49 protein-coding genes and 2 pseudogenes (1 of these 51 running past the window's edge) are annotated in these 57,671 nt (G+C 61.3%); 22 read left to right on the top strand and 29 right to left on the bottom strand.

Translation table 11 applies throughout. The annotated features are described in order from the left end of the window. The 4 genes in view from IAE24_RS19125 to IAE24_RS19110 are tightly spaced (at most 41 nt apart) and all read right to left on the bottom strand, a layout consistent with a single transcriptional unit that may run on beyond the window. Positions 1–780: the 5' portion of a hydroxyacid dehydrogenase gene (locus IAE24_RS19125; protein WP_199960268.1), read on the bottom strand. It extends 150 nt beyond the left edge of the window; only the first 780 of its 930 coding nucleotides appear in the window; the start codon lies at positions 778–780; its stop codon lies off the left edge, out of view. Between the two features lie 22 nt (positions 781–802). Beyond that, positions 803–1,147 carry a carboxymuconolactone decarboxylase family protein gene (locus tag IAE24_RS19120; RefSeq protein ID WP_199960267.1) on the bottom strand — a complete coding sequence of 115 codons (345 nt, stop codon included), beginning with the start codon at positions 1,145–1,147 and terminating at the stop codon, positions 803–805. A 41-nt stretch (positions 1,148–1,188) separates the two neighbouring features. Further along, a complete protein-coding gene (locus IAE24_RS19115; RefSeq protein ID WP_199960266.1) occupies positions 1,189–2,391 on the bottom strand; it encodes a mandelate racemase/muconate lactonizing enzyme family protein in 1,203 nt (400 codons plus the stop codon). Between the two features lie 26 nt (positions 2,392–2,417). Then, positions 2,418–2,999: a cysteine dioxygenase gene (locus IAE24_RS19110; protein WP_199960265.1), complete on the bottom strand. Its 582-nt coding sequence runs from the start codon at positions 2,997–2,999 to the stop codon at positions 2,418–2,420. Between the two features lie 505 nt (positions 3,000–3,504). On the opposite strand from IAE24_RS19110, the gene IAE24_RS19105 reads away from it, so the two are divergent. Next, on the top strand, positions 3,505–4,548 hold the full coding sequence (locus IAE24_RS19105; protein ID WP_199960264.1) for a YeiH family protein: 1,044 nt from the start codon (positions 3,505–3,507) through the stop codon (positions 4,546–4,548). 25 nt (positions 4,549–4,573) lie between these two features. On the opposite strand, the gene IAE24_RS19100 is transcribed toward IAE24_RS19105, so the two are convergent. Beyond that, the gene (locus IAE24_RS19100; RefSeq protein ID WP_199960263.1) at positions 4,574–5,548 is read right to left on the bottom strand and encodes a LysR substrate-binding domain-containing protein; all 975 of its coding nucleotides are present in this window, start codon (positions 5,546–5,548) and stop codon (positions 4,574–4,576) included. Between the two features lie 606 nt (positions 5,549–6,154). Between IAE24_RS19100 and IAE24_RS19095 the strand changes: the two genes are divergently transcribed. From IAE24_RS19095 to IAE24_RS19080, 4 genes are all read left to right on the top strand, one after another. Next, positions 6,155–7,354, top strand: coding sequence for an MFS transporter (locus IAE24_RS19095; RefSeq protein WP_199960262.1), 1,200 nt, complete (start codon positions 6,155–6,157; stop codon positions 7,352–7,354). A gap of 227 nt (positions 7,355–7,581) precedes the next feature. After that, a complete protein-coding gene (gene dsbD, locus IAE24_RS19090; RefSeq protein WP_199960261.1) occupies positions 7,582–9,423 on the top strand; it encodes a protein-disulfide reductase DsbD in 1,842 nt (613 codons plus the stop codon). Between the two features lie 241 nt (positions 9,424–9,664). Beyond that, positions 9,665–10,660, top strand: a complete 996-nt coding sequence (locus IAE24_RS19085) for a toll/interleukin-1 receptor domain-containing protein (RefSeq protein WP_199960260.1) — start codon at positions 9,665–9,667, stop codon at positions 10,658–10,660. Positions 10,661–10,680: 20 nt separating this feature from the next. Beyond that, positions 10,681–11,229: a hypothetical protein gene (locus IAE24_RS19080; RefSeq protein WP_199960259.1), complete on the top strand. Its 549-nt coding sequence runs from the start codon at positions 10,681–10,683 to the stop codon at positions 11,227–11,229. 180 nt (positions 11,230–11,409) lie between these two features. Here the strand turns inward: IAE24_RS19080 and IAE24_RS19075 are convergent, their stop codons facing one another. Together IAE24_RS19075 and IAE24_RS19070 are read right to left on the bottom strand one after the other, a co-directional pair. Next, a complete protein-coding gene (locus IAE24_RS19075; RefSeq protein WP_325100552.1) occupies positions 11,410–12,039 on the bottom strand; it encodes a LysE family translocator in 630 nt (209 codons plus the stop codon). Positions 12,040–12,048: 9 nt separating this feature from the next. After that, positions 12,049–12,402: a RidA family protein gene (locus IAE24_RS19070; protein WP_199960258.1), complete on the bottom strand. Its 354-nt coding sequence runs from the start codon at positions 12,400–12,402 to the stop codon at positions 12,049–12,051. A gap of 242 nt (positions 12,403–12,644) precedes the next feature. On the opposite strand from IAE24_RS19070, the pseudogene IAE24_RS30735 reads away from it, so the two are divergent. After that, positions 12,645–12,803: pseudogene (locus IAE24_RS30735) on the top strand (cytochrome c biogenesis protein CcdA); the annotation flags it as partial. A 408-nt stretch (positions 12,804–13,211) separates the two neighbouring features. On the opposite strand, the gene IAE24_RS19065 reads toward IAE24_RS30735, so the two are convergent. Further along, positions 13,212–14,360 carry an acyl-CoA dehydrogenase family protein gene (locus IAE24_RS19065; protein WP_199960257.1) on the bottom strand — a complete coding sequence of 383 codons (1,149 nt, stop codon included), beginning with the start codon at positions 14,358–14,360 and terminating at the stop codon, positions 13,212–13,214. Between the two features lie 181 nt (positions 14,361–14,541). On the opposite strand from IAE24_RS19065, the gene IAE24_RS19060 reads away from it, so the two are divergent. From IAE24_RS19060 to IAE24_RS19050, 3 genes are all read left to right on the top strand, one after another. Beyond that, entirely contained in the window at positions 14,542–16,197 is a 1,656-nt protein-coding gene (locus IAE24_RS19060) for a tannase/feruloyl esterase family alpha/beta hydrolase (RefSeq protein WP_199960256.1), read from the top strand. A gap of 98 nt (positions 16,198–16,295) precedes the next feature. Continuing rightward, positions 16,296–17,504 (top strand): ABC transporter substrate-binding protein, encoded by a 1,209-nt coding sequence (locus tag IAE24_RS19055; protein WP_199960255.1) that lies wholly within the window; start codon positions 16,296–16,298, stop codon positions 17,502–17,504. Further along, a complete protein-coding gene (locus tag IAE24_RS19050) occupies positions 17,504–18,202 on the top strand; it encodes a nitroreductase (RefSeq protein ID WP_233626147.1) in 699 nt (232 codons plus the stop codon). The genes IAE24_RS19055 and IAE24_RS19050 overlap by 1 nt, the downstream gene beginning before the upstream one ends. 800 nt (positions 18,203–19,002) lie before the next feature. Here IAE24_RS19050 and IAE24_RS19045 read toward each other — a convergent pair. The 3 genes from IAE24_RS19045 to IAE24_RS19035 all read right to left on the bottom strand — a co-directional run bounded on the left by IAE24_RS19045 (position 19,003) and on the right by IAE24_RS19035 (position 24,548). After that, positions 19,003–20,064 (bottom strand): porin, encoded by a 1,062-nt coding sequence (locus IAE24_RS19045; RefSeq protein WP_199960254.1) that lies wholly within the window; start codon positions 20,062–20,064, stop codon positions 19,003–19,005. 200 nt (positions 20,065–20,264) lie between these two features. Then, the gene (locus IAE24_RS19040; protein ID WP_199960253.1) at positions 20,265–21,797 is read right to left on the bottom strand and encodes an acyl-CoA synthetase; all 1,533 of its coding nucleotides are present in this window, start codon (positions 21,795–21,797) and stop codon (positions 20,265–20,267) included. A gap of 90 nt (positions 21,798–21,887) precedes the next feature. Beyond that, on the bottom strand, positions 21,888–24,548 hold the full coding sequence (locus IAE24_RS19035) for a LuxR C-terminal-related transcriptional regulator (RefSeq protein WP_199960252.1): 2,661 nt from the start codon (positions 24,546–24,548) through the stop codon (positions 21,888–21,890). A 138-nt stretch (positions 24,549–24,686) separates the two neighbouring features. On the opposite strand from IAE24_RS19035, the gene IAE24_RS19030 reads away from it, so the two are divergent. From IAE24_RS19030 to IAE24_RS18995, 8 genes are read left to right on the top strand one after another with little or no spacing between them, the layout of a single operon-like run. Next, positions 24,687–25,469: an SDR family NAD(P)-dependent oxidoreductase gene (locus IAE24_RS19030; RefSeq protein WP_199960251.1), complete on the top strand. Its 783-nt coding sequence runs from the start codon at positions 24,687–24,689 to the stop codon at positions 25,467–25,469. 21 nt (positions 25,470–25,490) lie between these two features. After that, entirely contained in the window at positions 25,491–26,669 is a 1,179-nt protein-coding gene (locus IAE24_RS19025) for an acetyl-CoA C-acetyltransferase (RefSeq protein WP_199960250.1), read from the top strand. Between the two features lie 17 nt (positions 26,670–26,686). Continuing rightward, positions 26,687–27,484 carry an ABC transporter ATP-binding protein gene (locus IAE24_RS19020; RefSeq protein WP_199960249.1) on the top strand — a complete coding sequence of 266 codons (798 nt, stop codon included), beginning with the start codon at positions 26,687–26,689 and terminating at the stop codon, positions 27,482–27,484. Further along, the gene (locus tag IAE24_RS19015; RefSeq protein ID WP_199960248.1) at positions 27,481–28,197 is read left to right on the top strand and encodes an ABC transporter ATP-binding protein; all 717 of its coding nucleotides are present in this window, start codon (positions 27,481–27,483) and stop codon (positions 28,195–28,197) included. Before IAE24_RS19020 ends, IAE24_RS19015 begins: the two co-directional genes overlap by 4 nt. 4 nt (positions 28,198–28,201) lie before the next feature. Further along, complete coding sequence (locus IAE24_RS19010; RefSeq protein WP_199960247.1) at positions 28,202–29,074, top strand: branched-chain amino acid ABC transporter permease; 873 nt, start codon at positions 28,202–28,204, stop codon at positions 29,072–29,074. Between the two features lie 52 nt (positions 29,075–29,126). Further along, positions 29,127–30,092 carry a branched-chain amino acid ABC transporter permease gene (locus tag IAE24_RS19005; RefSeq protein WP_233626157.1) on the top strand — a complete coding sequence of 322 codons (966 nt, stop codon included), beginning with the start codon at positions 29,127–29,129 and terminating at the stop codon, positions 30,090–30,092. After that, positions 30,089–31,099: a phosphotransferase family protein gene (locus IAE24_RS19000; RefSeq protein WP_325100551.1), complete on the top strand. Its 1,011-nt coding sequence runs from the start codon at positions 30,089–30,091 to the stop codon at positions 31,097–31,099. The genes IAE24_RS19005 and IAE24_RS19000 overlap by 4 nt, the downstream gene beginning before the upstream one ends. A gap of 12 nt (positions 31,100–31,111) precedes the next feature. After that, positions 31,112–32,203, top strand: a complete 1,092-nt coding sequence (locus IAE24_RS18995; protein ID WP_199960245.1) for a CaiB/BaiF CoA transferase family protein — start codon at positions 31,112–31,114, stop codon at positions 32,201–32,203. 44 nt (positions 32,204–32,247) lie between these two features. On the opposite strand, the gene IAE24_RS18990 is transcribed toward IAE24_RS18995, so the two are convergent. From IAE24_RS18990 to IAE24_RS18955, 8 genes are all read right to left on the bottom strand, one after another. After that, positions 32,248–33,216: an NAD(P)H-dependent flavin oxidoreductase gene (locus IAE24_RS18990; RefSeq protein WP_199960244.1), complete on the bottom strand. Its 969-nt coding sequence runs from the start codon at positions 33,214–33,216 to the stop codon at positions 32,248–32,250. Further along, entirely contained in the window at positions 33,213–34,778 is a 1,566-nt protein-coding gene (locus tag IAE24_RS18985) for an AMP-binding protein (protein WP_199960243.1), read from the bottom strand. Before IAE24_RS18985 ends, IAE24_RS18990 begins: the two co-directional genes overlap by 4 nt. Continuing rightward, entirely contained in the window at positions 34,775–35,767 is a 993-nt protein-coding gene (locus IAE24_RS18980; protein WP_199960242.1) for an NADPH:quinone oxidoreductase family protein, read from the bottom strand. Before IAE24_RS18980 ends, IAE24_RS18985 begins: the two co-directional genes overlap by 4 nt. Beyond that, positions 35,764–36,741 (bottom strand): NAD(P)H-dependent flavin oxidoreductase, encoded by a 978-nt coding sequence (locus tag IAE24_RS18975; RefSeq protein WP_199960241.1) that lies wholly within the window; start codon positions 36,739–36,741, stop codon positions 35,764–35,766. The genes IAE24_RS18980 and IAE24_RS18975 overlap by 4 nt, the downstream gene beginning before the upstream one ends. Continuing rightward, entirely contained in the window at positions 36,742–37,542 is an 801-nt protein-coding gene (locus tag IAE24_RS18970) for an enoyl-CoA hydratase/isomerase family protein (protein WP_199960240.1), read from the bottom strand. Between the two features lie 9 nt (positions 37,543–37,551). Continuing rightward, positions 37,552–38,799, bottom strand: coding sequence for an acyl-CoA dehydrogenase family protein (locus tag IAE24_RS18965; RefSeq protein ID WP_199960239.1), 1,248 nt, complete (start codon positions 38,797–38,799; stop codon positions 37,552–37,554). Positions 38,800–38,813: 14 nt separating this feature from the next. Further along, the gene (gene fadB / locus IAE24_RS18960; RefSeq protein ID WP_199960238.1) at positions 38,814–40,964 is read right to left on the bottom strand and encodes a fatty acid oxidation complex subunit alpha FadB; all 2,151 of its coding nucleotides are present in this window, start codon (positions 40,962–40,964) and stop codon (positions 38,814–38,816) included. A 98-nt stretch (positions 40,965–41,062) separates the two neighbouring features. Continuing rightward, positions 41,063–42,193: an acyl-CoA dehydrogenase family protein gene (locus tag IAE24_RS18955; RefSeq protein WP_199960237.1), complete on the bottom strand. Its 1,131-nt coding sequence runs from the start codon at positions 42,191–42,193 to the stop codon at positions 41,063–41,065. Between the two features lie 114 nt (positions 42,194–42,307). Between IAE24_RS18955 and IAE24_RS18950 the strand changes: the two genes are divergently transcribed. Next, the gene (locus tag IAE24_RS18950) at positions 42,308–42,793 is read left to right on the top strand and encodes an ASCH domain-containing protein (protein WP_199960236.1); all 486 of its coding nucleotides are present in this window, start codon (positions 42,308–42,310) and stop codon (positions 42,791–42,793) included. Between the two features lie 29 nt (positions 42,794–42,822). Here the strand turns inward: IAE24_RS18950 and IAE24_RS18945 are convergent, their stop codons facing one another. The 8 genes and pseudogenes from IAE24_RS18945 to IAE24_RS18905 form a co-directional block, all read right to left on the bottom strand. Continuing rightward, complete coding sequence (locus IAE24_RS18945; RefSeq protein WP_199960235.1) at positions 42,823–43,167, bottom strand: H-NS histone family protein; 345 nt, start codon at positions 43,165–43,167, stop codon at positions 42,823–42,825. 135 nt (positions 43,168–43,302) lie between these two features. Further along, a pseudogene (locus tag IAE24_RS18940) lies at positions 43,303–43,957 on the bottom strand (integrase core domain-containing protein); the annotation flags it as partial. Beyond that, entirely contained in the window at positions 43,950–44,084 is a 135-nt protein-coding gene (locus IAE24_RS18930) for a transposase (RefSeq protein ID WP_442778728.1), read from the bottom strand. The gene IAE24_RS18930 and the pseudogene IAE24_RS18940, both read right to left, overlap by 8 nt. Before the next feature lie 112 nt (positions 44,085–44,196). After that, positions 44,197–46,494, bottom strand: a complete 2,298-nt coding sequence (locus tag IAE24_RS18925) for a hypothetical protein (RefSeq protein ID WP_199960234.1) — start codon at positions 46,492–46,494, stop codon at positions 44,197–44,199. A gap of 416 nt (positions 46,495–46,910) precedes the next feature. Then, the gene (locus IAE24_RS18920) at positions 46,911–47,387 is read right to left on the bottom strand and encodes a Mov34/MPN/PAD-1 family protein (protein ID WP_199960233.1); all 477 of its coding nucleotides are present in this window, start codon (positions 47,385–47,387) and stop codon (positions 46,911–46,913) included. Then, entirely contained in the window at positions 47,375–48,997 is a 1,623-nt protein-coding gene (locus tag IAE24_RS18915; RefSeq protein ID WP_199960232.1) for a ThiF family adenylyltransferase, read from the bottom strand. The genes IAE24_RS18920 and IAE24_RS18915 overlap by 13 nt, the downstream gene beginning before the upstream one ends. Continuing rightward, on the bottom strand, positions 48,997–50,139 hold the full coding sequence (locus IAE24_RS18910; RefSeq protein ID WP_199960231.1) for a CBASS cGAMP synthase: 1,143 nt from the start codon (positions 50,137–50,139) through the stop codon (positions 48,997–48,999). The genes IAE24_RS18915 and IAE24_RS18910 overlap by 1 nt, the downstream gene beginning before the upstream one ends. Further along, the gene (locus tag IAE24_RS18905; protein ID WP_325100550.1) at positions 50,132–51,154 is read right to left on the bottom strand and encodes a CBASS cGAMP-activated phospholipase; all 1,023 of its coding nucleotides are present in this window, start codon (positions 51,152–51,154) and stop codon (positions 50,132–50,134) included. Before IAE24_RS18905 ends, IAE24_RS18910 begins: the two co-directional genes overlap by 8 nt. 239 nt (positions 51,155–51,393) lie before the next feature. Here IAE24_RS18905 and IAE24_RS18900 point away from each other — a divergent pair, with 239 nt between their 5' ends. After that, on the top strand, positions 51,394–51,729 hold the full coding sequence (locus tag IAE24_RS18900) for a helix-turn-helix domain-containing protein (RefSeq protein WP_199960230.1): 336 nt from the start codon (positions 51,394–51,396) through the stop codon (positions 51,727–51,729). After that, the gene (locus IAE24_RS18895; protein WP_233630780.1) at positions 51,716–52,507 is read left to right on the top strand and encodes an ImmA/IrrE family metallo-endopeptidase; all 792 of its coding nucleotides are present in this window, start codon (positions 51,716–51,718) and stop codon (positions 52,505–52,507) included. Before IAE24_RS18900 ends, IAE24_RS18895 begins: the two co-directional genes overlap by 14 nt. A 372-nt stretch (positions 52,508–52,879) precedes the next feature. Here the strand turns inward: IAE24_RS18895 and glmS are convergent, their stop codons facing one another. Continuing rightward, complete coding sequence (gene glmS, locus IAE24_RS18890) at positions 52,880–54,799, bottom strand: glutamine--fructose-6-phosphate transaminase (isomerizing) (protein WP_199960228.1); 1,920 nt, start codon at positions 54,797–54,799, stop codon at positions 52,880–52,882. 137 nt (positions 54,800–54,936) lie between these two features. Here glmS and IAE24_RS18885 point away from each other — a divergent pair, with 137 nt between their 5' ends. Both IAE24_RS18885 and IAE24_RS18880 read left to right on the top strand, forming a co-directional pair. Beyond that, positions 54,937–55,452, top strand: a complete 516-nt coding sequence (locus tag IAE24_RS18885; RefSeq protein WP_012207697.1) for an Lrp/AsnC family transcriptional regulator — start codon at positions 54,937–54,939, stop codon at positions 55,450–55,452. A 217-nt stretch (positions 55,453–55,669) separates the two neighbouring features. After that, entirely contained in the window at positions 55,670–56,830 is a 1,161-nt protein-coding gene (locus tag IAE24_RS18880) for a sensor domain-containing diguanylate cyclase (protein WP_099752746.1), read from the top strand. 25 nt (positions 56,831–56,855) lie between these two features. On the opposite strand, the gene IAE24_RS18875 is transcribed toward IAE24_RS18880, so the two are convergent. Further along, on the bottom strand, positions 56,856–57,671 hold an 816-nt coding region (locus IAE24_RS18875), incomplete at its 5' end, for a sensor histidine kinase (RefSeq protein ID WP_233630779.1).

The following is a 57,671-nucleotide window of genomic DNA, read 5'->3' as shown; positions in this document are numbered from 1 at the left end:
ATCGTCGAAAACATCGAGAGCCGCAGCGCTGATGCGCTTGTTTTGGAGTGCTGCAGCCAGTGCAGATTCATCGACGATGCCGCCGCGGGCTGCATTGATGAGGACGGCGCCGGGCCACATCTTCGACAAGCGCTCTTCGTCCAACAGGCCACGTGTTTCAGCGGTCAGAGGAACGTGGATGCTGACCACATCAGCTGAACTGAGCAACTCGTCGAGTGACACGAACTCGCATGGATAGTCATGGACTTCTTGAGCGGCAGAGGGGTCATACGCAATGACTCGCATGTCCATCCGGCTTGCCAAAAGTCCTGTGAGTCGCCCGATTGAGCCGAAGCCCACCAGCCCCATCGTCTTGCCTGCAATCTCGAAGCCCTCAGGAGCCTTGGGACGAGTCCAGAGACCGCGTCCAATGTTCTCGCTCACGCTGTAGTGTGAGTACCTGAGAAGCATCATGGCGCAGGTGATGACGTACTCGGCCACAGACCGTGCGTTGGCACCAAAGGCCGGAATCACTTCGATGCCACGACTCCTGCAACCTTCAACATCAATGTTGTCGAGGCCGACACCCAATCGGCCCACAGCTTTGCATCTGTGTAGCGCCGAGAGGAGGTCTCCTCTGACTTGCGTGCGGTTCCGTACTATCAGCACATCGGCGTCCTGGGCCGCATGAAGCAGTTCATCGGTTCGCGTGAAAAGAGTGGGGGCGAAGTGCACGTCATGCTCCACTCGGAGGCGTTTCAGCGACACAGGGTGCATCAGTTCAGGCACCAGGACTTTCATAGCTCGTTCCTCTTGCGCTGCGTTACTTGGCTTCGAACTGGCCAAATGCTTCCATGGCGCGGACCGAGTACGAGTAGGCAGCACCTGCGTTCAGCGCGATGGCTGTGCCCAGCGCGTCACTCAGTTCCGCCTCGGTAACGCCCGCGGCACGTGCGGCGCTGGCATGTGCGGCGATGCAGGAATCGCAACGCGTCGTCACGGCCACGGCCAGGGCGATGAGCTCGCGTGTCTTGGCATCAAGCGCGCCAGCACCGTTTTGTGCTGCGCTCAGGCCCTGAAAGCCAGTGATGAGCTTCGGATTCGCTTTGGCCAGTGCGCCGGCTGCGATGCGGCTGTTCTTCAGTTGGTCAACCCAGTTCTTCAACATTTCGATTCCTAGTAGTTGCTTGTTTGCCGCCGATTGCCGAATCAGGCGGTTTTCTTGTATTGGAGAAGCCCTCCAGTACCCTTTGGGGGCCGCGCGCGCAGAGCAGACTCGATGGGGTCGCAACCCCAACCAGGCCTGTCTGGGACGACCAGCTTTCCATCACGAAACTCCGGCTGATGCGTGTACAGCTCACCTTCCCAAGCGAGCCTGTCGACGTCGACTTCCATGATTCGGAGGTTTGGAACTGCAGCTGCGAAGTGAAGATTCATCATCGTGCAGAGGTCGCCATAGAAGTTGTGTGGGGCAACGTTCACGTCGTGCGCCTCGCATACTGCGGCAATCTTCATGGACTGCCAAACGCCGTTCCACACCGTGTCGACTATCCCCACGTCGATGGCACGCTCCTCCAAAAAGGGCATGAAGCCGCGGACGCCGATGAGCGTTTCACAAGAGGCGATGGGTTGGCGGCTCTGGCTTCGAACATAGGCCAACGCCTTCGCATTGAAGCTGTCCGTCTCCACCCAGAACAGGTCAAAATCATCGATAGCGCGAAGCAGTTTCAACATGCCTTCTGGCTTGGCGTTGAAGTTGAAGTCGATGAGGATTTCCACGTCCGGACCTGCACCATCTCGAAGGGCCTCGAGCTGCGCCTGGAGGTTTCGAATAAGCTTTCGGTCTACGTTCAACTCAGGCGCGAAGGGGGCCGCAAAGCCAGGACGCCATGCGTACGCATCACCCTCATCGAAGATGAAGAGGTTGCTCTTGAGGGCACTGAAGCCCTTCGCTCGCACCTCTTGAGCGGCGCTCTTGACGCCATCCAGGTCAGTGATTCGGGGCTGATAAAAAGTGGGGTGATTGATGCGCCAAGTCGCGCAATGCGACCAGTAGACCGGTATCTCGTCGCGTAGCTTTCCGCCGAGGAGCTCGTAGCAGGGAACCCCAAGATGTTTGGCCTTCGCGTCAAGCAGAGCGTTCTCCAGGGCACCGATGGCTTGCGCGATGACACTGCCTGGTGCAGGTCGCGTGAGGCACAGAGCTTCCTGAAAAAAGCGTTCGTGAGCCCTGATGTCCTTGCCGACCAGGCGGCGGCCTATCTGCTCGATGATTGCCCCCACTCCTGGGGAGCCAAAGCCTTCGTCGTACTCGCTCCACCCAACGATGCCATTCTCAGTTGTGAGCTTGACGAAATAATAGTTACGCCAACCTGCGTCGCACAGGATGGTTTCAACCGTTGAGACCTTCATGTATTACACCAATGAATAGTTATTGATTAGGCTGGGGCGGACTCGTTGGAATATCCTGAGATAAAGCCTTTCATAGCTCCTGTGTCAGAGTCAAAAACATGTCGTGAGATACGTCCGATATTCCCGCCATACACATGGATGCTGATGGAGACTTGGTCATCAAACATGTTGGACACGCGATGAATATCCCCCAGCCGAGGTGAGACCATGTCAACATCTCCGGGCTTCAGGATATCTGTACCTAGCATCTGCATAGGTTTGCCGTTCTCGGGGAGGCCGAACCGCTCCCCCTTTTCTGAACCGCGCATCATGCCAATCAGCGCCCACACCGTATGATTGTGCACAGGCGTTTTCTGTCCTGGCCCCCAGACAAAACTCACCACGGAAAAACGGTCGTCAGGGTCGGCGTGAAGAAGATACTGCTGGTAGTACTGGGGATGAGGCTGTGCAAATTCGGCCGACAGCCAGTCATCGTTTTTAATGAGCCCCTCCAGGAGAGGGCGACCAGCTGCCAATATCGACTCTTCGTCATCGCCAAATGACGTGACAATTTTCGTGAATGCTTCAGCGAATTTTGTGAATCGTGGCGCATTGCAATGCGTTGTCATAATTTGTCTCCTTTTATTTTCTATAAGTAATGGAGCGGTTTTCTCTTAGGGATATTTTTAACTACCCCGCCTCACCGCTACCTCATGGTGGCCGCTCTCCGCGCAAGCTGCTCCAGTTGCTAAGCACGTACCGAAGCGACTCGGAAAATGCGTCAGGGCCAGCACGCAACCCGTCGTACGCCCGATGCCATCAAGGCACCTAAGCTACTGTCCTTGTTAGGTATTTTTTCATGCGCTGTCTCCGGCGTGGTTTGAAATCGCACTGTCTGGCTACATCGTAGGAACCACTTCACAGATTCATAAACGCAAAATTCCGACCTCATTGATTGGAAAAATCGTTCAATCCCAGCAGGGCTCGGCCTTCTGAGGGGGATGATAGGCGGACATCCGTTAGCTGCAATCCAGCAGCTGCCGGAGCACGCTATTGAACGGATTTTTCGCTCACCCTGATTAAAATTCTAGTGTTCCTGGGAGACTGATGTGGATTCTATGATTGTTGTCAATCATGCAAAATTCACCAACTTCCGAACGCGTTGGCTACGCAAGTTCAATATTTAATAGTGCGCAGCGCTTGGCCCCAGGACTCGGTTTATCTGTTTTGGTGGCGGTGGCTGCAACATTTATCACCAAGCTGCAAACTGGACCAGTTTTGTTGTATGCCCTGTTCCTGGGTATCGCATTCAACTATCTTAGCGCTGAGGTTCGTAGTAAGCCTGGAATCGAGTTTTGCTCAAAGATCGTATTGCGACTAGGTGTTGGGCTATTGGGTGCCCGTATTACTGCAGGACAAATCGCAGCTCTGGGTTGGAGTACGGCGGCTATAGTTATCTGCGCTGTAGTTTCCACAATTCTCTTTGGGTGGCTTATAGGGCGTAGGCTGGGGTTCAAGGCCTCGCAAGGAGTTCTTTGTGGCGGGTCAGTCGCCATTTGTGGAGCATCGGCAGCGTTGGCAATCTCCGCCGTTCTTCCTCAAACCAAGGACAGCGAGCGCTTCACCCTTATGGCAGTGGTGACCGTTACGGTGCTGTCTACGATAGCGATGGTGTTGTACCCGCTCATCGCTCAGGCCTTGCATTTTTCCCCGGAGCTGGCGGGATTGTTCCTCGGAGGAACGATTCATGACGTCGCCCAGGTCGTGGGCGCAGGCTACTCCATGAGCCCGGAGGTCGGTGATGTGGCCACTGTGGTGAAGCTCTTTCGCGTGGCAATGTTGGCCGTAGTGGTTGTGGTGATAGGCGCCTTGTTCAAGCGCTCCGCTGCTGCGTCTCGGGAACCGGGAAGCCCACAAAGCAAGCAGCCGATTGCCCCGTGGTTTCTTTGGATGTTCGTTGGCTTGGTCGTCGTGAACTCCTTCGACGTCCTGCCAATCCAACTGCGACAGAACATGGTGGATTTGTCGCAAGGCTGCCTGGTCGTTGCCATCGCAGCTCTCGGCATGAAGACTTCAATTCGAGAACTGGCGAAATCGGGATGGCGGCCGATGGCTCTCCTGGTCGGGGAGACCCTGTGGATTGCAGCCTTCGTACTACTATGCATCTGCTTCGTCTGAACGAATGTGGCCCCCACTACCTGCATCAGATTTCAATCATGCGCGCCCTGCGCTTTTTCCTGGCTGCTGCCTTTGCTTCTGACGTTGGGCAGTCAAGGGCGGCCTCCTTACGCAGCCAAGAGAGAAAAGAGATGAGGGTTGCTTTGGACATGCTTTCCTCCCTGTAAACGGCGTAGTAGGCCAGCGGAGACAGAACCGTCAAATCCGGGAGAAGGCGTATCAGCCGACCAGACTTCACGTCATCGCATGCCATCACACTTCGCGCTAACGCAATGCCTTGCCCGTCCACTGCCGCCTGAAGCACTGCGGCAGCGTTGTTGATGCGCAGGCCGCGCTCGGCCGGTACCTTGTCGACGCCGACATTTCCAAACCATGTTTCCCAGGTGACATAGCCTTCATCGCTGTCTCCGGTCATGTCATAGATAAGCGTATGGCCGAGCAGGTCGGCAGGGACTTGAGCCTTGATTTTTTTGAAGATGGCGGGTGAGCACACAGGAAAAACGGCTTCCTCCATCAACCTCTCCGAAACCAATCCTGGCCAGCTTCCCACGCCGTAGCGGACTCCGAGGTCAAGGCGTTGGTCGTCAAAGTTGGCCAGGCGCTGATTGATGTCCAGCAGCAGGTCGATGCCAGGTTCCTGTGTAGCGAAGCTGTCGATTCTCGGCAAGAGCCACTTAGACGCAAAGGTTGGGCTCACAGTGAGCTTCAAGGTGTTTTGCAGGGTCGACTCACGCAGTTTGGTCATGCCTTGTCCTAAGCGTTCAAACCCCGCCTGAATGTCGGGCAGTGCAGCCAAGGCTGCTTCTGTGGAAACCAGGCGCTGTCGTCCGCTGGAGCTGCGGGTGAACAGTGGGACCCCCAGCGAATCTTCCAGGGAGCGGACTAGCTGCCCCACGGCGGCAGAGCTCACACTGAGTTCCTGGGCCGCGGCGGAGAAGCTTTGATGCCGGGCAGAGGCCTCGAACGCCTTCAGCGCGTTGAGAAAAGATGGTGCATTCATGGGAAAGATTTTCTTTATCTATCGCAAAGAATATCCCATTTGCGAACCTGGAAGCAACTGCCAACAATGCCTGCTAAAAGGTTCAGCGGCGTCCAGTTGTAGGAGCGTAGAGCGATGCTGAAGCTTGAGAAATTATTTCTTGTGCGAAGCGCTGACAGCGCAATGACCGCCTGAATCATGCCCATCAACGCCGACCTTTCCGCACCAGCAATCGTTATCTCACAGGACCACAGGTGGATTGCCTCTCCGCAGACGGGCGTAGAGCGGGCAATGTTGGACCGGGTACCTCAAAGCAACCGGCCCGCAGTCAGGTCCGAGGGAGCGTCCCCTGTCCATGTGAAAACCGGCCGTTTTCTACCGACCTGCCACCCAGGGACCCGCGATGAGTAAAGACGCCGTGTCCATCGTGAGAGGGGGCTTGGCTGATCAACATCAAGTGCCTGCTATGGGCTCCCTCAATGCCTCCGACAGGACGCTTAACTTCCGCGTGTTGGCGGAGGTGTGGCCGTGGGTTGGGGCCCTGCTGCTGGACCGGGTACGCGGAGCTTTCGACCGCATGGCCTCTGGCCAAGTGAATTGCCGCATGGTCCTCACGATGAGAGCGCGATGCCAGCTATGAAGATGAACAGTTCAGTTGCGCGCTTGTCCGTCGCTCAGGCTTTGTCGGGTGCGAATTCCACCGTCGTTTACGCTACCGGAGCCATCATCGGTCACATGTTGGCTCCAAGGCCGGAGCTCGCCACCTTACCCATCACGATGTTTGTCGTCGGCATGGCTCTGTCTACATTGCCTGCCGGCCAGATAGCTCGGCGATATGGCCGTGCCAGGGCCTTTCAGTGGGGCAACCTGTGCGGGGTGCTCATGGGACTCATCGGATCGTGGGCCATCGTCCAGGAGTCCTTCACGCTCTATTGCCTGGCTACGCTTTTTGGTGGAGCGTATGCGGCGGTCGTGTTGAGCTTTCGGTTCGCTGCTGCAGAGTGTGTGACACCAGAAGAGAAGCCAAGGGCTCTGTCGACGGTGCTTGCAGGGGGTGTTCTTGCCGGTGTCGTTGGACCACAAATCGTCAACGTGACGATGAATTCTTGGCCTCCACATGCCTATAGCTTCACCTACATCTGTTCAGCCGCAGTTGCTGTGCTGTCGGCCTTGGTACTGAGCGGTGTGAAGTTCAATGTGGTCAAACCGAGCAGTGCTTCTGGGGCCACTCGAGCACTGGGTCCCATCATGCGACAGCCCCTGTTTATCGTGGCACTGCTATGCGGGACCGTCAGCTACCTGCTGATGAACTTCATGATGACGAGCGCTCCCTTGGCCATGGAGCTCTGCGGCATCTCAAGGTCGTACTCTAACGTCGGTATCGAGATGCATGTCATCGCGATGTACGCGCCAAGCTTCTTCACCGGGAGCCTCATTAAGAGGTTTGGTGAGAGTCGAATCATCTTGGTCGGCCTGGTGCTTACCGCGTGTGCAGCCGTCACCGGGCTTGCAGGCATCACCGTGAACCACTTCTGGGTAGGCCTTGTCCTGTTGGGCCTGGGTTGGAATTTCGGCTTCCTGGGTGCTTCTGCTTTGGTTCTCAAATGTCATGCACCAGAAGACGGGCCACGCGTGCAGTCCATGAACGACTTCATCATGTTCGGAGCCATGGCTATTGGCTCTTTTGCCTCAGGCAGTCTGCTGAGCACCTACGGATGGGATTGGGTTGCTGGTCTCATGCTTCCTCCAGTTTTCGTTGCTGCTTTGTCTCTCTTGTGGCTTGCCAAGGTACAAGCTGCACGACCGCAAGAAGCGGTACTCCGATAGTGCTGGAACTAAACACATTCCCGGTGCTTCTGATGTCCTTGCCATGACGCCAAGGCACGCTCTGAAGCGTGCCTGCTAGCGCATTGCATCTCTGACCGTCGTTCGCACTGACGACGGCACATTCGAACCAGTACAACAGCAAGGCCTCATCAAGTAATGACGACCAAGAGAACGAACAGCACGGCCGTTCAAGAGCAAAATTTTCGTGAGTCAACGGGGGCGCGTGCATGAAGAATCTGTTCGCTTCAGCAGTCCTCTGCTGGCTGGCTATATCGAACGTGCAGGCGGCGGCAGAAGGCAGCGCTGAGTGGCTGCCTAAGAGCAGCAGCACCAAACTTTTTTCCTCGATTGCGGGTGCTCAGACTTCAAGCGAAGTGCTCACCATCAAAGAGGTGACTGCTGATGTAGACGCAGCTCACATCAGCGCTCATGTCGAGGATGGAAACTATGTCTATCGCAAATCCATCTCGGTAGAAGATGCCGATGGCAAAAAGCTACCCATCAAGCTGTCTACAGGCACCTCTCACGACGACCCCTATTTCGGCGTGACCGAAATTTACGAAGGCACGCAACTTCGGGTCAGTGTGCCGGCGTCAGCCAAGGGTCCACTGGCCTTGCATTGGCAGGGCTGCGCGAGAGGAGGAGTGTGCTTTGCTCCTGACGTGCTGAAGGTTGATTTAGGAGCATCGTCGGCAGTCGCCGGGAGCGGCTCAGAACCCATGTTTGAGTCCCCGCAGTCTTTCACACCGGTGCTTGATGCGCCGGCCGAGCCGAGCGGCGATGCAATCGCTGGTGATGAAGCAGCTGCAAAACAGTTGGCTGCCCTCGGCCCTGTTGTTGGCCCACTTCTGTTCTTCGGCTTTGGCATTCTGCTGGCGTTCACGCCCTGCAGCTTGCCGATGGTGCCTATCGTTGCATCGATGGTGACAGGCGGCGCCTCGCCTCGCAGAGCCGCAGTTCTGGCAGGAACATATGTTGTGGCCATGGCGCTGACTTATGCGGGCATCGGTGTCCTTGCTGGCATCGCAGGAGCCAACTTGCAGGCTGCCCTCCAGACTCCATGGCTGCTTGGTTCCCTTGCGGCATTGTTCGTTGTGTTGTCAGCCTCGCTGTTCGGCGCCTTCGAAATCAGCCTGCCCGCAGGGCTGATGAACAAGCTGCAGGGCTCAGGTTCTGGCGGTAAAGGAGGTGCTATCGGCGCCTTCGTGTTGGGCCTTATTTCCGCTCTTATGGTCGGACCTTGCATGACTGCGCCGCTTGCTGGAGCGCTGCTCTACATCGGGCAAAGTGGTAGTGCGGTGCGCGGAGGCTCAGCCCTTTTCATGCTTGGGCTCGGCATGGGCGTGCCGCTTATTCTTATCGCTATCTTTGGAGCAAGAATACTCCCGCGTCCCGGGGCCTGGATGGAGCGTGTACGGGTCGTGTTCGGCTATGTGATGTTGGGTCTGGCCGTGGAAATGCTGGGCAGGTTTCTGCCGGGCAATCTAACGCTGGGGTTGTGGGGAGCGTGGATGCTTGGCGTTGCAGTTGGGCTGTTCACCTGGAGCAGGAGAGCAGGGTTGCTACGTGCACAGCCCTTCTTGGGCTTCGGTGGAGCACTCTTCGGTATCTGGGCCGTCTTCCTTCTGGTGGGGGCTGCTTCGGGTAACTCATCACTCGTCAATCCCCTAAAGACCGCAGGTAGCGTCTCACAGCCGTTAGTCACGCGCATGGTGCCGGTGAAGTCGACCGACGACGTTGACGCTCTTTTGGCTTCCGCAGGCGCACGAGGCCAGTGGACGTTGGTCGACTTCTACGCCGACTGGTGCACCAGTTGCCATCACAACGAGCGCTTGGTGTTCGGCGATAGCAATGTTCAGGCGGCATTGGCCTCCGTCCAGGTACTGAAGCCGGACGTCACTGCCAACGATGCGCAAGACAAGGAGCTGATGCGCCGGTGGGCAGTTCAAGGGCCCCCAACGATGCTGCTTATTGGCCCGGACGGTAAAGAGCGTCGCGCCCAACGTAGTGTCGGTGAGATGTCTGCGACTCAATTCCTGAAGCGTCTGGAGCAAGCCAAGTCGTCATAGTCCTCAGGTCTCCATCGGCCTCCTATGATTGACTACTTCTCGGTATTCAAGGCGACAAGCCAAATGGCCCATGCTGGATTAGGTGCGAGCGAAGTCCGGTCTCTCCCTCGTAGGTCGAACGACTGGAGATGCACTTAAACTGGTGCAGAGGTCTTCATGAATTCTTGGTGCAAGAAACTGGCCTCGCAGGTCCCAGGGCCTGCTTTCTCGTGTCATTCGAAAGCGCTCTATCAAGGGAATCATGACCAGCCTGTTTTTTTCTTATACGCACAAGGATGAAGTTCTCCGTGACGAGCTGGAAACCCATCTGACATTGTTGAGGCGCCAAGGCCACATAGATGTCTGGCACGACCGTCGTATCAATGCTGGAGATGACGTTGACGAGACGATTTCGAACCACCTGAACAGTGCCGACATCATTCTGCTGCTCGTCAGCGCCGATTTCATCAGTTCGAACTATTGCTACTCGAAGGAGATGGCGCGCGCGTTGGAGCGCCATGAGGCCGGTGAAGCCCGGGTAATACCTGTCATCCTGCGCCCCTGTGATTGGCACACCGCTCCGTTTGGGAAGCTTCTTGCAGCCCCCAGGGACGGGCGAGCGGTGACTGCGTGGCCAGACAAGGATGAAGCGTTCACCGACGTAGCGAAGCAGGTGCGCCAGGCGCTCGGTGCGAAAGCTCAGGTGGCATCGCCGGTGCCGCGAAATCTGGGTGTTCCTACTGCTGCGCCCGCAGCTGCGATGCCTGGGTTTCTCCACCAATTTGCGCAAAGTGGTGAGCTGCCAAGGTCCAGCAATCTGCGGCTGAAGAAGGACTTCACAGAGCGTGACCGTGACGAATTTCTCCGTGCGGCGTTCGATTACGTCTGCAAGTTCTTTGAGGGGTCGCTCACGGAGCTGGCGCATCGAAATGATGGGGTCGAGAAGTCCTTTGACCGTATCGACTCCCGTTCCATGGCTGCATTCGCATACAGGAACGGGAAACGAATCGCTCAGTGTTCTATCCGTCTTGATGCTCCAGGTAGGGGCGGCAGCATCCAATTCTCCTACGATGCTTCTCCTCATAGCGGCTACAACGAAGCCCTGCATGTCGAAGCAAACGACCAAGCTCTCTTCCTTGTGTCTATGGGCATGGGCGGGTTCATGAGGGCCAACGATGGACGAGAGAAGGAACTGACGCATGAAGGTGCGGCCGAGCTTCTTTGGCACATGTTCATACAGTCTGCGCAGGGCCGATAAAGCATCTCAAGGAGCCGCCGATGAACACGGACGAAGAGAAAATACTGGCTCACTTTGAGCGCAAGAGGACCAACTTCCTTGAGGACTACAAACTGCAGGACCGGCCTGTTCTGACAATCCAGTGCCAAGCCTCCTCCATCGGAACTATCAACGTGGAGCAGCAGGAGGTTCTTCGCGCTCTCGAGGCTGGTGCGATAAACATGGCGCAGGATGGCTGGTGGCGCGGGTTTGTCAGCCAAGACGGAGTCGTCCGCGTGTTTGACGGCGTGTCCTCTACAAGACCCTCGGAATACGCCAAATACAGCACCGAGGTGCATGAGGATGGTCACTTCATCGCGGCAGTTTGGGGATTTCCTGAGAAGTCTGACACCATGCTTCTGGGGGAGTTTTACGGCCACGCCTTTCGAGATGCGCTGTTCACGGCTCAGCAAGTGCTAGTGGCCGCAGGTGTCCAAGGGAAAATTCGTCGGACTGCGGTGCTCGACAACTCCAACAAGATTGGGTTTCTCCGCGGAGGCTATGAGCTTCTACCGGCACCGGGGGCGCAAACTGCTGCAATGGCCTCTTGAGGTGCTCAGCATCGAGGAACTGGCCAAGACGTGGGCTCGTCCAGCAGCTCGGCTCATGCGTGCCTATCATCAGACTCTGCCCTCTTCAATGAACACGGAGTTTTAAGCGCAGTTGCGCTTCCTTACGCATCAGTGTCTCTAGGATGTCCCTCCAGTGGAGGTCCTCCCAGTGAGGTCACTTTACTTTGAGGAGGCCGCTAGCTTCAGTCCGAAGGCTACAAAAACGCATCCGGTCAGCCAGTCCATGACCTTCATTGCGGAGGGACGGCTCAGAAGTGCACCAAGCGGAGCGGCTGCTCCAATGAGCAAGGCGAACCACAGAAGAGTCAATGCAACGTGACAGCAAGCCAGGAAGAATGAATACGCGGCCACGTTCGCCGCTTCAGCAGGGATAAACTGCGGTAGGAAGGTCACGTAGAACACCCCGACTTTGGGATTCAAAAGGTTTGTCAGCAACCCTTTTGCAAATGCTCCGGTGCTTGGCTTGGCGCCGTGGCTGGGCATGTCGCCAGACTTGACACTTCTTGACGTCATGAGCAGCTGGACACCCATCCATATCAGGTAGGCCGCCCCAGCCCATTTGACCGCGTTGTAGGCGGCCTCTGAGGCATGCAAGATTGCGCCAAGACCAAGGGCAGCTGCTGAGCCCCAGGCGAGGCAGCCCGCAGCGATGCCGAGGGCCGCCATAGCAGCAGGGTGGCGACCCTCGGTAGCCACCGCGCGCAGCACCATAGCGGTATCTACGCCCGGAGTCATGGTGAGGATGGACGCTGCCAGCAAGAACGCAAGCAAAAGGGGAACATCAACCACGGTACATCCTTACGCGCAGGCTGCAACAACAACGATTTCAACTCGCCATGAGGGGTTCGCCAAGCAGGCCTCAACGGTTGCTCGAGGAGGGGCATCGCCCTCAGGCACCCAAGCGTCCCAGGCCTCGTTCATTCCTGCGTAGTCGGCCATGTCAGCCAAGTAAATGGTGGCCATCAAAACTCTCCGTTTGTCGCTTCCGCCCTCGTTCAGCAAGCGGTCGATGGTGGACAGCACGTCTGCTGTTTGCGCCCCGATGCCCTCGACCCCTTCGGAAGGCACTTGGCCGGCTAGATAGATGGTGTTCCCATGGATGGCCATGTCCGAAAAGCGCGGCTCGACGTGGAATCGTTTGATGCTGTTCATGCAGGTGTTGGGCGCTCATCGAGCGCGTGCCTTTTCTGTGTTGGGCTGGGCCATGTGACGCCGGGCGGCATGCGGCCAAGACGGTCGAGTATGGTGCCAGCTTCGGCTTGACGGCCCGCGCCGCAGAAGTCTTCACCCCCACCTGAAGATGGGCAGCCGACTTCGTTGGCACACAATAATTTTTACTACACAGACAGTTTGTCAGTTCTGAGATAGCCCCCTGATTCCCCGGCCCCGTCCTATCGCTTAGCGGCGCCTTCGTGCTGGGCCTTGTTTCCGCTCTCATGGTCGGACCTTGCATGACTGCGCCGCTTGCTGGAGCGCTGCTCTACATCGGGCTAAGTGGTAGTGCGGTGCGCGGAGGCTCAGCCCTTTTCATGCTTGGGCTCGGCATGGGGGTTCGGCGATAGCAATGTTCAGGCGGCATTGGCCTCCGCGCAGGTTCTGAAGCCGGACGTCACGGCCAACGATGCGCAAGACAAGCAGCTGATGCGTCGGTGGGCAGTTCAAGGGCCCCCAACCATGCTGCTAATTGGCCCGGATGGTAAAGAGCGCCGCGCCCAACGTAGTGTCGGTGAGATGTCTGCGACTGAATTCCTGAAGCGTCTGGAGCAAGCCAAGTCGTCATAGCCCTCAGGTCTTCAGCGGCCCTTACGACTAGCTACTTCCCGGCGGTCGAGGCGAGCAGCGTTGTACTCGGTCCAGTGTGTCGTGCGGTACTTCGCTCGAGGTGGCTTATTCATGGATGAAGCCTACCAAGTTGGAGGGCTTCGCCTGCATGTCTAGGCCGACTTTTACAGCAACGCCGATCAGAGGGCGCGCGCAATCACTTCCTTCATGATTTCGCTGGTGCCGCCGTATATGCGTTGAATTCGTGCATCGGTGTACATACGCGCGACCAGATATTCGGTCATATAGCCGTAGCCGCCAAACAGTTGCACACAGACGTCGACGACCCGGCCCTGCGCTTCCGATGTCCAGAGCTTCGCCATCGATGCCGTCGCGGTGTCAAGCCGCGCTGCGAGCAGATCCTCTACGCAGCGATCAACAAACACGCGGCCGACCTGGATCTCTGTCGCGATTTCAGCAAGCGTGAACCTGGTGTGCTGCAACTGCGCGAGTGCTTGCCCGAATACCTGACGATCCCGCACATGGGCCAGTGTGGCGGCGTAGGCACCTTCCATAGCGGCAACGGCCATCACCGCAATCACCAGCCGCTCATAGGGTAGGTCCGACATCAGTTGAGCGAAGGCCTGGTCGGGCGTTCCGCCCAGTAGATGCTCGTCCTCAACACGCACATCGTCGAAGAATAACTCCGCCGTATCCTGGGCCTTGAGGCCAATCTTGTCGAGCAACCGACCCACACGGAAGCCCGTGCAGTTGGCGGTCTCGACCAGAAAAATCGACATGCCGCGTGCGCCTTCGGTAGGGGAAGTCTTGGCCACTACCAGCACCAAGCCTGCCAGCAGGCCGTTGGAGATGAAGGTTTTGGCCCCATTGATCACCCACTGGCTACCGACATGCTCGGCACGGGTGCGCACAGCCTTCAGGTCTGAGCCTGCACCTGGCTCGGTCATCGCAATCGCGCCAATGCACTCGCCGCTGACCAGGCGCGGCAGGTAGCGGCGCTTTTGCGCCTCGGTTCCATGATTGAGGATGTAGTGCGCGACGATGTTGTGCACCGAGTGGTTCATGCCGCTGAGGCTGCGTCGCGCCATTTCCTCGTAGAACACCGCTTCGTGGCGGAAGTCGCCTCCGGCGCCGCCCCATTTCTCAGGAATGTCCGAGCACAGCAGCCCCAGCGCTCCCGCCTGGGACCACAGCGCACGTTCGACGTGACCCTTCTGGCGTGCGAGTTCATCGCCCGGAATCACGTGTTCTTCAATGAAGCGGACGACGGTGCTGCGGTATTGCTCGATGTCCGCGTCGGACCACGAACGTTCAAATGAGATAGGCATGGCGGCAGTGTCGCGGCGCCGTCGATTGCCGGCCATCGGCGGAAATGACGACTTTGCAGCACAAGCGGTACGGCAAATCCGCAGCAGAATCGTCCGAACTGCCGATGTCCGAGGCAGGCTCGCTCTTTGACGATGGGCTTCTCGCCGCTGCGAGATTCACAACAACAAGGAGAGACAACTCATGGACATTGGTATTACGCTTAACCGGCGCGATGTTACGTTAGGTGCAAGTATCGGCGTAGGTATCTGCCTGGCGCTCAGTGCGTGCGGCGGCTCAGGCACTCCGGACACCATCGAGGTGACGCAGGCGACCAAGTGCACACAGCTGGAAAACACCACACTGCCCGCCAGTGCCATCGGACTGCCCACGCGGGGCGCCGTGGTGCAATCGGCCACGCTGCAAGCGGCGTCGGCGCAAAACGGCACGCCCGAGTTCTGCAAGGTAGTGGGTTCGGTGCTTTCGGCCAGCGACGCTGATCCTGCCATCCAGTTCCAGGTAAACCTGCCCACACGCTGGAACTTGAAGGCATTGCAATTCGGCGGAGGTGGCCTCAACGGCAGCGTGATCACCGCTATCGGTCAGTTCACCCACGGTCCTGCCGTCGGTCCGACGCCGCTGGCGCAGGGCTATGCAACTTTTGGCAGCGATTCGGGCCACCAAGCCGGTCCGCTTGATGGCAGCTTTGGCCTGAACGCCCAAGCACTTGCCAACTACGCCGGAGAGAGCGTCAAGCGCACCCATGACGCGGCAGCACTGCTGATGCAGCGCTACTACGAGCGTCCGGCACGGCGTATGTATCACATTGGCGGCTCCAAGGGCGGGCACGAAGGTCTGGTTGCAGCCCAACGCTATGCCTCCGATTACGACGGTGTTGTCGCCTACTACCCCGCAGCTCAAAACCCGCTGCTGGTGTTGGCCTGGAACCGGATGTGGCGCTCGGTCTATGGCAGCTCAACCAGCGGCGCAGAGCTCAATGACGAAAAAAAGCAGTTGCTCAAGGCGCGTACGCTCGCTGCGTGCGACCGCCTCGATGGCGCTGAGGACGGCATCATCGCAAATACTGCTATGTGCCAAGCCAAGTTCGATGTCGGCACACTGCGCTGCGCCAGTGGCGCAGATGAAGGCAACTTCTGCCTATCCGACGTACAGCTCGCACCCCTCAGGCTCGCCAGCTCTGTCATCGAAATGGAAGTTCCGATGGCCAATGGCTACCGCAGCGTTGGCCCGTTCCCGGTGCTGCAGGGCGCGGATCCAACGGGCAGCCTTTACGACAGTCCCGCGCTGCGGCCGGTGCTGGGCTTGGGCAAGGCAACAAGCTACTTCTACCTGCCAGATCCTGTGATACGCATGTGGTACATGCAGGCCCCCCAGAGTTCGCTGGCCCAGTTCGACGCACGCCAGCACCGGGCGCGCATCCAGCAGTTATCTCAGGCTTATGACGGCAGCAATCCCGACCTTGACGCCTTCAAGTCGCGCTCGGGCAAGCTGATCCTGGTGCAGGGTAGCACCGACATGCAGGTGCCCGAGCCAGCGACCAGTGCCTACTACGACACCGTTGCCCAGCGTTATGGCGCAGCGCGCCGCGATTTCGTGCGTTATTACGTACAGCCGGGATTCGCACATGGCGGCGGCGATTTTGCCTTGACCTGGGACGCGCTGACGGCACTCGATCGGTGGGTCGACGCGGGGGCCGCCCCGGCTGACCAGATCGCCACCGATAGCAATGCCAACACTGCCGGCCGAACACGGCCGCTGTGCGAGTACCCGCTGTTTCCCAAATACCGCGGCAGCGGCGACCTGAGCAGTGCCAGCAGCTTCAGCTGCGCCGCGCAATGAACGCAAATCGTCAATATCGACGATGTGATCTGCGACCTGCTGAACCTACCATGCAGACGGCGCGTTAGCAGCCGCCTGCAACCCAACGGAGACAAAAAATGAACTTGCATTCCAATCGCAGACGTGCCGTCTGCATTCTCTCTGCGGCGCTCCTGGCCGCCTCGGTACCGGCAATGGCGCAAAAGCGCTATGACACTGGTGCGTCCGACACGGAAATCAAGATTGGTAACATCGGTCAGTACTCAGGCCCGGTATCCGCTTACAGCACGATCGTGAAATCGGCCGGTGCCTACTTCGCCAAGGTCAATGCCGAAGGCGGCGTCAACGGCCGAAAAATCAACTACATCTCGCTGGATGATGGCTTCGTGCCCGCCAAGTCGGTGGAGCAGACGCGCAAGCTCGTCGAGCAGGAGAAGGTGTTTGCGATCTTCCTACCGATCGGCACCTCGCCCAGCCTCGCCATCCAAAAGTACCTCAACGCCAAGAAAGTGCCGCAGCTGTTCGTGGGCACGGGCGCAACGCGCTTTGGCGATATCAAGCAGTTCCCTTGGACCATTGGCTGGCAGCCAACTTATTACGCCGAAGCCAAGGCCTATGCCGAACACATCCTGGCCAAGAAGTCGAGCGCCAAGATCGCAGTGCTGCAGGCCAATGACGACTTCGGCAAGGACTTCATGACCGGGCTGGTCGATGGCCTGGGCGCACGTGCCAAGGACCTCGTGGTGCAGACCTATGAGACTTCCGACCCGACCATCGACAGCCAGGTGCTGTCGCTCAAGGGCAGCGGCGCCGACACTTTCGTCATCCTTGGGACACCGCGCTTTGCCACCATGGCACTGAAGAAAGCGCATGAGATTGGCTGGAGCCCGGCACGCTATGTCTCGAGCGTCTCACAGTCGGTGGGCTCTGTGATGCGGCCCGCCGGTGAAGGCGCCAAGGGCGCGATCAGCGTCTCCTACATGCGCGACCCCACCGATCCAGGCACGCAGTCCACAGCGGAATACGCCGACTACGCGGCCTTCATGAAGCAGTACTACCCAGCAGGCGACCCTACCGATTCGCTGAACGTGCTGGGCTACAGCGCGGCGCAGACTCTGGTGCAGACCCTCAAGCAGGCGGGCGACAACCTGACGCGAGAGAACGTCATGCACCAAGCCTTGAACCTGGACATGAAGCTGCCGATGCTGTATTCGGGCATCGAAGTGAAGACCGGGCCGGGCGACGCCTATCCGATCGAAAAGCTGCAACTGATCCAGTTCAACGGCAGCCGGTACGAGCCATTGGGCACGCTGTTCGGGGGGCGCTGATGGAGCACGAGGAGCTGAATCCGATGCTGCCACCATCAGCAGCAGCATTTGCGGCGCTGCTCGACCAGCGCTTCAGCTGCCGTGGCTACTTGCCGCACAGGGTGCCGATGCCGACCATTGAGGCCCTGCTGCGCATGGCCCAACGCACGCCCTCCTGGTGCAACTCCCAGCCTTGGCAGGTGCACGTGACCCAGCCAGTGGCCACCGAGAGGCTGCGCCAGCGGCTGGCTGGCTCTGCTCCGGACGACACGCACTGGGACATCGCTGCGCCGGCGGAGTACCGCGGCGTGTATCGCGAGCGCCGCCGTGCGTGCGGCTGGCAGCTCTACGAAAGCGTCGGCGTCCGGGAAGGGGACCGCGAAGCTTCAGCGCGCCAGGGCGCCGAGAACTTCCGCTTCTTTGGGGCACCCCATGTGGCCGTGATCACTACCGAGGCCAGCCTGGGCACCTACGGCGTGCTCGACTGCGGAGCCTACGTCAACAATTTCATGCTGGCTGCGGTCAGCATGGGGCTGGGCGCCATTGCACAGGCAGCACTGGCCTCAAAGTCACATATCTTGCGCGAGGAACTTGCGCTAGCACCTCAGCGCCAAGTGGTCGTGGGCATCTCTTTCGGCTATCCAGATCTTGGACACCCTGCCAATGGCTTTCGCACCGCACGCGCCAGTAGCGAAGATACAGCTATATTTGTCGACTGAACCTACGATGGCCATTCTTTTCTTCTAAAAGTTGAGCGGATAACCACCTGAGTCCTGTAACAAGGCCTCGGTTTTCCAAGTCTTAAGTTCGAGAAGCCAGAAATGTCTAGATTGCGCGCGTATATTCGGACTTTTGTGGCAGCACGCTACTCCGGTCCCTGACGAAATCGCAGGCCGAGGTCTTTTCGGCTAAGCGCATGGGAAGCGAATCACTCTTATGGGACTGTCTTGGCCCTAGTGTAGCCTTCCTTGCCATCACTGCATGACTGCCTGAAAACGGCATGGCCTTTACAGGGAAAAATCTTCATCAAGTTCAATGGTGTCAAAAATGGCATACCAAGTCGCCCCCCTCTGGACGAACGGCATAGTCGAACGCGTGAGCCGGGCCATCATGAAATCCACGAACAAGGCTTATGTGTACGACGGCTTGGAACAGCTGCGGGAGAATTTCCAGGCATTTATCAAAATGCAACAAATTCGGTAAACACTTGTAGGCGTCCCGGTGGAAGACACCACTCCTCGCAACTTGGGAAACATGGGACAAATATCCAACTCGCTTAAGACTTCATCCGCGCTATGTGATTTAACATCTAAACCAGGTTGCCATTTATGAAAATTCAATATCAATTAAAATCAAGGATATCGTATTAAACTGGAATAATTATATTAATAAAAATTCTCTTCACCAGATTTATATATAACCTGACTGATTAAATTCGATTAATAGATACGCCTCGCCTCACGATATACCCGCTCGAAGTGGCGAAATTATCAGCATGAGGCGAAGCGCACTACTTCACTCAGAAGGCGTGGCGTATCCCCACCATGATGCCCGTCTGGTCAACGCCAGGTGCTGGAGAGGAACCTGCGACCACTCCGCCGTCGATGGTGAAAGTTGATGCTCCTTTGTTGTACATCTTGCCGGCGGTGACATAAGTGGCTGTACGCTTGGAAAGGTTGTAGAGCGCGCGAATTGCGACCATCTGTGCGTCGTTGGAGCTTTCCTTCACGTTGAGGCGACCATATTGCACGTCGAGTACCACAGGCCCCGTGGTGTAGGTGGCGCCGATGTTCATGAAATCGCTTCGAGGCGAAGCTGCACCTTCGTTGTTACGGTGCAGATAGCCGCCACCTAACTTGAAGTCGCCGAATTTGTAGAAGCCACTGATGTAATGACGCGTATCCCTCAAACCGCTGTTAGGCAGCGCCGTGCCCGGTCCACCCCATTGGCGTTCTGTGGCAAAGGCTAAACCCCAACTGGGCTGAATGTATTGCACCATTGCAGACGCGGTTCGGCAGGCCTTGCTGTCGCCGGCCAATTCACCTGGACAGCCCCCAACGCTATCGCGGCCCAATGACAAAATGGATGTGAACGAGAACGCGCCAGCTGTGACCTTATAGGAAATCGAGTTGTCGAGGCGTGCATTGGGCAGATAAGAATCAAGCAGGCCTGCAGAATAGATATTTCCGCCCAGGTTGTCACCAATGCCGACAAGATACATTGGCGAATATTGCCTACCCAGTGTTAAAGTGCCCCAGCTTCCCTGCAATCCCATGTAAGCCTGGCGGCCAAACATGCGTCCACCTTGATTCAGCGTTCCTTGGTCAAGAGAAAAACCACTCTCCAAAACAAACAGCGCCTTGAGGTTGCCGCCCAGATCTTCGGTACCGCGGAACCCCAGCCGAGAGGGCAGCGATCCTGCAATGCCCGGCATACGTGTAACGCTTGTACGGCCCACGCCGACATTGCTGACACGTTCGATACCCATATCGACAAGGCCATATATCTGCACGCTTTGCGCGTGCGCTGCACTCGCCCCTAAAAACGCTGCTGAAAAATACAGCACTTTTGATTTGATCATTTTGTCTCCAGAATTACTTATGAACAACCTTCAAACCGCCGAAGCGGATTACAGTGTCTTAGCCCACTGTGGTTCTTGCATCGTCCGTTTTGACGAATTTTTAAGAATCTGGAGTACTCCGGCACTTCACGCGATACAAAAGAAACGGCCGCATATAGCGGCCGGTCTGCATCGATTTTTCTGAAAAAAACTGGAGCGTGTTATTTTGGCCAGTACTGGTCACGCAACCGACCTTTGACCAACTTGCCGGTGGCGGTGCGCGGCAGCGTGGAAACGAAATCCACGCTTCGCGGCGCTTTGAACGAGGCCACGCGGGATTTGACGAACGCAATGATCTCCAGCTCAAGCTCGGGGCCGCTGACTACCCCGGGCGATGCAATCACCACCGCCTTGACCTGCTCGCCCATCTCGGCATCGGGCACGCCAATTACCGCTACATCGGACACGGCAGGGTGCATTGCCAGCACGTTTTCGACTTCCTGGGGATAGATATTCACCCCGCCGGAAATGATCATAAAAGCCTTGCGATCGGTGAGGAATAGGAACCCCTCCTCGTCGACATGGCCGATATCGCCCACAGCCGTCCAAGTGGGATGGCGCGGGTGCTGCGTCGCCCTGGTCTTCTCGGGGTCGAGATGGTATTGGAAAGGCAAGGCTTCGCGCTCGAAGTAGACCAGGCCGTCCTGGCCCGCTGGCAACTCCCCGCCCTCCTCGTCGCAGACATGAATCGTTCCCAGGATGGGCCGCCCGACCGAGCCGCGCTTGCGCAGCCATTCTTGCGGGCCGATGACGGTAATGCCGTTGACCTCGGTGCTTGCATAGTATTCATGCACGATAGGTCCCCACCAGTCGATCATCTGTTGCTTGACATCGAGCGGGCATGGCGCGGCGGCATGGATGGCGATTTCCATGGAGCGCAGGTCGTAGCGTTCATGGACCTCGCGCGGCAGCTTGAGCAGGCGCACAAACATGGTCGGCACCCACTGACTGGCTGTGATGCGGTACTTCTCGATCAGCGCCAGAGCGCCTTCGGGATCGAATTTGTTCATGACGACTACGGTGCCGCCCAGCGCCTGCACGGCGGCGCAGGTGCGCAGCGGCGCCGCGTGGTACAGCGGCGCAGGCGACAAATAGACGGTTTGAGCCGAGAAACCGAAGCTGCCGCCAAACATGGCGACCATGGCGTCTCCGGGCGCGCCGATGTCGCGTCCGGGCAGCGGGGGCCGCACGCCCTTGGGCCTGCCGGTGGTGCCCGAGGAATACAGCATGTCGCCGCCACGCGGCTCATACTCAGGCTTGGCGCTGGAAGCGCCCTCGATGATGCCCTCCAGGTCCTGATAGCCATCGATCTGTGCGGCAAAAGAGATGCGGAGGGGAACGCTGGCCATGCCAGCAATCGACTGCACGATCTCAGACGCGCAGCCGCCGACGAAGATGGCCTTGGTCTCGGAGTTCTCGAGGATGTACTGGATCTCTTCGGACCGCAAACGATAGTTGATCGCCGTCAGGTAAAGTCCCGCGCGCTGGGCGGCCCAGTAAACATCGAACACGCGCGCGTCATTGTCGGAGATGACGGCAATCGTGTCGCCCGGCACCAGGCCCTGCGCGCGCAGCCAGTTCGCCAAGCGTAGCGAACGCTGCTCAAGGGCGGCATAGGTGACTGTCTGACCTGTCGCCGCCATGATGACGGCGGGCTTTTCGGGCGTGCTGGCGGCGTGCGTTCCGGGATACATAGGCGCAAACGGGACTGGTGGAAAGCATCCATGTTTGCAGGCTTGGCGCAAACGCGCATCGTCCTAAAAGACGGTTTCGCAGTGCCGGGCTCAGCGGATCATGCCCAGGCGCCGCGCGATCGCCACCGCCTGCGTGCGGCTGTGGCACTTAAGCTTAGTGTTGATGTTTCGCAGATGGGTGCGCACCGTGCTGTTCGAGACAAACAGCTTCTCGGCCATGGCGGTGTTCGAGTAGCCCTCGGCCAGCAGGTGCAGCACGTGGATTTCCTTGCGTGTCAGCGGCTCTTCCAGCGTCTCGGCCGGGCCGCCTGCGCTCGCCTCGTCTTCGGCCGAGCCCGGCCCTAGGCCGTCGAGCACGCGTTGCAGATGCTCCAGGAAGATCGGGTCCTGCGTGCCTTCCGAAGCCTGGCGCACGCGCCTGAGCAACGGCGCCAGCGCCGGCCCTTCGTCGAGCAGCAGGCGCACAAAGCCTTCGCGGCTGGCCTCCTGCAGCAGCGGAATTGCCTGGGCCATGGCCCCGCCCAGATCGCCGGAGCGCGACAAGGCCAGCGCCAACAGCAGCCTGAGCTTGAGCGCACGCTGGCGCCATTCACGGCGCAGCGCGCTAGCAAGCTCTGCCTCCAGCATCACCACTTGGCTGGCGGGTTTGCCAAACATAATTTCGAGGCGCGCGCGCGCGATGAACAGGTCCTCGTACTCTTGCGCCGGACGATGGAAATGATCGCTGCCACCGAATGCACTCTCGGCAATGCGCGCCAGCTCCTCGCGCGCTGCCGAGCCGTGGCCTTGCAGCATCAGCACATGGGCGCGCTCGAGCTTGGCGCTGGCGCTCAAGCGCGGCAGCTGCCTCTCGTGGCCGATGTACTCCAGCTCGGTCAGTGACTGCAACGTGGTGTCGACGTCGCCGCGCTGAAAGGCTATGCGCGAGCGCATGCGGTAACAGGAGATCACGTGGTCAGGCAATCCTACATCGCGTGCCAATGGGAGATAGACATTGAGCAGGCGCTCGGCACCGGCCAGGTCATTGGATTCATAGACCACGCCTGCATAGAACACCCCGGCCCAGGCATTGCCGTGGGCATAGTTGTAGGTCGCAGCGGCCGAGGATGAGGTCAGGGCCATGCGAAAGCTTGCCGTGGCCTGGCGCAGCCGGCCCTCGCGCAGGTCTAGCATGCCGCCCACGGTCTCGGTGTACATGCGGTTGAAAGCACTGCTGCCCTGAGACTTGCGCGCATCCTCGAGAAAGCGCTGGGCCTCCTGCCGTTCCCCCGCCACGGAGACGATGTGCGCCATGGCATTGAGCGTCACGCTGTCGATGAAGGCATTGCCCGAAGGCAACCGGGCCACGCCGATGCGGCCAAACTCCTGGGCCTCCTCGTAGCGGTCCATCATCGCCAGTAGCACTGGCAGCAGGGCGCGCACATGAGCCTGAACTTCGGCGTCGCTGCTGTCCTGACAGCCCGAATCCTGCAGCCACTGCATGGCCTGCCAGGGCCCTTGGCGCAAGCAACGCGCCCAGACCGCAATCACCTGCATCAGGGGACGCTTTTTCAACAGCAGCGGATCGATTTGCGAAAACCAGCGGTCCAGCAGCCGCATCCGGCCCTGGGCCAGCAGGCCTGAGGCCTGCTGCTCGAGAAGGTACAGCGCATGCGGATAGTCGCCGCCTTCGATGGCATGGTCGATGGCCGGCACCGGCCGCCCCTCGGACTCATACCAGCCGGATGCAGCCAGATGCAGGCGAGCTGTCGCATCGGGGCGCTCCTGAGCCAGCAGTCGGCGCAGGAAGTTCGCAAACAGGCTGTGATAGCGGTACAGGTCGGACGTGCCTTTGACAGGAATCAGAAATACGTTGTTGTCTTCGAGCCGGCGCAGCATGGCAGCGCAGTCCATGCTCGGCAAAAGCGCTTGGCATGCGGGTGCGCTCAGATGGTGCAGCACGCTGGTGCGTAGCAGGAAGTCGCGCACCTCGGGCTCCTGCTGTGCCAGCACCTCGTCGGTCAGGTAGTCGGCCACATTGCGGTCCGACGCAGCCAGACGGGCGACGACGTCGCCGGGCGCGTCATGCCGGTGCACGGCCAGCGACAACAGCCACAGCGCCGCCACCCAGCCTTCGGTCTTACCATGCACACTATCGAGTGCCTCGAGCGAAAGTTCGGAGCCACGCAAGCGAAAGAATTCTGCGGCCTCGGCCAAAGAAAAGCGCAGCAGCTCGGCATCGAGCTCGACCAGTTGGCCGCGCGTACGCAGCCGACCCAACCCCAGATCGGGCAAGCTGCGCGAGCCGATCACCAGTTGGCTGTTGCGCGGCAGATGATCGATCAGTTCGCGCACCAAGCCGATCACGCTGGGCTCGTGGATCAACTCGAAGTCATCGAGAAAAAGCGCCAGCTGGCCTTGCTCCGCCGCGAGCTGGTCGAGAACATCCAGGCTTTCGTCTTCCCGCTCCAAGCCCAGTTGCGCGATGGCTGCCGATAGCCCGGCCAGGAAGCGCGGCACGTCGTTGTCGGCGCTGTCCAGTGTGAGCCACCCCGTGGCCACGCCGCGCTCCTGCATGGCTTGGCGCAGTTGCACCATGGCTGTGGTCTTGCCGAAGCCGGCTGGTGCGCGCACCAGCACCAGCCGCACCGCGCCTGCATCGGCCAAGCGCTGGCGCACGCGCGTGCGAAGAACCTCCGCTGTACGCTGGGTCAGCGGTGCAAGCTTGGCGGCAGAGATCGGCAGCGAAAGTCGCTCGCGGGCTTGGGCCATGGAAACATATCAAAGGCAAAGTGGGCGAGGCGGAATGATCGCATAGGAGCTGGCCTTCCATGCTCGTCGGTTTGGACGATGGTAAGCACGTCTTGCGCTTCATAGACTGGCACCATCATCCCTAACTGCTTGCAATCAATGCTGCTCGACTCTTCCCTCTGCGCCGTCGTCACCGGCGGCGCCTCCGGCCTTGGCGCCGCCACGGCCCGGCGCCTCGCTTCCCACGGTGTGAAGGTTGCCGTTTTCGACCTCAATGAAGAACTGGGCCAACAGGTTGCTGCGGAAATCGGCGGCATCTTCTGCCGCGTCGACGTCACCTCGGAAGAGCAGGTGGGTCAAGGCTTCGATAAAGCGCGCAAAGCGCATGGTCAGGAGCGCATCCTGGTCAACTGCGCGGGCACCGGCAACCCTGTCAAAACCGCCAGCCGCAACCGCGAAACGGGAGAGATCCGCCACTTCCCGCTGGACCAGTTCGAGCGTGTCATTCAGATCAACCTGATCGGCACCTTCCGCTGCATTGCCAAGTCGGCCGCCGGAATGCTGACCCTCGCACCTGACGCCAGCGGCGAGCGCGGCGCCATCGTCAACACCGCATCGGTCGCGGCGCAGGATGGCCAGGTCGGCCAGTCGGCCTACACCGCCTCCAAGGCCGGCATCGTCGGCATGACGCTGCCAATCGCGCGCGACCTGATGGACGAAGGCATACGCATCAATACCATCCTGCCCGGCCTGTTCGACACGCCCTTGATGCAGGCAGCGCCCGAAAAGGTCAAGTCGGCGCTGGCAGCCTCGGTGCCGTTTCCCAAGCGCTTCGGGCAGCCCGAGGAGTTCGCCCAGCTGGCCGAGCTCATGTTGAGCAATTCCTACCTCAACGGCGAGGCCGTGCGCCTTGACGGCGCCATCCGCATGGCACCGCGCTGATTCCCATTTAGGAGAAAACCCATGGAACAAGCCTATATCGTTGCCGCCCGCCGTACCGGGGGTGGCCGTCGCAACGGACGTCTGTCAGGTTGGCACCCTGTCGACCTCGCGGCCCGCATTCTCGACAGCCTGGTGCAGGACACCGGCATCGACCCGGGGGGCGTCGAGGATGTGATTCTCGGTTGCGTGAGCCAGGTCGGCGAGCAGTCGATGAACGTGGCACGCAATGCAGTCTTGGCTTCGCGCCTGCCGCAGACCGTGCCAGCCACCACGCTCGACCGGCAGTGCGGTTCCTCGCAGCAAGCACTGCATTTTGCGGCTCAGGCTGTGATGTCTGGCAGCATGGATTGCGTGATTGCCGGTGGCGTTGAAAGCATGTCGCGGGTGCCGATGTTCTCGCCCAGCAGCTTGGCCAGCAAGGCTGGTTTAGGCGAATACATGAGCCCTGGCATGCAGCAGGCCTATCCGGACGTGGTGTTCAGCCAATTCAAGGGCGCGGAAATGATCGCGCGCAAATACGGTTTATCCAAACGCCAGCTTGACGAGTACGCGCTGGAAAGCCACCGACGCGCAGCAAGGGCTACCGACGAAGGGCGCTTCAAGGCCGAGATCCTTGCGCTGGAGGCCCGCCGCGCCGATGGAACCGGTGCCGGAGAGCTACACCACAGCGACGAGGGCATACGCTTCGACGCGACCCTCGAGAGCATTGCCGCCGTAAAGCTGCTGGAAGAAGGCGGCAGTATCACTGCCGCCAACGCCAGCCAGATCTGCGATGGCGCCACCGGCGTCATGGTCTGCAACGAACGCGCCCTCAAGACCCATGGTCTGGTGCCGTTGGCACGCATCCACCACATGTCGGTGCTGGGTCATGACCCAGTGATCATGCTGGAGGCCCCGATCCCGGCCACCGAAGTGGCGCTGCGCAAGGCCGGGCTGAAGATGTCCGACATCGATGCGTACGAAGTCAACGAAGCCTTTGCGCCGGTGCCTCTGGCCTGGCTGCAGGCGCTGAACGCGGACCCAGAGCGCATCAACGTCAATGGCGGCGCGATCTCCCTAGGCCATCCGCTGGGGGCCTCAGGAACCAAGCTGGCGACCACGCTGATCCACGTGCTGCGCCAGCGCGGCGGCCGCTACGGCCTGCAAACCATGTGCGAGGGCGGAGGCATGGCCAACGTCACCATCATCGAGCGGCTGTAAGCAGCGGACCAGCGCACATGCAACACAATAACGGAGACAAAGCGCTGCTGACCCTTGCCAACGTGTCGGTTCGTTTCGGCGGCATCGTCGCGCTGGACAACGTCAGTTTTGACGTGCGCCGCGGCGAGATCCGCGGCCTGATCGGCCCCAACGGGGCGGGCAAGAGTACCTTGTTCAACTGCCTTTCCCGGCTGTACCAGTGCGACGCCGGAGCGATACATTTCGACGGCCAGGTGCTGTCCGAGCAACCGCGCCACCGCATCGCAGCCCTCGGCGTGGGGCGTACCTTCCAGAACCTGGCGCTGTTTCGCACGATGACCGTGCGCGAGAATGTGCTGATCGGCGCGCAGGCGCACCACCACGCCGGCTTTTTTGCCGACGCTTTGCGCCTGCCATCGTCGCAGCGCATCGAGCGCGCGGCGCGCTCGCGTGCCGACAAGGCGCTCGAGCTCATGCACCTCGCGCCGCTGGCTGGGCGCGTTGTTGCCGACCTGCCCTTTGGCTACCAAAAGCGCGTCGAACTGGCGCGTGCGCTGGCCTGCGAGCCTTCGCTACTGCTGCTGGACGAACCCGCGTGCGGCCTCAACCACGAGGAGCTTGCCGGACTGGGCGAGCTGATCCTGGAAATCCGCCAGCGTCTGAACCTCACAGTGCTGCTGGTCGAACACCACATGGGTTTGGTGATGGGCGTGTGCGACCGTATCGTCGCGCTCAATTTCGGCCGCAAGATTGCCGATGGCAGCCCCGCCGATGTGCGCCGCCACCCGGAAGTGATACGCGCGTATCTGGGCGAGGAAGAAGGAGAAGCCGCATGACACGCCTGTTGGAAATACGCAATCTGCACGCCTCCTATGGCGCCACCGCCGTGCTGCACGGCATCTCTCTAGAAATAGAGCAGGGCTCGGTCACGGCGCTGCTTGGCGCCAATGGGGCTGGCAAGACCACGACGCTGCGCGCGATCTGCGCCCACATGGTCAAGCCCCACGGGGAAATCTGGTTGCGTGGTGAGCGCATCGACGCTCGGTCGACCGAGCAGATTGCCGCGCTCGGCGTCGGCCATGTGCCCGATGGGCGCGGTACCTTCCTGGGCATGAGCGCCGAGGAGAATTTGCGCCTGGGCTACCACGCGCGCCGGGATCGCGCGCAAGTGGCTGCCGACCTGGAGCGCATGTACGACTACTTTCCGCGCATCAAGGAGCGCCGCGCCCAGCAGGCAGGAACGCTGTCGGGGGGTGAGCAGCAGATGCTGGCCATTGCGCGCGCGCTGATGGCGCGCCCGGCGCTGCTGCTGCTGGACGAGCCCTCGTTCGGACTCGCGCCGCTCGTGGTCAAGGACATTTTTGCCATCATGCGCCGCATCCGCGATGAGCAGCAGGTGTCTATCCTTTTGGTCGAACAGAATGCGCGCATTGCGCTCGAGTTGGCCGACCAGGCTTATCTGTTGGAGACCGGACGCATCGTCAAGAGCGGCAGCTCCAGCGCCATGCGCAACGACGACGCCGTGCGGCGTGCCTACCTCGGAGAGTGAGAACATGGAAATATTTCTGCAACAGCTCACTGCCGGCCTGGCCACCGGCGGGATCTATGCCTGCGTGGCGCTGGCGCTGGTGATGATCTACCAGGCTACGCATCAGGTGAACTTCGCCCAGGGTGAGATGGCGATGTTCTCCACGTTCATCGCCTGGACGCTGATCCAGGCAGGCTTTCCCTACTGGGCTGCATTCATTGCCACTGTCGTGCTGTCGTTCTTCCTGGGTGTAGCCGTCGAATTTGCCATCATCCGGCCGCTAAAGAACGCACCCGAGCTCAGCGTGGTGGTAGTTTTCATCGGCCTGCTGGTGATCTTCCACAGCATTGCAGGCTGGATCTTCGGCACGCAGATCAAGGAATTTCCCACGCCGTTTGCGAAGGACGCTTGGTATGGCAGCACGCTAATGTCACCGCACAAGGTCGGCACGATCTTCATCACGCTGTGCATGGTGGCCGCGCTGTTCAGCTTCTTCCGCTTCACCACACTGGGCCTGACGATGCGCGCGGCCGCGCAGAACCCAGGCTCGTCCCGCCTGCTCGGAATCCACGTCGGCCGCATGCTGATGCTCGGCTGGGGGCTGGCCGCGGCCATTGGCTCGGTCGCAGGGATGATGGTTGCCCCGGTGGTGTATCTCGACCCCAACATGATGATCGGCGTGCTGATCTACGCCTTTGCGGGTGCGCTGATCGGTGGGATAGACAATCCCGTGGGCGCCGTGATCGGCGGCTTTCTGGTGGGCGTGCTGGAGAACTTGATCGGTGTCTATGTGGTCGGCACCGAGCTCAAGCTGTCGGTCGCGCTGATCCTTATCGTAGGCGTGCTGATCGTGCGGCCCGCGGGCCTGATGGGCCGGCGCATTGTGCAACGCGTTTGAAGGAAAACTGATGTCAACCAATGCTTCGATGGCAGCGCCCCTGCCCGCCCGTATGCCCAAGGCCAGCGCTGTGATTGCCGTGATGCTGCTGGTACTGGCCGCTGCCGGCATTGCCTTTGTCGCCCAGGGCTACATGCTGTTCCAGGCCACACTGGTGCTGTCATATGCCATTGCCCTTGTGGGCCTGAACCTGCTGACCGGCTACAACGGCCAGATCTCGCTTGGCCATGGCGCCTTCTTTGCCATCGGCGCCTATACCGTCGCCATCCTGATGGACCGGATGGAGGTGGCGTACTGGCTTACCTTGCCGGTCGCGGGCTTAGTCTGTCTGGTCGTGGGGTACGCGTTTGGCCGACCGGCTCTCAAGCTGCATGGTCTCTACCTGGCGCTGGCGAGCTTTGCGCTGGGCGTCGTGACGCCGCAGCTGCTCAAGTACAAGCATCTCGAGGACTGGACCGGCGGCGTTGGCGGTATCGTGCTGCTCAAGCCCGAGGCGCCCTGGGGCTTGGCACTCGACCCCGACCAGTGGTTTTACCTGTTCTCGCTGGCGGTGACGGTGGTGATGTTCCTGATTGCGCGCAACCTGATCGACAGCGGCACTGGCCGCGCGATCCGCGCAATACGCGACCATGGACTGGCCGCCGAGGCCATGGGCGTGGACATCCGCCATTACAAATCCATGACTTTTGGCGTATCCGCTGCTTTCACCGGCATCGCGGGTGGATTGTCGGCCATTGCGGTGCAGTTTGTCTCGCCCGACTCCTTCACCATGTTCCTGTCGATCTCGTTGCTGGTCGGGGTGGTCGTGGGCGGTGTCGGAACACTCTGGGGCGCGCTCTTTGGCGCGGCCTTCATCATGTTCGTGCCGAGTCTGGCCGAGCAGATTTCCAAGGATGCGGCCTGGGGTGTCTATGGCGCGGTGCTGATTCTGTGCATGTTCGTGATGCCCGGCGGCGTCATGGGCCTTATTGCCCGCTTGCGCAAGCGACTGGATTCCCCTGAAGAAAGCCGACTGTGAGCCAGATTTCCGAATTCGATGCTGCCACCCTGGCGGCCTACTTGCGCCGCCAGTTGCCGCAGCTCTCGGGGGCGATGCAGCTCGAGCGCATTGGCGGCGGTCAGTCCAACCCGACCTTCTTCGTGACTTTCGAGCAAGGCCCGCAACTGGTGCTGCGCAAGCAGCCGCCGGGTGAACTGCTCAAGTCGGCGCATGCCGTTGACCGCGAGTTCCGCATCCTGCGCGCACTCAAGGATACGGCGGTGCCGGTACCCGAAGCACTGCTGTTCTGCGAGGATCGCGATGTGGTGGGCACACCGTTCTATGTCATGAAGAGGCTGCAGGGCCGGGTCATGAGCGACTATGCGCTGCCCGGCATTGCGCCAGAAGAACGCCGCGACTATCTGTTCGCCATGGCCGATACGCTGGCCGCACTGCATGCCGTCGACTGGGCTGCCGTGGGCCTTGCCGACTATGGACGGCCCGGCAACTTCTTCGAGCGCCAGATAGCACGCTGGAGCCGGCAATGGCAGGCATCGAAAACTGCCGAAAATCCCGATATCGAGCGCCTCATCTCCTGGCTGCCCGCGCATGTTCCCGCCGGCGACGAGACCACCATCGCGCATGGCGATTTCCGGCTCGGCAACCTCATGTTCCATCCGACCGAGCCGCGGGTAATCGCGGTGCTGGACTGGGAGCTGTCGACGCTTGGCCATCCGCTGGCCGATGCCGCATACAGCAGCCTGCCCTGGCTCACCCATCCCGATGTTTTCGAGGGCATCCGCGGAGTCGACCTCTCGGCGCTGCAGTTACCAACGCAAGGTGAATACCTGGCGCGCTATGTCACAGCCAGCGGCCGCACGGAGCCGGTGCAAGCCTTCCACCATATCTTCTCGCTGTTCCGCTTTGCCGTGATCCTCGAGGGGATCACAGCGCGAGCGCGTGCCGGCAATGCGGCTGCCCACAACGCGGTGGCCGTCGGCGGCCTTTCCTCTCGCTTTGCACGCTATGCGGCAGAGCTCATCTAAGCAGGATTTCCCATGGCAGGACCACTTTCAGGCATCAGGCTGCTGGAGTTCGCCGGCATCGGCCCCGGACCGTTTTGTGCCATGGTACTCGGCGACCTGGGAGCCGATGTCGTGCGCATTGTCCGCCCCGACAGCGTGCTCGACTCGCGGGACGTGACCACTCGTAGCAGGCGCACGGTGCATCTTGACCTGCGCTCGGCCGAAGGCCGGCAACAGGCGCTGGCGCTGATCGCGTCCAGCGACGCGCTGATCGAGGGCTACCGCCCTGGCGTCATGGAGCGGCTGGGCCTGGGGCCCGAGGTCTGCCTGGCAGCAAACGCCAGGCTGGTCTACGGCCGCATGACCGGCTGGGGTCAGCACGGCCCGCTGGCCCAGGCTGCGGGACATGACATCAACTACATTGCCATCAGCGGCGCGCTGCATGCGATGGGCCGTTCGGAAGGTCCACCACCCCCACCGTTGAACCTGGTGGGAGACTTTGGTGGTGGCGGCATGCTGCTGGCGGTGGGCCTGCTCGCGGCGCTGACCGAGGCAGCGCGCTCGGGCCTCGGCCAAGTGGTTGACGCCGCCATGACCGACGGCACGGCCCTGCTCTCGGCCTTTACCTGGGGGCTCAAGGCCATGGACCGCTGGAGCAATCTGCGCGAGGACAACCTGCTGGACGGCGGCGCCCATTTCTACGACAGCTACGCGTGCGCGGACGGCAAGTTCATTGCCATTGGCGCCATCGAACCGCAGTTCTACGCCGAGCTGCGCCAGCGCTGCGGCATCCAGGACCCGCTGTTCGATGGCCAGATGGACGCCGCGCGCTGGCCCCTGCTCAAGCTGCGCCTGGCCGATGTGTTCCGCATGCGCACGCAGGCGGAGTGGTGCGCGATCCTCGAGGGCACCGACGCCTGCTTTGCGCCAGTGCTGGATTGGGATGAAGCCGCGCAGCATCCACACAATGTGGCGCGCGAGACCTACATCCGGGTCGATGGCGTGCTGCAGCCGGCCCCCGCCCCGCGCTTCTCGCGCACGCAGAACACGACGCCTCAGCCCGCGCAGGCGGCATCGGTGCAGGAAGTGCTGGCGGGTTGGACAGAGCTGGCCAGCGCCAACTGAGTGTGATTCCGGCCACCGGCTCAGCCGGCGATCCAGTCGCCGAGTCAGTCGCTGGAGCGGCTGAACTCGCGCGCCGCCTGGTATTCGCGCGCCGTCTGATCGATGAGTTCGGCCACCGAGCCGATGGCGGTCACGCCCGAGACGCTGTGGCCGGCGCTCCAGATCTGGGACCAGCGCCGCGCCGCGCTACCGCCAGCGCCAAACAGGCGCCTGGCGCCCTCCGCGCCCAGATCCGTTGGCAAGGCATCGGGGTCGAGCCCGGCAGCGGCAACCGAGGGGCGCAGCATGTTGCTCGGCAGCCCGGTGAAGGCGCTGCTCAGCAGCACATCATCGAACTCGCTGTCGACCAGCATCTGCTGGTACTCCGGCGGCGCCAGGCTTTCCGCGGTGGCAATGAAACGTGTGCCCATGTATCCCAGGTCGCAGCCGAGCGCGCGCGCCGCCCACAGCGCCTGGCCGTCCGACAGGCCGCCGGCAAGCACGATGGGCCCGGCATAGAAGCGCCGCACGGCGCGCACAAAGGCAAAGCCATTGGCCCAGCCCGTCTGCCCGCCCGCACCTGCGCTCAGCAGCACCAGGCCATCGGCGCCGGCCTCGAGCGCGCGCCGCGCATGGCGCAGCGAGGCGACGTCCGCAAAAACCTTGCAGCCAATCGCATGCAATGGTTCGATTACAGGCGCAGGTGAGCCGACGCTGGTAATCACGAGTTCCACGCGGTGGCGCAGCAGCACCTCGAGCTGGGCCGGCATGGCGGCATGGCGGATGATCAGATTCGGGCAGTACGGCGCTGCCTGCGGCTCCAGTGCGGCCTCAATGGCGGTGAGCCAGTCGTTCAGCTCCTCGGCTGTGCGGCAGTTGGCAGTGGGAAAGGCGCCAATCACGCCCGCCCGGCAGGCGGCAATGACCAGCTGCGGGCCCGACACCTGGAACATCGGCGCGGCAATCAGCGGCAGGCGCAGGCGCTGGGCCCAGGGCCCAGGCAGCCCGGTTCGAGGGCTCGGCAGCGCGCTCATGCGACCTGGCGGCCGCCAGTGGGCCAATGCGGTGCGCGTAGCGCCTTCTTGTCGACCTTGCCCAGCGCGGTCAGCGGCAGAGCATCGACTACCTGGACGCGCTTGGGCGCATGCTGGGCCCCCTTGCGCTGCTTGACCAGTTGCGCCAGCGCATCTGCATCAATCACTGCGCCCGGGCGGGCCACGACCACGGCCAGAACCGTCTCGCCCCATTTGGCATCGGGCACGCCGATCACCGCAGCGCTGGCGACGCTCGGGTCGCTGGTCAGCACATCCTCCACTTCGCGCGGATAGACATTGAAGCCGCCGCTGACGATCATGTCCTTCTTGCGATCGACAATGAACAGGAAGCCGCGCTCGTCCATGCGTGCAATGTCGCTGGTATGCAGCCAGCCGCCGGCGGAGGCTTCACGCGTTAGTTCATCTCGCTGCCAATAGCCGTTCATCACATGCGGCGCGCGCACGCAGATCTCTCCAGCCTCGCCTTGCGGCACGCTCTGTCCCGAGTCATCGAGCAGGCGCACTTCTACGCTGGCAATCGGCGCGCCACAGGAGGCGAAACGCTCTGGTTGCGCGGCATCGTGGTCGCCCTTGCGCAGCAGGCTGATCGGGTAGCACTCGGTCTGGCCATAGAGCTGCGAGAACACCGGTCCGATGCGCTCCATGGCCTCGACCAGCCGCGTTGGCGACATCGGCGAGGCGCCATACAGCAGCAGCTCGAGCGAGCTCAGGTCGCGGGCGGCGAGCCTCGGCTCATCGAGCAGCGTGTAGACCATGGTCGGCACCAGCAGGCTCATGTTGATGCTCTGGGCCTGGACCGTAGCCAGGAATTCGTCCGGCTCGAAGCGCTGCAGCAGATGCACCGTGCCGCCACGCAGCAGCACCGGCGCGATCTTTGTTCCCGCCACATGGCTGATGGGCGCCGCCGCGAGGTAGTTGGGGCGCGCCGGCAGCTCGAAATCCTCAAGTATCGCGCGCCACATGGCTGCATGCGCATGCTGCTGGCGCAGCACCGCCTTGGAGCGGCCTGTAGTGCCGCCGGTGTAGTTCATGGTGGCCACGCTGCTGGGGAGGGACAGGTCGCGCGCTGCGACCGGGCCGATGGACTGCGCCGCGGCCAGCAGATCCACGCCGGCTTCGGTTTTGCCCAATGTCCAAACATGCTGTAGCTGCGGCGCGAGCGCCGCCAGTTCTGCGCCGCGCTGGCCAAAAGCCCTGCCATCGACAACCAGCGCCGCAGCGCCGCTGTCGTGGAGCTGCTCGAGCTGATCAGGCAAAGCCCCCATGGGATGCAGCCAGGTCACGGCCAGGCCCAGCGCCTGCACGGCGACTTCGGCGCACCAGGCTTCGGCACGGTTCGCGCTTAGCAGGGCCACCACGCGTGGCTCATGCCCGGCGGCCTTGAGCACGCCCTGCAAGCGGCCGATCAAGTCGAGCGCCGCGCCATAGCGCAGGCTGCCGCCGTCCCAGGAAAAAGCCGTGCGCTCCGGAAAGCGCTGCAGAGCACGAAGCACCAAAGTACAGGCCGTCGGACCACACCAACCGGAAGCCAGATTGATCATTGCCAGGTTTCCTCCGACCAATCGAGAATTACCCGGCCGATGGTCGCTGGATCCTGCGCCAAAGCCATGGCCTCCTGCCAGCGCTGCGCCGGGATAGTGGCAGCCGCACGTGGCCGCAGCTTGCCCGCGGCAAACAACTGCACGACCTCGGCCAGGTTCGCGGCCGCGGCCTGGGGCTCGAATTCGCGGAATTGGCGTATGTCGACACCTACCAGCGAGGCACCTTTCATGATGCTGAGGCTGGCGCGAAAACTGGGAATCTCGCCGCTGGCAAAGCCGATGACCAAATGGCGTCCGCCCCAGCGCAGCGTGCGGAATGCCGTCTCGAACAGCGCGCCTCCGACCGGATCGACGACGACATCAATGCCTGCCGGCACTAGCGCCTTGAGCGCATCGCGCCATTTCATATCGGAGGTATCGACCAGAAAGTCGGCGCCATGCGCGAGGGCCAGATCGCGCTGTTGCTGAGCCGGGGCCGCAGCCACAACCGTTGCGCCCAGTGCCTTTGCGACCTGCACGCTGGCCAACCCCACTCCACCAGCGGGCCCCAGCACCAGCACCGTCTCGCCGGCGCGCAGCCGCGCACGCTGCTTGAGTGCATAGTGCGCGGTGGCATAGGTAATGGCCAGGCCCGAGGCCAAGCCCAGGTTGACGCCGTCCGGAATCAGCGCAATATCGGTCTGCAGCGCACAGTTGTACTGTGCCCAGGAGCCGCCCACGGATGTGCCTGTCACGCGCTGGCCGACCTGCCATTGCGCCTCGGTGCCGCGACCGAGCGCGGAAATCACTCCACTGAACTCGGTGCCGGGAATCACCGGCAACTGCGGCCGCACCTGGTAGCCACCCTTGGCAAACAGCAGGTCGACGAAGGAAATGGCATTGCTGCAGATACGCACCTGCACCTCGCCCGTGCCGGGCAGCGGTACGGTGACATCATCCAGAGACCATTGCTGCGGACCTTCGAAGCCATGGACACGTAGTGCTTTCATGCTACCTCCACCACGCCGCAGGCACGCGAAAGCGCAGCCCGGCAGTCCGCCATGATGCGCTCGAGCAGATCAGCGCAGCTGGGTATGTCATCCACCAGGCCGACGGCCTGGCCTGCCCACACCAGTCCCGAATCCACCTCGCCGGTCTGCAGCGCTAAGCGCCCGCGCTGACCGGCCACCAGGGGATGGATGTCCTGGAACTCGCAGCCGCCAGGACGGCGCTCGGTGGCCACCACCTCGTCCGAGACCTGGTTGCGCAGCACTCGGCCGGTGTTGTGCAGGGTGCGGAAAATCAAATTCGTTTCGCGTTCGGAGGCGCGCACCAGCGCCTGCTTGATATCGGCATGGATGGGCGCTTCCAGGGTGGCGCAAAAGCGCGTGCCCATATTGACGCCTTCGGCGCCCAGCGCCAGCGCTGCGGCCAAACCGCGGCCGTCGGCAATGCCGCCCGAAGCGATCACCGGAATGCCAAGCGCCTGCACAGCCAGCGGAATCAGTACCAGCCCGCCGACATCGTCCTCACCCGGATGGCCTGCGCACTCGAAGCCGTCGATACTGACCACATCGACGCCATTGCGTTCAGCCGACAGCGCATGGCGCACGCTAGTGCACTTGTGGATCACCGTGATGCCTGCAGCCTTAAGGCGACCGGTGAACTCCTTGGGGCTGCTGCCCGCGGTCTCGACAATGCGCACGCCGCTGTCGATGATGGCAGTGATGTAGTCGGCATACGGCGGCGGCTTTGCCGTGGGCAGGATGGTGAGGTTCACGCCGAACGGCTGCTGCGTCATGCCGCGGCAGCGCTCGATCTCGCGCGCCAGCGCCTCGGGATCCGGCTGGGTCAGCGCCGTCAGCATGCCCAGGCCACCGGCGTTGGACACGGCCGAGGCCATTTCGGCGGTTCCCACCCATTGCATTCCACCTTGCACGATCGGGTAGCGGATGCCCAGAAGTTCTGTGATTCGGTTTTTCATTCAACGTCCTTGGAATGCCGCGCGGCGCTTTTGCTGGAAGGCAGCAACGCCTTCGCCGAAGTCGCGCGTGGTCGCGCACTCGCGAAAGCCCAGTGCCTCGGCGTCGAGCTGGTCTTCGAAGCTGGAGTGCAGCGACTGGCGAATCAGCCGGCGTAGGTTTCCATAGGCAATGCTGGGACCCTGGGCCAGTCGCTCGACGAGCGTGCGGCTTTCGGATTCCAGCGCTTCCAGCGCCACCACGCGATTGCAAAGCCCCAGGCACAAGGCTTCTTCGGCTGTGATGGTGTCGGAAAGCAGAGCCAGCTCCAGTGCCTTGCGCAGGCCGACGATGCGCGGCAGCGCCCAGGAGGTGGCGCAGTCGCAGCTCGCGCCAATCAGTGGGTAGGCGACGCAAAAGCGCGTGTTCTCGGCCGCGACAATGATGTCGGCGGCGCCCAGCACCAGGCCCACGCCCGCGCCCGAGACCGCACCGTGGACACTGACCAGCACCGGCGCATCGGTCTGCGCCAGCAGGCGCAGGCCGCCATGCATGCCTTCGATCAACGCATCGGCCACCGGCACCGGATCGCTGGCCATGGCGGCGATGTCGCCGCCAGCCATGAAGGCCCGGCCTTCGGCCGTGAGCCAGACTGCGCGCACCAGCGGGTCGGCGCTGATCTGCGTGCAAGCCTGCAGGAAGGTGCGCGCCATGGCGACGTCGATGGCATTCAATGACTGAGGTCGGTTGAAGCGGATATGTGCAATGCTGCCCTCGCGCCACCACAACACCGGGCCTGACGCGGATTTTTCAGGATAGCCCATATCTAGCTCCTAGGAGACGCGGTAGAAAGGAGCGAGCGCACCAGCGGTTTCCTTGGCGCGTGCGAGTTCCGCGCGCGCAATTGAACGCAGATGCACTTCGTCCGGGCCGTCGAAGAAGCGCATGGCGCGGCCCCAAGACCACAGATAGGACAGCGGCGTGTCGGGCGTGATGCCCATCGCGCCAAACACCTGGATCGCCCGGTCGAGCACTCGGGTCTGCAATTGCGCGGCGACCAGCTTAATGGCCGAGACATCCATGTGCGCCGAGCGGTTGCCATAGGTATCCATCTTCCATGCGGCATGCAGCACGAACAGCCGCGCCTGGTCGATCTCGACGCGCGAATAGGCAACCCAGTCCTGGACATTGGCGAAGTCCGACAGGTGCTTGCCAAACGCACGACGCTGCAGTGCACGGTCGCACATCAATTCGACAGCCAGTTCGCACTGGCCAATGGTGCGCATGCAGTGGTGCACGCGCCCCGGCCCCAGGCGTGCCTGGGCCAGCGCAAAGCCCGCGTGCTCTTCGCCCAGCAGATTCTCGACGGGGACGCGCACATCCTTGAAAAGTACCTCGCAGTGCCCTTCGGGCGCATGGTGGTGCATGATTGGCACATTGCGCACGATCTCGAAGCCGGGCGTGTCCATGGGCACCAGCACCATCGAATGGCGGCGGTGTTTGGCTGCGGCTGGATCAAAGTCGGTCACGCCCATGACGATGCACAGCTTGCAGTTCGGATGCAGGGCACCGGTCGTGAACCACTTGCGGCCATTGATTACATACTCGTTGCCTTCACGCCGGATGCTGGTGGCGATGTTGGTCGCGTCCGAGGACGCCACGTCGGGCTCGGTCATGCCGAAGCACGAGCGGATCTTGCCGCTCAGCAGCGGATCGAGCCATAGCGCGCGCTGCTCGGGCGTGGCAAACAGGTGCAGCAGCTCCATGTTGCCGGTATCGGGCGCATTCGAATTGAACACTTCCGATGACCAATAGATGCGCCCCATCACTTCGGCGAGCGGCGCGTACTGCATGTTGCTCAGGCGCGTGCCGGGCTCGTCATCGCGCAGGCCTGGCAGGAACATGTTCCACAGGCCCTGCTCCTTGGCCTGCGCCTTGAGCGGCTCGACGATCTCCAGGGGAAAACGTCCTTGCCCGGCGATGCGCTCGTAGTCGACGTAATGCGGCAGCACGCGTTCGTCAAGAAAGCTGCGTAGCCGGCGCTGGAGCTGCAGGGTGTCTTCGGGTAGTTCGAAATGCATGGGTTTCTCGCTGTTCAATAAAAACGGGCGCCGCTAGCGGCTCGGTCACGCAGTTGCTGTCTTGGCGTATAGGCTGGACCGTGGGACTGCAGGCGGTCGCAGCGTCGCAGCAGCTCGTCCAGGCCCAGCCAGTCGGCGTATTGCAACGGGCCACCGGCATAAGCGGGAAAGCCCAGGCCCAGCTGCATTGCCAGATCGACCTCGGCCGCAGTTCCGACCACACCGTCGAGGAGCGCGTTGGCGGCTTCCAGCACCATCGGCAACATCATCCGGTCGACAATCTCCTGCGGGGTGAATTCGCGCCGGCCCTGGGGCTGCAGCGCCTGCTGCAGCAGATCATGGCTGTCAGCAGCCGGGGAGCGCACTGGCTTGCCGCTGCTGCTGGACTGGTACTGGTAGAAGCCCAGGCCCGACTTCTGGCCAAAACGTCCCTGCCGGGCCATCAGCCGCAGCGCATCGTCTTCCAGCTGCGGCATGCGCTCCGGATAGCCGGCGGAAATCACCTGGTTCACATGGCTGCCGGTGTCAATACCGACCACGTCCTCTAGATAGGCCGGCCCCATGGGCCAGCCAAAGCCTTCCATGGCCTGGTCGATGGCAACGAAATCCGCTCCTTCGGCAATCAAGCCGAGAAACGCATTCATGTACGCAGTGAGCACGCGGTTGACGAGAAACCCCGGGCAGTCGCGCACCACGATCGCGGTCTTGCCCATGGCGGTCGCATAGGCGACCGCGGTGGCCACGGCGGCGTCGCTGCTCTGACTGCCACGCACCACCTCCACCAGCGGCATCACCGGCACCGGATTGAAGAAATGCATGCCGACCAGCCGATCGGGTGCGCGCAGCGCCGAAGCCATGTCGTCGATGCGCAGGCTCGACGTGTTGGAGGCAATGATTGCGCCCTGCGCCAGATGGCCTTCGAGCTCGGCTAGCAGCCGGCGCTTGACCTCCAGGTTCTCGACCACCGCCTCGATTGCGAAATCCACGCCTACATAGCCGCCACTACCCAATTGCGGCGCGATGGCAGCGCGCACCTGTGCCGATTTCTCGGCGCTGATGCGTCCCGACTTGAGCTGCCGGTCCAATTGCTTTTGCGCCTCGGCCATGCCCAGTTCTAGCGCCTCGGCGCGGATGTCATGCAGTTGCACCGGCACGCCCTTGAGCGCGCTGGTAAACGCAATTCCACCGCCCATGATGCCCGCACCTATAACAGCTGCGCGCTGCACCGGTCGGCCGCTCTTGCCCGCCTGGCGCGCGATCTTCTTGATCGCCTGCTCGTTCAGGAAGGTCTGGACCATTGCGCGCGCCGCCTGGGTCTTGGCGATCTCGCCAAACACCTCGGCTTCCAAGCGCAGCGCAGCCTCGCGCTCGAGGCTGGCGCCGCGGCGCATCATGTCGACGGCAGCCAGCGCCGCCGGCTGGTGCGCTGCAGCGGCTTTCTGCGCACGGGCGCGGGCATCGGCAAACTCCTGTTCCAGTTGCGCAGCAGGGGACGCGAGCGGCTCGCGCTTGCGCTGCTGACGCCCCTGCCAGTCGATCTCACCCGCAATGGCGCGGCGCAGGCACTGCAGCGCGTGCTCGCGCAGGGTTGCAGCGGGAGTGACTTCGTCCACAACCCCCGCATGCAGGGCTGCAGCCGCACCTGCGGGCTTGCCGCTGGCAACCCACTCGCAGGCCGCGCCCGGACCAGCCACACGCACCAGGCGCACCGTGCCGCCAAAGCCCGGAAACAGTCCCAGCTTGACTTCGGGCACACCGACTTGGGCCGTTTCGGACATCACGCGCAGAGCGTTCGCCAGCACGAACTCGAGCCCGCCACCCAGGGCAAAGCCATTGATGGCCACGACGCTTGGCACCGGCAGGTCCTCGAAGCCGATGAATACCTCGTTGCTGCGCAGCACGTCAGCAGTGATCTCCGCCGCCGGCTTCCTGAACTTCTCTCCGAACTCAGTGATGTCGGCGCCGACGATGAAGACCTCCTTGGCGCTGGTGGCCAGCACGCCACGCAGGTCCGGCAGGCTTTTCAGCAGCGCAACGACCTGACCGAGCTCGTCGATCGTGCGCGCGTCGAACTTGTTGATGGACTCACCCTGGCGGTCGAAGCAAACCTCGTAGACGCCCTCATCCTGCAGCGCTGCCAGCTGCACGCATTGACCTTGGAACACAGTTTCTCCTCTGGGCATCGCGCCCGACTGTTCCAGTCTAAAAAGACTGCGTTCCTCCCACCATCGTCGGAAGTGACGACATTGCGGGCTGCCAAGCGCTAGGCAAGAGCGCGCTGAATAATGATTTTCTGGATGTCGCTCGTGCCCTCGTAGATCTGGCAGACGCGTACGTCGCGGTAGATGCGCTCCAGGGGAAAGTCGCTGACCACGCCATAGCCACCCAGCGTCTGGATGGCGGCGCTGCACACGCGTTCGGCCATCTCGCTGGCAAACAGCTTGGCCATCGCGGCCTCCTTGAGGCAGGGCCGGCCGGCGTCGCGCAGGCTGGCCGCGTGCCAGATCAGCTGGCGCGCGGCCTCCAGCTGGGTGGCGCACTCAGCTAGGCGGAAGCCGACGGCCTGATGGTGGAAGATGGATGTGCCGAAGCTCTCGCGCTGCTTGGCGTAGTCCAGAGCGAACTCGAGCGCGCTGCGCGCCATGCCGACGCTTTGCGCGGCAATGCCGATGCGTCCGCCCTCCAGCGCACCGAGCGCTATCTTGTAGCCCTCACCTTCCGCGCCAATTAGGTTCTCGGCAGGGATTCGGCAATTGTCGAACTGGATCTGCGCCGTGTCGCTGCTATGCTGGCCCAGCTTGTCCTCGACGGCGGCAACCAGGTATCCCAGGTTGCTCGTGGGAACGACAAACGCACTCATCCCCTTCTTGCCGGCCCCCCTATCGGTCACGGCGATGACGATTGCCACCTGGCCGTTCTTGCCACTGGTGATGAACTGCTTCACGCCATTGAGCACATACACATCGCCCTCACGCACGGCAGTGGTGCGCAGCGAGGAGGCGTCGGAGCCTGCCTGTGGCTCTGTCAGGCAGAAAGCTCCCAGCATCCGACCCTGCGCCAGCGGCGTGAGCCACTGCTTCTTTTGTGCTGCGCTGCCGTAGCCCAAGAGAATGGCATTGACAGGGCAGTTCGTCACACTGATGGCGGTACTGGTGCCGCCGTCGCCCGCAGCAATCTCTTCGAGCACAAGTGCCAGACTCATGTAATCGAGATGAGCCCCACCAAACTCTTCGGGCACACATATGCCATAAGCGCCCAGCGCCGCCAGGCCCTGGTGCGCCTCATGGGGAAAGTGGTGGTCTCGGTCCCAGCGCGCAGCATGGGGCCACAGTGCAGTCTGTGCGAAATTGCGCACAGCGTCGCGGATCATTTCCTGGTCTTGGGTCAATAGCATGGTGAATTTTTGACTGCACGCGGTGGCCCGACTAGGGTCATCCAACGGAGGTCTCATTCTGCGGATCAGGCACCGCCAGCGATATCGTCAATTGCGACGAAGGCGGGTTTCCGTATGAACGCCCCGCACAACTTCTTGATCTCTCTTGAAGAGCGGCACGCGAACAGGATTCTTCAGGGCACCAAAACCGTTGAGCTTCGTCGTCGGCCTATGCACGTCGCAATCGGATCAACGGTCTGGATATACGTAAAGATGCCTGTCGGCAACATCGTCGGCTGCGCAACAGTCACAGGCCTGCACACGCTTGCCCTCAGCACATTGTGGAGGCGGTTTGGCACCGTATCGGGCCTCAAGCGCCAGGAATTTTTCGAGTACTTTTCGGGGCTTCCGAAAGCCTTTGCATTGGGCCTAAGTGAGCCTACTCAGCTCACGTCCCCCATCCCACTGAGCAAGCTGCGCAGTGTGTCGGGAGGCTTTCATCCACCGCAGTTCTTCACCAATGTCGCAAACGATGGGCCTTTGCTGCACGTGATGAGCCAAGCCCTTCACGGCCAACCGACAAAGTCGACAAACCTGCAGCAAGAGTTGGAACTTGCCTGAGGCGTCCTACGAGAGCGCCTGGGCCGCCCTTAGCCTCTGCTGCGGGCTGCCGCTGCAGCCATTTCTGCAAGGAACGGTCCATCGTGTCGGGCGGGTTGAACGATTAGAAAGTCGTTGCGATCTTGGCCGACTATCCACGCAGGAGGCTTGCCACGTCCTGTCCATGTGGCGCCTGTTGCTGGATCCTTGTATTTGGCTACGCCGTGTTTTTTGCCCTGTGCGGGAAGCAACGGGAAGACTTGTTGAGAGGTAAGGCCAAACTCGGTAACAAGCTCTTGTACGCGACGCAGTGCCGCAGTGGCTTCAGTTTTTTTTGCCTTGGCTATTTCTGCATCCAGAGCAGCTTTCGTGGCCAGTAGTTCGGTCAAATTCATAGTCGTACCTTGGTCGGTGGGCGATCGCCGCCATGTGTAATACCGACAATTATCGGCCTTACTCGGCGCTGACTGTTCCTCGCAACAACGTGAAGCTCATGTAGGTGATCTTGCCCCCGTAGTCCCGACCCCGCCCTATTCGCAATAAAGCTCCTGCTCAGCCCCCGCAGCCTGTTGCCGCCTGAACTCCCGAGGCGACCGCATTTTCAGCGAAGAATGCGGATGCACCTCGTTGAAGTGCTCGAAGGCCGCTGGCAGCTGCGCCAGTACCGTCTGCGCGTCACGCAGGTCCATGCGCGCCACATAGTCGCGCTTGAAGCTGTTGACGAAGCTCTCGGCCATGCCGCTTGCTCTGCGGGCTGCAGACGGGCGTGCTGATGGGCTTCAGGCCCAGCGCGCGTGCCAGTGCCCTCGTTTCGGAAGCGATGTAGGCACCAACGTTGTCACTGAGGAACTCCAACTCCTGGCCCTTTGGGACCGCTTCGACCGAGCCGAAGCGGCGCTCAACGGCCTCGATGAGCATCTCGCGCACCGGCGCGCCTGGCAGCCCCTTGCCCTTCCACGCGCGCCAAGCCATCACCTCACGGTCGCAGTAGTCCTTGGCGAAGGTGGCCGTCACGGTCTGATCCGAAGCGCACTTGATTTCCAGACCATCGGAGCGCGCTAAATCCCGGGTCTTGTAGATGCGCTTTTGAATGCGCTCCTTTTTCAGGCTACTGAAGAATGACTCGGCGAAGGCATTGACCCAGCAGTTGCCCCGGCGGCTCATGCTCGGCTCGAGGTTATGGGCGACACTTGTACAGGCTATGGGCCGAGACTCCCAGGCGGGCAGCTACACCTGGGACGGAGTAGCCGTATTCGACGACTTGCTTGACTGCCTCTTCCTTGAATTCCGGAGTAAGCCTCTGGGTGCTCATGACATTCCCCCTATGCTCAAAGGATAGGCGGGGCTTGTCTACCGACCAGGGGCAGTCCATCCACCTTAACAAGGTGTCATCGAAACCGGCAGCAGCCCACTCGGTCCCAACTTCATTGGACAAATGGCAAGGGCTCAAGCGTCCTTGCGGGGGCTGCGGGAGCAAAGCCGTCCAGTTTCAGCTGTAGGGCTTCGAGCGCATCCCATGTGCCAGCTTCGAAGTCCGGTTCAGTGGCAGGGATGGGAAGGCGCGGATGGTCGCGCCGAATACGGCGGTGAACTTCTCGTATCGCCGCCCAGCGCACTGGCCGTTCCAGAAAATTCGGCACGAACCAGAAGCCGAAAGCGGCCACCATGAATGTTAGAACGTTGCCCATCTGAGGCCAATCTGCCACCGCGTCTGTGCCAAAAGTGACAAGACTAGCAAAGAGCACCACCAGCAAGTAGCGAAGGCGTCTGAAAACTCCAATGCCCTGTTTAAACGCAGCACGCAGTGCATCTCGATCTTGCTCAACATCATTGCGTTCGCGCGCCTGGACCTGCTGGCTTAGTTTGTCGATTTGGCTGTCGAGCAGGAGCACGTCCTGATGCCGCTGCGCCAGATCAGCCTTGAGCGCCTTGACATCTTGCTCGCTTGCCTCGCGGGCCTGTGCGTGTTGAGCCGCAACGCTTTCAAGTCGTTCCTCGTGCTGCAGCTTGAGCTCCACAAAGCTCTTGTCGCTCTCGGCTTTCTGCGCAGCTAGCCTCTGGTCCCCTTCCTCGCGCGCCTTGGCAGCAGCGAACTCGCCCGCAGCAAGTCTGACCTGCTCGATGATGTATGGCAGACGTTCGGCCGTCACGTCTTCAGGGTCGGCACGAGTGGCGCGCATGAGCGCTCGTTCGCCCTCCCGGTTTTCTAGTAGAGCAGCGACGTGATCCGCGTCGGTGCTTCCATGCAACTCCAGCACGAGATTGATGGCACGCGACCTCACGTCCTTTCGTGGACGAATCGCTGCAGAGCAATGAGCTAGCAAGCGGGCCCGCGACATATGGCCATTGCCTTCGCCACTGCGCAACCAAAGATAGCCGGCCAGCTGCTTGTCGGATAGCGCGATAGGTGCCCAACGGGCTGCATTGCTATCGCTCTGCCTCGCCGCATTGGTCAACCATGTTTTCCACGCACCATTGGCCATGTGCGCAAGAGCCGTATTGCGTGTGATGAAGATGGCCTTGCTGTCGCAGATTCGCTCGCAGAGAGTATTTGCATCTCGAATCCGAATCATGGACCAAACAGAGCGTTTGTCGTGGTCTCTGGCGTCCTCGTTCGGCCAGTTCGACATGCGCCTGTTGAGGTCTGCCTCAATGTCGCCCACCGTGTTGCGAGACCGACGCACTATATCAAGCTGGGGGTCTTTCTTCACAGGAATGCCGACACTCGCCGCTCGGCTTCCCACATTGTCCTTAAGCGCCGACAGGACATGCGGCTTGGCGGATGAGGCAAATGCGCTTGTCCTCGCATTGCCTGAACGAAGCGACGCGAGTCGGCCGGAAACCACCGACTCCGCCTCGACGATGCAGTCATCAAACACTACAGGGTGAGCCCCGCTCGACGTGACCATGTCGAGGAGCTCAGCGCCATACGCGGCGTATTCCACGTTGACTCCGAGCATGTCCAGTAGCAACGGCGAGTCCAAGTAAACCTCTAGGTCATTCAGACTTTTTTGGTCTGCAGCCGGCTCACTGAAGCAAGCCAAGGCTTCCGCCGCCATGCTAGCAAAGGCGATGTCGGAGACCCGGTCGAACAGCGCCGTCTGTCCATCACGCAGGTCCAGGAGGAACTGTGCGACGTGGAAATCTAGATGCAACTCGCGCTGTTCCTGAGGGGTGGATTCGGCACGCTTGAGCGTCAGCGTCTTCGTCATTGCCTTCGCGCCGATGGCCGTTTCTCGACGGGCCAGCAAGCGCATGGACTCGGCGTTGAGAAGACGGTCTAGGAACTCCTCCTGAAGTCGCTGCTCGGTTTCATTCGCGAGCAGTGGGTCATCCCTGCACGAATCGACGAACTGCTGGAGGACTGAGTCAATTTCTTGCTCACTCACTCCCGGAGCCTCAAGCTCCTCCGTTGTGACATTCGAGGCATATTGAAAGACGGTACCACCACTAGCTTTTCCGACTGCGGATACCAGCAAGCCCTGAGCTTCCAGTTGCTCGGCAAGGCCTAGAACGGCCAAGCGTGGAATCCTCAGGCCGTAAAGCTTAGCGACCTCGTTGGAGAACGCCTGGGCGTCGAACATCTGTCCGGCAAATTCTCGGCACACGGGAGCAAAGAACGGAGCGAGCGCTCCGAACATGCCTGTATTAGCCCCCTGAATGCGGTCTGCCAGCGCACAGTAGGCCAGCAAAGCCCGTTTGGGCTTGTTGATGCAACTCATCTACGACGGAATCTTCTTCGAATTGAATTCTACCGGCCGACTTACTTGAAGCCTTATGCATGCCGTTCTTGCCTATACACGCGCGAACGAACACACATGACCGCCCAACACCGGCGCAAACCGGCCGCTTTGTCCCACGGACGTAAGCAATTATGTCTGGAATTGCAATTTTTGGTAGGAATTTGGACCCCAGCGCCAGACATTGCATACCAAACAATAAAAGGCAATGAGTCGTTCACAATTCGAACTTCCGCGAACTTTGCCTTAATCAGGCTCAACCCTCGCCTGCACAATCAGCATCGTTTCACAGGCTTATCCGCCCGAAGTTTAGGACCACCGGGCTGCAGGCGTGGAACAGGATCACTGTGTTCAAACGCCACGTGCTTCATCGAGGAGAACCCAACCAACGCCAGGCCTCAATCGCATGGACTTAGGACAATGCCGCTGCCCGTCAACGGCACTAGTTCCACATGCAAGCCTGCCCTGCCAACTATGACGGCAAGAAAAGGGCGCTTGTCCTTCCGCCCAGAGGCCAACCTTTTCCACTCTGACCGGTCGATCCCAGACGGTGTAGGGAAGTCTTGAGGATGCGTGTGCCACTCGCCCAAATACCGAACTGTTCCTCGGCTATCGCTCCACATTTTCTGAGCGACTTCCGCGTGTCCTTGCGGAAGTCGCTCGAACGAGTAGCGCGACCTCAAGTCGTCGACGGTCGGAAACGTTGCGCGGATAAGGTTCAGATGCGTGCCCCTGACCTCGCCGAGAAGCAGTCCGCCAGCCTCGGCGTCAATATCCAGGCGCTGGATGTGCTCGCGAAACACGCCTAGGACCTTGTTGTCGAAGTTCACAAGGCTTCGTCTGTCAGGCGTCGACCATCCGGTTACGAATTGCATGCAGGGCATCCGTCTTGCTTCATAAGGGTGCAGTCCGGCGTTGCGCTCTGGAACTGGCTATCGAGGATCCGCGTACGCAAGGTCGGCGCGTCGTCGTTGTTTGCCCAGGAACTGACCATTTCGGCACCGAGCGCCGCCGCCTGCAGAGATACCGTCGCCGGAAATGGAACATACAGCCCTTCGCACCCCTGCCCCGCCAACAGCTTTGGCATCTCGCCCTCCACACTCTGTAAAAGCCCAACCCGATTGGCATCGCAAAGGCAGCGAAAGCAGCCGCCCCTTTCGTTGGCCCTCATCACGCCGCGAACAGCAACGCCTGGCCCTTCGATCCATACCGTCAGAAGCGCAGCATGCTGATGCTTACGTGCCAGCAAATGCCCCAACGACTCCTCGCCCGTAGCGTCGATGAGCAGGTCGAAAGCGCCGAGCTCAATCTCACGCACGTCTCGAGGGGTGGCCGCGATGTTCGCACCTGGTGCCAAAGCCTCCAGCTCCCGCTTCAGTGCGACAGCTTTGTTGTTAAAAAGCCCCGAGAACCCAAGCCGATGGCGCCCCAGATTCTGCGGCTTCAATCCGTCAAAATCGACCAACTCAAGGCTCCCATCGCCAGTGCCGGCACCGGCCTTCACGAGTAGGTCGGCGAGATAACCGCCAATGGTTCCACAGCCGACCAGGACCAGCCGCTTTCCGGACAAGGACTTGCGCCCTGGCTGATTCCTCCCGGCCATGTATTTGTCGTCCAGGCGGATCACTTCCAGTGGAACAACAGGAAGCGAAAACAAGGGCGGAAACTTCTTCTTCCAAGCTCCGCGCTGTGGGGCCGAGTTCGTCTGTAAATTGACCCAGGCTCCGTAGGTCATGAGCGGCGACTCGATGATGAGGACCGCCGCCAACGCAGCAGTTGAGCGGGCCTGCTGAATGCGCTCCAGGAGCTTCCTTCGGCACTGCTTGTCGAGGAGTCCTTGCCACTCAAGCAGTTGTTGCACGTTCTCGATTGGCCAGCGCATGTTGTGTGGCCTGGGCTTCGCCGTAGTCTTGACTCGAAACGTCACCGCGGGGTAATCAACCGTGGTCCAGCCAAGCTGCTTCAACTTCGCCTGTGTCCGCAGCAAGTCGTCGGTCACCACCGGGTAGATGTCGGAACCGTTCTTGACCGCCTTCAGTATTTGTTGCCCGAGGCGGGCATCACGTAAGTCGACGAGACAGAAAATGCCCGCCCAATAGGCATAGAACTCGTCCTCCAAGTCGTTGCGGAACTCGCCCGCAATGATGTCCTGGAAGACCTCCGTGGCTCGATCCAGACAGGCAAGGGTTTGGCCAACGGGATCGAAGACGTCGAGAACTACGGTGCCCCGAGCGATGTAGCAGATCTCGCAGTCCACACCCATGTGGGGCACAACAAGCGGCAGGCCAGACGGACGCTCAAGCAGGCGGACCCGGGGATACTCGCTGAAGTTCGGATCCACCTGAAGCTCGCACGCAAAGCTCCTGCTCGCACCATACAGCGTACCGTGGTAGAGGAACCAGCCATCACACGAGCGAGTTTTGAAATCAAAGCCGCGCCCGCGAAGACCGTCAGTAACATCGGCGATCAGTTCGTCAGTGGGCATCAACCAGCCTTTGAACGTCCCACCAGCTCGCTCGCCCCTACCGTCGCCGGCGCAGCCGCGACCGTAGCTGCGACGGATGCCACCTTGACTCGATCCGGGCGATTCGGGAATCGCTGGCCGAATTCCTGCCGCATCCAGATGCAGACCTGGCTTTCACTTGACGCATGGAGTGACGCGCGCAACACGCCCTCAAAGCGCTGGAGTTCGCGTGCAGCTTCCTCGACCTTGTCCTTGCCGAGACGCTTGGTCAGCGATTCGTTCCCATTGACCGGATTAACCACGCCTGCACGCAGCGCGGCTGGAAGGCCCGCCAGTACATCGAGAAGAGCAAGGTCATCGCGGCCATGCCGGCGCTCGAACAGCGGGACGGCGGCAGCCATAAGCAGGATCGACGCAGGACCGCCGCTGGTCCACTTCCAATCGCGGAAAGCCTTCAAGTAGCGGATGACGCGGCGCAACTGATCGCCACGGGCCAGCACCTGGGCCTCGAACCAGTCCTTGACCGGACGCGGGTCCGATTCCCACCAGCCTTCTTCTCGATGGGCCAGCAGCACGACATCGCTGGGCAGCTTTGACCAGGAGTCGCGCTCCGCCCTGCGAATTGCTTCAGCTGAATCCAGCGTGTGATACGCCTCCATCGCTGCCTTAGTCAGGGTCAGGAATTCATCGTCAGGGATCGCGTACAGCGGAACGTCGATATGCGCCGCTTTCGTCACTTCGATCCGTACGCAGGTAGGTTTGTCCGTGATGAGGGTCCAGCCTTTTTCGCGACACAGCACCTCCAAACAGGCCTCGGCCGCATTGAAAAAGATGGCCGTTGCAGCACTCGGGCGCTTCGTTTGCTTGACGAAACCCAGCGGCAAGTAGCAGCCGTCATCGACGTCAGCCTGCTGGGGATGCTGTGCCGGGGCGTTCAGAGTCTTGTATGCCCACGATCCCTGGGTGAAGAAGCGCGGCGTCGGCGCCTTCTCGGCGAAGCCGGCCGCTTGCAGCATCTTCGGGATGCCGTCGCGCAGACAGTTGCGGACGTCGATCTTGGCTTGGGCCAGGTAGGTCCTGACGCTGGGGGTCAAGTCGAGCGAATCCAACAGGTTCGGCTCGTTCGGGTCGGTCGTGTGAAAGAGAGCGGTAAGGTTAAGCATGTTGCGGCTCCGAAGGGGTCGTAGAGTTCTTGTTAGGGCCGTGAAAGAACGTCGGAGCGGCGGCCCAATGCGCTCGAAACGGTTGGAATTTCGGATCGCCAAGCGCCCTTTGCGCGGCGTGCATGCCCCGATCGCGGAGCGTGTTGGTCGAAGCAATTGAGACCCGGTCAAGAGCCTTCACGTCCTGGCTTTGGTCCGGCGTGGCTTTGTCGTCGATGGGGAAGTAGTCGTCGCCGAGGGATTGTTTCAGCATGTAATCCACCGACGACTCCTGGGCCGAGATGACTAGGTCAAAGAGGCTTCCCCTCCACCGCGCAAAACCACGGTCTAGATCGGCATCTCCGCGAACGGTCGCGCCGATGGTCATCGTTCCGATGGCGAGGACACGCACACGTACTTTCGGAATGCCCTTGGCCAAGAAGGTGCTGACCTCGTGCAGACCGAAAAACCCAGGGGCGTTGCCGACCAAGCCGCCATCAGCGAAGACGCCACGCTCGTTGCGTGAGAGCGGGAAGTACACCGGCGCAGCTGCGGTGGCGACCGCCACGTCGGTCAGTTTCATGAGGTGGTCGAGTTCGAAGGTGGGATGATGCGGCGTCTTGAAGAATTGCCCGCGGCCTGTCGAGTAATTAACGGCGGGGACGAGCACGCGGTGCTTAAGATCGCCAATAGTTAGCTCACCAAAGCGCTCGCCCAGCACGGACCGCAGGCCGTGCGAAGAATGCTTGGCCTTCCACCAGAATCCTGTCAGGCGGCGCCATAGCGACCGGCAACCAAAAATCCTGTCGCCATGGGTCTCGAAGATGGCCTTCAACTCCTCAGCCGGGACTTCGGCTGCCAGCCCCAGAGCAAGTAAGCCGCCGGCCGAGGTGCCGCAGATGAGGTCGAAATGGCTTGCGATGGGCCGGCCCAGAACCTTCTCCAGTTCGGCAAGAACCGTGGCGGTGTACAGCCCTCGGTAACCGCCCCCTGAGAGCGCCAGGATGTGAAACGTCGGAACCTCGATATCAGCCACGGCGCACCTCCAGCTGAAGGCCACGAATGGGGTCCGACCGCCAAGCCTGCGTCAGACGCTGCCACGTGCGGCCTCCAAGGCAAGCCTCGAATCGTGCTAGTCGGTACATCGGTTAGCTCCAGTCTTGTGAACGATGAGTAATATAGATAGAACACAGCCACTTGTAAAGTAGGTTGATACGCAGCGTTATATTGATATAATATTGGGCTTATCAGCAGCACACTCCAGGAGGACATCTCATGTCATTAGGCGCGCGCATCAAAGAACTCCGCCTAAAACATGGATGGTCACTTCAACACCTAGCAGATGCAGTTGGAGTCTCAAAGACCCATATATGGGCCCTAGAGCGGGGCGAGACCAGCAATCCGTCGATGGAACTGTTGAAGAAGCTGGCTGAGCAATTCAAGGTCACGCTGGAATACTTGGCCGGTACGACCGAGGACACGTTGGCCGACGTCACTGCGCAGCAATTTTTCCGCGACTTCAAGTCTTTATCGGAGGCGGAGCAGGCCGTTTTGCTGCAAACTTTGGAGATCTTCAAAAACAAGAAGGCTCCGAGAGATGCTAAGACTTGACCTGATGGAGTTGGCCGACCTCGTTCGGCCCGAACAACTCGTCGATGAAATCCTCAAGCAGAACCCTCAACTGCCGCTTCCGATCCCCGTTGTAGAGCTAGCCAAACTGGCAGGTATTTCGAAGATCGAGGCGCTCTCGAGTCAGGGCTTCGAAGGCATGCTCATAGCGAATGCCGAGAAGACAGAAGGTGTGATCTTCTACAACGGGACTGTCCCAAGATCTCGTCAAAGGTTCACCATCGGGCACGAATTTGGGCACTTCCTTCTACCATGGCATCGCCAGACCACTTTCGAGTGCACAGCAGAAGATATCTCGAATCGCACTCGAAAGGACTGGGAAGTTCAGGCCAACCAGTTTTCTGCCGAACTGCTGATGCCCAAGTCGCTAGTGAAGGCCCGACTTCAAGCCAATGGCGACCCAGAACTTGGCCACATACAAAAACTCTCGAACCAGTTCGATGTCAGCTTCGAGGCGGCCGCTCGTCGGCTTATCGAACTCAGTGAGTACGCTTGCGCGGTCGTGTTTTCTAAGGATAACGTCGTTCGATACTGGGCCAAGAGCGATTACTTCGCCGAGCAGATCGCCCTTCGCAAGGGTGACAAGCTTCCCTATAAGAGCCCCAGTAAACAATCGGGCTCTGACCCTGAGGAATGGCACGAGCTGATTGCATCGTCGTGGGTAAAGGAAAGACAAGGCGAAGACCTGCCCGAGAGCATTTACGAGCAGACCTTGTGCCAAGAGTACGGATACAAGGTGACGTTGCTTTCCTTGGGCTAACGAGCGGCAGGGTCACAGTCTGCAAAGCCCCTAGACTCGGTGTTCGCGAAGCAGCTGCTGGTGAATTTCAATAATCAGCTTGTTGCGATCATTGCTGCATGTGAGTCTGCTCGGACCACATGAACCTCCCCCCAAACAAAAAAAAAGAGCGCTCAATAGTGCGCTCTTTTTCGTATAGCAGTCAGCCCATACCGGGCTGCTGTCATCTCGCATATCTAGGTCTCCTTTAACCGTCGAATTTTGGTTTACGACTTTATCGTTACAAGTGACCATGGCGTAAACATGCATGAATGCTGGAGGCTCGTTTACAACTTTATTTGCGTGTTTACGACTTTAATTACCCAGAATACCTGCTGCCCCCGGCCCTCTGCCTCACTCCACCGTCACGCTCTTGGCCAGATTGCGCGGCTTGTCCACGTCGGTGCCGCGTGCGCAGGCCGTGTGGTAGGCCAGCAGCTGCAGCGGGACCACGTGCAGGATGGGGCTCAGGGCGCCGTAGTTCTCGGGCATGCGGATGACGTGCATGCCTTCGCTGCTTTCGATGTTGGTCTTGGCATCGGCCAGCACGTAGAGCACGCCGCCGCGCGCGCGCACTTCCTGCATGTTGCTCTTGAGCTTTTCCAGCAGCTCGTCGTTGGGCGCCACCGTGACCACGGGCATGGCGCTGTCCACCAGGGCCAGCGGGCCGTGCTTGAGCTCGCCCGCCGGATAGGCCTCGGCGTGGATGTAGCTGATTTCCTTGAGCTTGAGCGCGCCTTCCAGCGCAATCGGGTAGTGGATGCCACGGCCCAGGAAGAGCGCGTTCTCCCGCTTGGCGAAGTCCTCGGACCAGCTGATGACCTGGGGCTCCAGCGCCAGCACCGATTGCAGGGCCACGGGCAGGTGGCGCATGGCGGCCAGGTACTGCTGCTCCTTTTCCTCGCTCAGGCGCCCTTGCGACTGGGCCAGGGCCAGGGTCAGCAGGAACAGGCCCGCCAGCTGGGTGGTGAAGGCCTTGGTGGAGGCCACGCCGATCTCCACGCCGGCGCGCGTGATGTAGGCCAGCTCGCATTCGCGCACCATGGCGCTGGTGGCCACGTTGCAGACGGTCAGCGTGTGCTTCATGCCCAGGCTCTGCGCGTGGCGCAGCGCCGCCAGGGTGTCGGCGGTCTCGCCCGACTGGCTGATGGTGACGACCAGGGTCTTGGGATGGGGAACGCTGGTGCGGTAGCGGTACTCGCTGGCCACTTCCACGCTGCAGGGCAGGCCGGCCAGCGCTTCGATCCAGTACTTGGCCGTGCAGCCGCTGTAGTAGCTGGTGCCGCAGGCCAGGATGAGCACGCGGTCGATTTCCTTGAACACGCGCCAGGCCGAGGTGCCTGCCTTGCCGTCCGAGCCCGCGCCGTCGAACAGCTCGGGCACGATGGCCTGCACGCCTTCCAGCGTGTCGGCAATGGCGCGCGGCTGCTCGAAGATTTCCTTTTGCATGTAGTGGCGGTAGGGGCCCAGCTCGGCCGCGCCGCTGTGGGCGTGCACGGTGCGCACGGGGCGCTGCTCGGGCGCCAGGCGCTCGCCGCCCTTGCCCACCAGCCAGTAGCGGCCGGGCTGCAGGTCCACGATGTCGCCCTCTTCCAGGTAGACGATCTGGTCGGTCACGCCGGCCAGGGCCATGGCGTCGCTGGCCAGGAAGTGTTCGGCGCCGTCCTGGCCCACGCCCAGGATCAGCGGCGAGCCGGCGCGCGAGCCGACCACGCGCTGCGGCTCGTCCTTGTGCATGACGGCGATGGCGAAGGCACCATGCAGCCGCTGCGTGGCGGCCTGCACGGCCTCGAACAGATCACCGCCGTAGAGGCTGTCCACCAGGTGGGCGATGACCTCGGTATCGGTCTGGCTGGCGAAGACATAGCCCTTGGACTGCAGCTCGGCGCGCAGGGCTTCGTAGTTTTCGATGATGCCGTTGTGCACCAGGGCCACGCGGGCCGGCTGGTCGGCATCGGCCACGGGCGAGACGCCGGGGCCGTGGCTGAAATGCGGATGGGCGTTGCGCACGGCCGGCTCGCCATGCGTGGCCCAGCGGGTATGGGCAATGCCGGTGTGGCCGATGACCTTGTCCTGCTGCACCTGGGCCATGAGTTCGGCCACGCGCGCCGTGGAACGGGCGCGCTGCAGGCCCTGGCTGTGCACGCCCTGGGCGTCCAGCGCCTGCACGGCCACGCCGCAGGAGTCATAGCCGCGATACTCCAGGCGCTGCAGGCCCTGGACGAGAACGGGGACGATATCGCGGAAGGAAACCGCTGCGACGATGCCACACATGGACAAGCTCCTTGTTTCGAGATGACGACGGATGCTACGCAGGTTGAAAAGAAATTTCTCGCCAAATTTCTTTATCTATTGAACTAATATTTCATCAAAACCAGCACAAGAAATATTATTTCAATTCATAGAATTCAATGACACAAAATTCCATAGAACTGGACGCCACCGATCTGCGTTTGCTGCAATTGCTGCAGGTCGATGCCAGCCGCAGCAACCAGGCCCTGGCCGCGCTGCTGCAGCTGTCGCCGCCCACCTGCCTGCGCCGCGTGCGGCGGTTGCAGGAGACCGGGCTGATCGAGCGGCAGGTGGCCATCCTCCAGCCGGAACGCCTGGCCGCCGCCCTGGGCCACGGGCTGCAGGCCATCGTGGAAGTCTCGCTGGACCGCCAGGACAGTGATTCGCTGGACAGCTTCGAGCGCCGCGCCGTGGCACTGGACGCCGTGCAGCAGTGCTGGCGCGTGTCGGCCGGGCCTGATTTCATCCTCGTGGTGGCCGCGCCCGACATGCCGGCCTACCTGGAGTTGAGCCGCGCGCTATTCACGGGCGACGCCAACGTGCGCAATGTCAAGAGTTTTTTCAGCGTCAAGCGCGCCAAGTTTTCCACCGCCATGCCGCTGCCGTCCACAAATCCCGGAACGGCCGCCGAATGAGGCCAGGAGCCTTGATTTTGTGAGTATTTGTGCTCATCAGGAAGCTACGCTGCATCGGGCCCGCGTAGGACAACAGGCCTGCAATGTGTCCCGAACGCCAACTTTGGGCAACGTTAAACTTTAAGGCGTTGCGCACGCACGGGGACAATGATACAAATTGATGCAACAACACTTTCTGACGCGCTAGGCAATCGGCGCGCACTCGGCTCGCACCGCCATGTCCTTGCGCCAGCGCATCCATCGCCGAACCTACCCCTTGCGCGTCTCCAGCATGGCATTGGGCGGCCTCGTCGTGGGCACGGCCATGACCGAGATGGGCGCCAGCCCGGCGGTCTGGGGCTTTGTGCTGGTGAGCGCCCTGGTCTGGCCGCACATCGCCTTTTTGCACGCCCGCCACAGCCGTGACAGCCACCGCGCCGAACACGCCAATCTGCAGATAGACGCGCTGATCATCGGCAGCTGGATTCCCGTGATGCATTTCTGCGCATTGCCCAGCATTGCGCTGCTGGCCATCAGCATTGCCGACCGCAACCACACGGCCACTCGCGACGGCTGGCTGCAATCGCTGGTGGCCACCTTGCTGGCCGCCGCGCTGGTGGCCCTGCTGCTGCGGCCCGTGCCCGACTGGGAGGCCAGCCTGGCCGTGCAGCTGAGCATGCTGCCCCTGCTCCTGCTGCACAGCGTGTTCTCCAGCTGGTCTACGCGCCAGCTGGTGCGCAAGCTGGCGCGCCAGAACGTGAAGCTGCAGGTGCTCAGCCGCATCGACCCGCTGACCACGCTGTACAGCCGGGACTACTGGTGGCAAAAGGCCCGCGCCGCGCTGCGCGACTACCGGCAGACGCAGGCCTCGGCCTGCCTGCTGATCGTGGACATAGACCACTTCAAGCGCATCAACGACAGCTTTGGCCACACCGTGGGCGACGAGGTGCTGCAGGCCATAGGCCTGACCATCCGGCACTGCCTGCGCTCGCACGACGCGGCGGGCCGCTATGGCGGTGACGAGTTCGCCGTGCTGTGCATGCACACCCAGCTGGACGACGCCTATGCGGTGGCGCTGCGCATACGCAACCAGTTGAGCCAGCTGCGCGTGCGCGAGCATCCCCAGCTGCGCGTGAGCGCCAGCATTGGCGTGGCGGCGGCGGACCCGAGCTTTCTGTCGGTCAAGGACTGGATCAATGCGGCCGACAGCGCGCTCTACAGCGCCAAGGATGCCGGGCGCGACCAGGTGATTCCCGCCGCGCCGCTGATGGCCGGCAGCGCGCCTGCCCGAGCGGGAACAGGCTCGGACACAGACCCCGATACAGGCTCCGACACGGGCCCGGACACCAGGGACTCCCACCCCACGCACCAGCCCGAGCCGGACGACACGCTGATCTGAGGGCAGGCGCCAGCGGCAGGCGGTCTCAGAGCCCGCGATCGGCGCGCCGCACTTCGCCGCCGGGCCAGTTCAGGCAAACGCAGCAGCCGCCCGCGGGCGTGGCGCGGATGGTGGCCTCGCCGCCGTGGCGGCGCATGACGCCGCGCACCAGGGCCAGGCCCGTGCCCAGGCCGGGGAACTCGGATTCGCGGTGCATGCGCTGGAAGATGCCGAACAGCGCTCCCGCACGCGAGGGATCGAACCCCACGCCGTTGTCCGTCACGCTGAGCGTGATGCCGCCGTCGGCATGGCGTTCCACATCGATGGCAATGCGCGGCTGGTCCACGGGCCGGGTGAACTTGACGGCGTTGTCCAGCAGCGCCTCCAGCACCTGGCGCAGCAGGGCCGCGTCGGCACGCACGGCGGGACTTTGCTGCGGCAGGCTCCATTGCAGCCGCGCAGCCGCGCCGCAGGCCGCCCAGCGCGGCTGCGCCAGCACCGCCGTGCGCGCCTGCTCCAGCAGCTCCTGCAAGGCGACGGGCTGCCACTGCATGGGCGTGCGCGCGGCGCGCGACAGGGCCAGCAGGCCGTCGAGCATGCCGCCCATGCGGCGCGCCGACTGGTCCATGGTCTGCAGGAAGCCGCGCGCCTCCTGCAGCTCCTGCGGCGAAGGCGCGGCCTGCGACAGCAGCTCATCGACCAGGGGGCCGAAGGACAGCACATGGCGCAGCGGCGCGCGCAGGTCGTGCGACACCGCATGCAGCCATTCCTGCTGCGCGGCGCGCAGGGCCTGCAGTTCCTGCTCCCGCTGGGCCAGGCGCTCCAGCGCATCCTGCAACGTGCGGGGAGGGCCCTGCAGGTC

The sequence above is a fragment of the Delftia sp. S65 genome, from assembly GCF_016516495.1.
Classification (GTDB): Bacteria; Pseudomonadota; Gammaproteobacteria; order Burkholderiales; family Burkholderiaceae_C; genus Comamonas; species Comamonas acidovorans.
Note: the sequence above shows the minus strand (reverse complement) of the source record. Positions and strands in the feature narration are given on the sequence as shown.

Coding starts and splice junctions, on each gene's coding strand:
- IAE24_RS19120 (WP_199960267.1), bottom strand. CDS start 1,147: ATGTTGAAGAACTGGGTTGACCAACTGAAGAACAGCCGCATCGCAGCC.
- IAE24_RS19115 (WP_199960266.1), bottom strand. CDS start 2,391: ATGAAGGTCTCAACGGTTGAAACCATCCTGTGCGACGCAGGTTGGCGT.
- IAE24_RS19110 (WP_199960265.1), bottom strand. CDS start 2,999: ATGACAACGCATTGCAATGCGCCACGATTCACAAAATTCGCTGAAGCA.
- IAE24_RS19105 (WP_199960264.1), top strand. CDS start 3,505: ATGCAAAATTCACCAACTTCCGAACGCGTTGGCTACGCAAGTTCAATA.
- IAE24_RS19100 (WP_199960263.1), bottom strand. CDS start 5,548: ATGAATGCACCATCTTTTCTCAACGCGCTGAAGGCGTTCGAGGCCTCT.
- IAE24_RS19095 (WP_199960262.1), top strand. CDS start 6,155: ATGCCAGCTATGAAGATGAACAGTTCAGTTGCGCGCTTGTCCGTCGCT.
- dsbD (WP_199960261.1), top strand. CDS start 7,582: ATGAAGAATCTGTTCGCTTCAGCAGTCCTCTGCTGGCTGGCTATATCG.
- IAE24_RS19085 (WP_199960260.1), top strand. CDS start 9,665: ATGACCAGCCTGTTTTTTTCTTATACGCACAAGGATGAAGTTCTCCGT.
- IAE24_RS19080 (WP_199960259.1), top strand. CDS start 10,681: ATGAACACGGACGAAGAGAAAATACTGGCTCACTTTGAGCGCAAGAGG.
- IAE24_RS19070 (WP_199960258.1), bottom strand. CDS start 12,402: ATGAACAGCATCAAACGATTCCACGTCGAGCCGCGCTTTTCGGACATG.
- IAE24_RS19065 (WP_199960257.1), bottom strand. CDS start 14,360: ATGCCTATCTCATTTGAACGTTCGTGGTCCGACGCGGACATCGAGCAA.
- IAE24_RS19060 (WP_199960256.1), top strand. CDS start 14,542: ATGGACATTGGTATTACGCTTAACCGGCGCGATGTTACGTTAGGTGCA.
- IAE24_RS19055 (WP_199960255.1), top strand. CDS start 16,296: ATGAACTTGCATTCCAATCGCAGACGTGCCGTCTGCATTCTCTCTGCG.
- IAE24_RS19050 (WP_233626147.1), top strand. CDS start 17,504: ATGGAGCACGAGGAGCTGAATCCGATGCTGCCACCATCAGCAGCAGCA.
- IAE24_RS19045 (WP_199960254.1), bottom strand. CDS start 20,064: ATGATCAAATCAAAAGTGCTGTATTTTTCAGCAGCGTTTTTAGGGGCG.
- IAE24_RS19040 (WP_199960253.1), bottom strand. CDS start 21,797: ATGTATCCCGGAACGCACGCCGCCAGCACGCCCGAAAAGCCCGCCGTC.
- IAE24_RS19035 (WP_199960252.1), bottom strand. CDS start 24,548: ATGGCCCAAGCCCGCGAGCGACTTTCGCTGCCGATCTCTGCCGCCAAG.
- IAE24_RS19030 (WP_199960251.1), top strand. CDS start 24,687: ATGCTGCTCGACTCTTCCCTCTGCGCCGTCGTCACCGGCGGCGCCTCC.
- IAE24_RS19025 (WP_199960250.1), top strand. CDS start 25,491: ATGGAACAAGCCTATATCGTTGCCGCCCGCCGTACCGGGGGTGGCCGT.
- IAE24_RS19020 (WP_199960249.1), top strand. CDS start 26,687: ATGCAACACAATAACGGAGACAAAGCGCTGCTGACCCTTGCCAACGTG.
- IAE24_RS19015 (WP_199960248.1), top strand. CDS start 27,481: ATGACACGCCTGTTGGAAATACGCAATCTGCACGCCTCCTATGGCGCC.
- IAE24_RS19010 (WP_199960247.1), top strand. CDS start 28,202: ATGGAAATATTTCTGCAACAGCTCACTGCCGGCCTGGCCACCGGCGGG.
- IAE24_RS19005 (WP_233626157.1), top strand. CDS start 29,127: ATGCCCAAGGCCAGCGCTGTGATTGCCGTGATGCTGCTGGTACTGGCC.
- IAE24_RS18995 (WP_199960245.1), top strand. CDS start 31,112: ATGGCAGGACCACTTTCAGGCATCAGGCTGCTGGAGTTCGCCGGCATC.
- IAE24_RS18990 (WP_199960244.1), bottom strand. CDS start 33,216: ATGAGCGCGCTGCCGAGCCCTCGAACCGGGCTGCCTGGGCCCTGGGCC.
- IAE24_RS18985 (WP_199960243.1), bottom strand. CDS start 34,778: ATGATCAATCTGGCTTCCGGTTGGTGTGGTCCGACGGCCTGTACTTTG.
- IAE24_RS18980 (WP_199960242.1), bottom strand. CDS start 35,767: ATGAAAGCACTACGTGTCCATGGCTTCGAAGGTCCGCAGCAATGGTCT.
- IAE24_RS18975 (WP_199960241.1), bottom strand. CDS start 36,741: ATGAAAAACCGAATCACAGAACTTCTGGGCATCCGCTACCCGATCGTG.
- IAE24_RS18970 (WP_199960240.1), bottom strand. CDS start 37,542: ATGGGCTATCCTGAAAAATCCGCGTCAGGCCCGGTGTTGTGGTGGCGC.
- IAE24_RS18965 (WP_199960239.1), bottom strand. CDS start 38,799: ATGCATTTCGAACTACCCGAAGACACCCTGCAGCTCCAGCGCCGGCTA.
- IAE24_RS18955 (WP_199960237.1), bottom strand. CDS start 42,193: ATGCTATTGACCCAAGACCAGGAAATGATCCGCGACGCTGTGCGCAAT.
- IAE24_RS18950 (WP_199960236.1), top strand. CDS start 42,308: ATGAACGCCCCGCACAACTTCTTGATCTCTCTTGAAGAGCGGCACGCG.
- IAE24_RS18945 (WP_199960235.1), bottom strand. CDS start 43,167: ATGAATTTGACCGAACTACTGGCCACGAAAGCTGCTCTGGATGCAGAA.
- IAE24_RS18930 (WP_442778728.1), bottom strand. CDS start 44,084: ATGAGCACCCAGAGGCTTACTCCGGAATTCAAGGAAGAGGCAGTCAAG.
- IAE24_RS18925 (WP_199960234.1), bottom strand. CDS start 46,494: ATGAGTTGCATCAACAAGCCCAAACGGGCTTTGCTGGCCTACTGTGCG.
- IAE24_RS18920 (WP_199960233.1), bottom strand. CDS start 47,387: ATGCAATTCGTAACCGGATGGTCGACGCCTGACAGACGAAGCCTTGTG.
- IAE24_RS18915 (WP_199960232.1), bottom strand. CDS start 48,997: ATGCCCACTGACGAACTGATCGCCGATGTTACTGACGGTCTTCGCGGG.
- IAE24_RS18910 (WP_199960231.1), bottom strand. CDS start 50,139: ATGCTTAACCTTACCGCTCTCTTTCACACGACCGACCCGAACGAGCCG.
- IAE24_RS18900 (WP_199960230.1), top strand. CDS start 51,394: ATGTCATTAGGCGCGCGCATCAAAGAACTCCGCCTAAAACATGGATGG.
- IAE24_RS18895 (WP_233630780.1), top strand. CDS start 51,716: ATGCTAAGACTTGACCTGATGGAGTTGGCCGACCTCGTTCGGCCCGAA.
- glmS (WP_199960228.1), bottom strand. CDS start 54,799: ATGTGTGGCATCGTCGCAGCGGTTTCCTTCCGCGATATCGTCCCCGTT.
- IAE24_RS18885 (WP_012207697.1), top strand. CDS start 54,937: ATGACACAAAATTCCATAGAACTGGACGCCACCGATCTGCGTTTGCTG.
- IAE24_RS18880 (WP_099752746.1), top strand. CDS start 55,670: ATGTCCTTGCGCCAGCGCATCCATCGCCGAACCTACCCCTTGCGCGTC.